Annotated in this window: 52 protein-coding genes and 2 riboswitches (2 of these 54 cut by a window edge); of the genes, 34 read left to right on the top strand and 18 right to left on the bottom strand. The window is 64.3% G+C overall.

Annotated elements, in window-relative coordinates; all coding sequences use genetic code 11:
* Positions 1 to 2,059: the 5' portion of a phosphoenolpyruvate synthase gene (ppsA, locus tag NAO55_RS05515; protein WP_102841158.1), read on the bottom strand. 311 nt of this gene lie to the left of the window's left edge; only the first 2,059 of its 2,370 coding nucleotides appear in the window; it begins with the start codon at positions 2,057 to 2,059; its stop codon lies beyond the left edge, outside the window.
* 154 nt (positions 2,060 to 2,213) lie between these two features.
* Here ppsA and ppsR point away from each other — a divergent pair, with 154 nt between their 5' ends.
* The gene (gene ppsR, locus NAO55_RS05510; protein ID WP_102841159.1) at positions 2,214 to 3,032 is read left to right on the top strand and encodes a posphoenolpyruvate synthetase regulatory kinase/phosphorylase PpsR; all 819 of its coding nucleotides are present in this window, start codon (positions 2,214 to 2,216) and stop codon (positions 3,030 to 3,032) included.
* 92 nt (positions 3,033 to 3,124) lie between these two features.
* Here the strand turns inward: ppsR and prpF are convergent, their stop codons facing one another.
* The 5 genes from prpF to NAO55_RS05485 all read right to left on the bottom strand — a co-directional run bounded on the left by prpF (position 3,125) and on the right by NAO55_RS05485 (position 9,938).
* Positions 3,125 to 4,312, bottom strand: coding sequence for a 2-methylaconitate cis-trans isomerase PrpF (gene prpF, locus NAO55_RS05505; protein ID WP_102841441.1), 1,188 nt, complete (start codon positions 4,310 to 4,312; stop codon positions 3,125 to 3,127).
* 114 nt (positions 4,313 to 4,426) lie between these two features.
* On the bottom strand, positions 4,427 to 7,030 hold the full coding sequence (gene acnD, locus NAO55_RS05500) for a Fe/S-dependent 2-methylisocitrate dehydratase AcnD (protein WP_102841160.1): 2,604 nt from the start codon (positions 7,028 to 7,030) through the stop codon (positions 4,427 to 4,429).
* A gap of 75 nt (positions 7,031 to 7,105) precedes the next feature.
* A complete protein-coding gene (prpC, locus tag NAO55_RS05495) occupies positions 7,106 to 8,233 on the bottom strand; it encodes a bifunctional 2-methylcitrate synthase/citrate synthase (protein ID WP_063543076.1) in 1,128 nt (375 codons plus the stop codon).
* A 95-nt stretch (positions 8,234 to 8,328) separates the two neighbouring features.
* A complete protein-coding gene (gene prpB, locus NAO55_RS05490; protein ID WP_063543078.1) occupies positions 8,329 to 9,216 on the bottom strand; it encodes a methylisocitrate lyase in 888 nt (295 codons plus the stop codon).
* A complete protein-coding gene (locus NAO55_RS05485) occupies positions 9,213 to 9,938 on the bottom strand; it encodes a GntR family transcriptional regulator (protein WP_063543080.1) in 726 nt (241 codons plus the stop codon). The genes prpB and NAO55_RS05485 overlap by 4 nt, the downstream gene beginning before the upstream one ends.
* Positions 9,939 to 10,206: 268 nt before the next feature.
* Between NAO55_RS05485 and rloA the strand changes: the two genes are divergently transcribed.
* The 4 genes from rloA to pabB are packed head-to-tail and all read left to right on the top strand — an operon-like array spanning position 10,207 to position 14,653.
* Entirely contained in the window at positions 10,207 to 10,743 is a 537-nt protein-coding gene (gene rloA, locus NAO55_RS05480) for a retropepsin-like aspartic peptidase RloA (RefSeq protein WP_063543082.1), read from the top strand.
* Between the two features lie 5 nt (positions 10,744 to 10,748).
* Complete coding sequence (gene rloB, locus NAO55_RS05475; protein WP_063543084.1) at positions 10,749 to 12,275, top strand: osmotic stress tolerance membrane protein RloB; 1,527 nt, start codon at positions 10,749 to 10,751, stop codon at positions 12,273 to 12,275.
* A gap of 3 nt (positions 12,276 to 12,278) precedes the next feature.
* Positions 12,279 to 13,262 (top strand): alpha-L-glutamate ligase-like protein, encoded by a 984-nt coding sequence (locus tag NAO55_RS05470; RefSeq protein WP_102841161.1) that lies wholly within the window; start codon positions 12,279 to 12,281, stop codon positions 13,260 to 13,262.
* 50 nt (positions 13,263 to 13,312) lie between these two features.
* Positions 13,313 to 14,653: an aminodeoxychorismate synthase component I gene (gene pabB, locus NAO55_RS05465; protein WP_102841162.1), complete on the top strand. Its 1,341-nt coding sequence runs from the start codon at positions 13,313 to 13,315 to the stop codon at positions 14,651 to 14,653.
* A gap of 170 nt (positions 14,654 to 14,823) precedes the next feature.
* On the opposite strand, the gene thrH is transcribed toward pabB, so the two are convergent.
* Complete coding sequence (gene thrH / locus NAO55_RS05460) at positions 14,824 to 15,441, bottom strand: bifunctional phosphoserine phosphatase/homoserine phosphotransferase ThrH (protein WP_102841163.1); 618 nt, start codon at positions 15,439 to 15,441, stop codon at positions 14,824 to 14,826.
* Between the two features lie 191 nt (positions 15,442 to 15,632).
* Between thrH and NAO55_RS05455 the strand changes: the two genes are divergently transcribed.
* Positions 15,633 to 16,367: a phosphoadenylyl-sulfate reductase gene (locus NAO55_RS05455; RefSeq protein ID WP_102841164.1), complete on the top strand. Its 735-nt coding sequence runs from the start codon at positions 15,633 to 15,635 to the stop codon at positions 16,365 to 16,367.
* Between the two features lie 63 nt (positions 16,368 to 16,430).
* Here the strand turns inward: NAO55_RS05455 and cysB are convergent, their stop codons facing one another.
* Entirely contained in the window at positions 16,431 to 17,405 is a 975-nt protein-coding gene (cysB, locus tag NAO55_RS05450) for an HTH-type transcriptional regulator CysB (RefSeq protein ID WP_102841165.1), read from the bottom strand.
* Positions 17,406 to 17,582: 177 nt separating this feature from the next.
* Positions 17,583 to 18,539, bottom strand: coding sequence for a putative 2-dehydropantoate 2-reductase (locus NAO55_RS05445; protein ID WP_102841166.1), 957 nt, complete (start codon positions 18,537 to 18,539; stop codon positions 17,583 to 17,585).
* Positions 18,540 to 18,803: 264 nt separating this feature from the next.
* Between NAO55_RS05445 and NAO55_RS05440 the strand changes: the two genes are divergently transcribed.
* Positions 18,804 to 19,880 (top strand): 3-deoxy-7-phosphoheptulonate synthase, encoded by a 1,077-nt coding sequence (locus NAO55_RS05440; RefSeq protein ID WP_102841167.1) that lies wholly within the window; start codon positions 18,804 to 18,806, stop codon positions 19,878 to 19,880.
* A gap of 38 nt (positions 19,881 to 19,918) precedes the next feature.
* Here the strand turns inward: NAO55_RS05440 and NAO55_RS05435 are convergent, their stop codons facing one another.
* Positions 19,919 to 20,200, bottom strand: a complete 282-nt coding sequence (locus NAO55_RS05435; protein WP_063543100.1) for a GNAT family N-acetyltransferase — start codon at positions 20,198 to 20,200, stop codon at positions 19,919 to 19,921.
* Positions 20,201 to 20,592: 392 nt separating this feature from the next.
* Here NAO55_RS05435 and NAO55_RS05430 point away from each other — a divergent pair, with 392 nt between their 5' ends.
* On the top strand, positions 20,593 to 20,847 hold the full coding sequence (locus NAO55_RS05430; protein ID WP_102841442.1) for an Lpp/OprI family alanine-zipper lipoprotein: 255 nt from the start codon (positions 20,593 to 20,595) through the stop codon (positions 20,845 to 20,847).
* Positions 20,848 to 20,909: 62 nt separating this feature from the next.
* Here NAO55_RS05430 and NAO55_RS05425 read toward each other — a convergent pair whose 3' ends face one another.
* From NAO55_RS05425 to NAO55_RS05415, 3 genes are all read right to left on the bottom strand, one after another.
* Positions 20,910 to 21,881, bottom strand: coding sequence for a L,D-transpeptidase family protein (locus NAO55_RS05425; protein WP_102841168.1), 972 nt, complete (start codon positions 21,879 to 21,881; stop codon positions 20,910 to 20,912).
* 71 nt (positions 21,882 to 21,952) lie between these two features.
* Positions 21,953 to 22,234: a hypothetical protein gene (locus tag NAO55_RS05420; RefSeq protein ID WP_063543104.1), complete on the bottom strand. Its 282-nt coding sequence runs from the start codon at positions 22,232 to 22,234 to the stop codon at positions 21,953 to 21,955.
* Between the two features lie 43 nt (positions 22,235 to 22,277).
* A complete protein-coding gene (locus NAO55_RS05415; protein WP_102841169.1) occupies positions 22,278 to 22,883 on the bottom strand; it encodes an arylesterase in 606 nt (201 codons plus the stop codon).
* A gap of 11 nt (positions 22,884 to 22,894) precedes the next feature.
* Here NAO55_RS05415 and NAO55_RS05410 point away from each other — a divergent pair, with 11 nt between their 5' ends.
* From NAO55_RS05410 to NAO55_RS05390, 5 genes are all read left to right on the top strand, one after another.
* The gene (locus NAO55_RS05410) at positions 22,895 to 23,581 is read left to right on the top strand and encodes an ABC transporter ATP-binding protein (RefSeq protein WP_011913160.1); all 687 of its coding nucleotides are present in this window, start codon (positions 22,895 to 22,897) and stop codon (positions 23,579 to 23,581) included.
* Positions 23,581 to 26,082 carry an ABC transporter permease gene (locus NAO55_RS05405; protein WP_102841170.1) on the top strand — a complete coding sequence of 834 codons (2,502 nt, stop codon included), beginning with the start codon at positions 23,581 to 23,583 and terminating at the stop codon, positions 26,080 to 26,082. Before NAO55_RS05410 ends, NAO55_RS05405 begins: the two co-directional genes overlap by 1 nt.
* 40 nt (positions 26,083 to 26,122) lie before the next feature.
* Positions 26,123 to 26,620 carry a transcription elongation factor GreB gene (greB, locus tag NAO55_RS05400; RefSeq protein ID WP_013982722.1) on the top strand — a complete coding sequence of 166 codons (498 nt, stop codon included), beginning with the start codon at positions 26,123 to 26,125 and terminating at the stop codon, positions 26,618 to 26,620.
* Between the two features lie 312 nt (positions 26,621 to 26,932).
* On the top strand, positions 26,933 to 27,868 hold the full coding sequence (locus tag NAO55_RS05395) for a triacylglycerol lipase (protein ID WP_011913157.1): 936 nt from the start codon (positions 26,933 to 26,935) through the stop codon (positions 27,866 to 27,868).
* A gap of 63 nt (positions 27,869 to 27,931) precedes the next feature.
* A complete protein-coding gene (locus NAO55_RS05390; protein WP_102841171.1) occupies positions 27,932 to 28,939 on the top strand; it encodes a lipase secretion chaperone in 1,008 nt (335 codons plus the stop codon).
* A gap of 5 nt (positions 28,940 to 28,944) precedes the next feature.
* On the opposite strand, the gene NAO55_RS05385 is transcribed toward NAO55_RS05390, so the two are convergent.
* A complete protein-coding gene (locus NAO55_RS05385) occupies positions 28,945 to 30,360 on the bottom strand; it encodes an MltF family protein (RefSeq protein ID WP_102841172.1) in 1,416 nt (471 codons plus the stop codon).
* Positions 30,361 to 30,532: 172 nt separating this feature from the next.
* On the opposite strand from NAO55_RS05385, the gene NAO55_RS05380 reads away from it, so the two are divergent.
* From NAO55_RS05380 to atzF, 8 genes are all read left to right on the top strand, one after another.
* The gene (locus NAO55_RS05380) at positions 30,533 to 31,339 is read left to right on the top strand and encodes a TatD family hydrolase (protein WP_063543118.1); all 807 of its coding nucleotides are present in this window, start codon (positions 30,533 to 30,535) and stop codon (positions 31,337 to 31,339) included.
* Positions 31,340 to 31,443: 104 nt separating this feature from the next.
* Positions 31,444 to 32,913 (top strand): methyl-accepting chemotaxis protein, encoded by a 1,470-nt coding sequence (locus tag NAO55_RS05375; protein ID WP_095460080.1) that lies wholly within the window; start codon positions 31,444 to 31,446, stop codon positions 32,911 to 32,913.
* A 192-nt stretch (positions 32,914 to 33,105) separates the two neighbouring features.
* A riboswitch (guanidine-I (ykkC/yxkD leader) is annotated at positions 33,106 to 33,203 on the top strand.
* A 131-nt stretch (positions 33,204 to 33,334) separates the two neighbouring features.
* Entirely contained in the window at positions 33,335 to 34,150 is an 816-nt protein-coding gene (locus NAO55_RS05370) for an ABC transporter permease (RefSeq protein ID WP_102841173.1), read from the top strand.
* Positions 34,147 to 35,034, top strand: coding sequence for an ABC transporter ATP-binding protein (locus NAO55_RS05365; protein ID WP_102841174.1), 888 nt, complete (start codon positions 34,147 to 34,149; stop codon positions 35,032 to 35,034). Before NAO55_RS05370 ends, NAO55_RS05365 begins: the two co-directional genes overlap by 4 nt.
* A gap of 1 nt (position 35,035) precedes the next feature.
* On the top strand, positions 35,036 to 35,764 hold the full coding sequence (locus NAO55_RS05360) for an urea amidolyase associated protein UAAP1 (RefSeq protein ID WP_102841175.1): 729 nt from the start codon (positions 35,036 to 35,038) through the stop codon (positions 35,762 to 35,764).
* Positions 35,765 to 35,777: 13 nt separating this feature from the next.
* Positions 35,778 to 36,413 (top strand): urea amidolyase associated protein UAAP2, encoded by a 636-nt coding sequence (locus NAO55_RS05355; protein WP_011913149.1) that lies wholly within the window; start codon positions 35,778 to 35,780, stop codon positions 36,411 to 36,413.
* Between the two features lie 158 nt (positions 36,414 to 36,571).
* On the top strand, positions 36,572 to 40,171 hold the full coding sequence (gene uca / locus NAO55_RS05350) for an urea carboxylase (RefSeq protein WP_102841176.1): 3,600 nt from the start codon (positions 36,572 to 36,574) through the stop codon (positions 40,169 to 40,171).
* Positions 40,172 to 40,289: 118 nt separating this feature from the next.
* Positions 40,290 to 42,092: an allophanate hydrolase gene (gene atzF, locus NAO55_RS05345; RefSeq protein WP_102841177.1), complete on the top strand. Its 1,803-nt coding sequence runs from the start codon at positions 40,290 to 40,292 to the stop codon at positions 42,090 to 42,092.
* Positions 42,093 to 42,123: 31 nt separating this feature from the next.
* On the opposite strand, the gene NAO55_RS05340 is transcribed toward atzF, so the two are convergent.
* A complete protein-coding gene (locus tag NAO55_RS05340; protein WP_102841178.1) occupies positions 42,124 to 43,401 on the bottom strand; it encodes a mechanosensitive ion channel family protein in 1,278 nt (425 codons plus the stop codon).
* An 85-nt stretch (positions 43,402 to 43,486) separates the two neighbouring features.
* Positions 43,487 to 43,717: a small membrane protein YohP gene (locus NAO55_RS05335; RefSeq protein ID WP_146030739.1), complete on the bottom strand. Its 231-nt coding sequence runs from the start codon at positions 43,715 to 43,717 to the stop codon at positions 43,487 to 43,489.
* Between the two features lie 165 nt (positions 43,718 to 43,882).
* Positions 43,883 to 43,985, top strand: a riboswitch (guanidine-I (ykkC/yxkD leader).
* 48 nt (positions 43,986 to 44,033) lie between these two features.
* Between NAO55_RS05335 and NAO55_RS05330 the strand changes: the two genes are divergently transcribed.
* The 10 genes from NAO55_RS05330 to NAO55_RS05285 are packed head-to-tail and all read left to right on the top strand — an operon-like array spanning position 44,034 to position 52,519.
* Positions 44,034 to 45,035, top strand: a complete 1,002-nt coding sequence (locus NAO55_RS05330; protein WP_102841179.1) for an ABC transporter substrate-binding protein — start codon at positions 44,034 to 44,036, stop codon at positions 45,033 to 45,035.
* A 45-nt stretch (positions 45,036 to 45,080) separates the two neighbouring features.
* Complete coding sequence (locus tag NAO55_RS05325; protein WP_102841180.1) at positions 45,081 to 46,103, top strand: fatty acid desaturase family protein; 1,023 nt, start codon at positions 45,081 to 45,083, stop codon at positions 46,101 to 46,103.
* A 1-nt stretch (position 46,104) separates the two neighbouring features.
* The gene (locus tag NAO55_RS05320) at positions 46,105 to 46,893 is read left to right on the top strand and encodes an SDR family NAD(P)-dependent oxidoreductase (protein ID WP_102841181.1); all 789 of its coding nucleotides are present in this window, start codon (positions 46,105 to 46,107) and stop codon (positions 46,891 to 46,893) included.
* On the top strand, positions 46,893 to 47,648 hold the full coding sequence (locus tag NAO55_RS05315; RefSeq protein WP_063543143.1) for an SDR family NAD(P)-dependent oxidoreductase: 756 nt from the start codon (positions 46,893 to 46,895) through the stop codon (positions 47,646 to 47,648). The genes NAO55_RS05320 and NAO55_RS05315 overlap by 1 nt, the downstream gene beginning before the upstream one ends.
* Complete coding sequence (locus tag NAO55_RS05310; RefSeq protein WP_102841182.1) at positions 47,645 to 48,529, top strand: DMT family transporter; 885 nt, start codon at positions 47,645 to 47,647, stop codon at positions 48,527 to 48,529. The genes NAO55_RS05315 and NAO55_RS05310 overlap by 4 nt, the downstream gene beginning before the upstream one ends.
* Positions 48,526 to 49,287, top strand: a complete 762-nt coding sequence (locus NAO55_RS05305) for a creatininase (RefSeq protein WP_102841183.1) — start codon at positions 48,526 to 48,528, stop codon at positions 49,285 to 49,287. The genes NAO55_RS05310 and NAO55_RS05305 overlap by 4 nt, the downstream gene beginning before the upstream one ends.
* Positions 49,284 to 49,943, top strand: coding sequence for a cysteine hydrolase family protein (locus NAO55_RS05300; RefSeq protein WP_102841184.1), 660 nt, complete (start codon positions 49,284 to 49,286; stop codon positions 49,941 to 49,943). Before NAO55_RS05305 ends, NAO55_RS05300 begins: the two co-directional genes overlap by 4 nt.
* 49 nt (positions 49,944 to 49,992) lie before the next feature.
* Positions 49,993 to 50,802: a hypothetical protein gene (locus NAO55_RS05295; protein ID WP_102841185.1), complete on the top strand. Its 810-nt coding sequence runs from the start codon at positions 49,993 to 49,995 to the stop codon at positions 50,800 to 50,802.
* Entirely contained in the window at positions 50,799 to 51,677 is an 879-nt protein-coding gene (locus tag NAO55_RS05290) for an ABC transporter permease (RefSeq protein ID WP_102841186.1), read from the top strand. The genes NAO55_RS05295 and NAO55_RS05290 overlap by 4 nt, the downstream gene beginning before the upstream one ends.
* A 2-nt stretch (positions 51,678 to 51,679) precedes the next feature.
* Positions 51,680 to 52,519, top strand: a complete 840-nt coding sequence (locus tag NAO55_RS05285; protein WP_180981659.1) for an ABC transporter ATP-binding protein — start codon at positions 51,680 to 51,682, stop codon at positions 52,517 to 52,519.
* A gap of 3 nt (positions 52,520 to 52,522) precedes the next feature.
* Here the strand turns inward: NAO55_RS05285 and NAO55_RS05280 are convergent, their stop codons facing one another.
* Complete coding sequence (locus NAO55_RS05280) at positions 52,523 to 53,545, bottom strand: alpha/beta fold hydrolase (RefSeq protein ID WP_102841188.1); 1,023 nt, start codon at positions 53,543 to 53,545, stop codon at positions 52,523 to 52,525.
* Between the two features lie 142 nt (positions 53,546 to 53,687).
* On the opposite strand from NAO55_RS05280, the gene glnT reads away from it, so the two are divergent.
* The 3 genes from glnT to NAO55_RS05265 all read left to right on the top strand — a co-directional run bounded on the left by glnT (position 53,688) and on the right by NAO55_RS05265 (position 56,829).
* Positions 53,688 to 55,052, top strand: a complete 1,365-nt coding sequence (glnT, locus tag NAO55_RS05275; RefSeq protein WP_102841189.1) for a type III glutamate--ammonia ligase — start codon at positions 53,688 to 53,690, stop codon at positions 55,050 to 55,052.
* A gap of 15 nt (positions 55,053 to 55,067) precedes the next feature.
* Positions 55,068 to 56,135, top strand: a complete 1,068-nt coding sequence (locus NAO55_RS05270) for a putative urea ABC transporter substrate-binding protein (protein WP_102841190.1) — start codon at positions 55,068 to 55,070, stop codon at positions 56,133 to 56,135.
* A 64-nt stretch (positions 56,136 to 56,199) separates the two neighbouring features.
* Entirely contained in the window at positions 56,200 to 56,829 is a 630-nt protein-coding gene (locus NAO55_RS05265; protein WP_102841191.1) for a TetR family transcriptional regulator, read from the top strand.
* Here the strand turns inward: NAO55_RS05265 and NAO55_RS05260 are convergent, their stop codons facing one another.
* On the bottom strand, positions 56,830 to 56,837 hold the 3' end of the coding sequence (locus tag NAO55_RS05260) for a DUF1652 domain-containing protein (protein WP_017245025.1). It continues 265 nt past the right edge of the window; only the last 8 of its 273 coding nucleotides appear in the window; its start codon lies beyond the right edge, outside the window; it ends in the stop codon at positions 56,830 to 56,832.

Genomic DNA, 56,837 nt, shown 5'->3' with positions numbered 1-56,837 from the left:
CGTCGGCCAGCAAGGCGTTAGACGGCAGTTCGCACATCATGATGACCCGCAGGCCATTCTCGCCACGCTTGAGGCCGTACTTCGCCAGCAGATCGACAACCTGGGAGGCTTCGCCCAGGGTGCGCACGAACGGGACCATCAGCTCGACGTTGGTCAGGCCCATGACGTCGCGGACCTTCTTCATCGCGCGGCATTCAAGCTCGAAGCAGTCACGGAACGAGTCGCTGATATAGCGAGAAGCACCGCGGAAGCCGAGCATCGGGTTCTCTTCTTCCGGCTCGTACAGCTTGCCGCCGATCAGGTTGGCGTACTCGTTGGACTTGAAGTCCGACAGGCGCACGATGACCTTCTTCGGCCAGAACGCTGCTGCCAGGGTGCTGACGCCCTCGACCAGCTTCTCGACATAGAAGTTGACCGGATCGTCGTAGCCAGCAATGCGCTTCTCCACGCTGCTCTTCACGTCGGCCGGCAAGCCGTCGAAGTTCAGCAGCGCCTTGGGGTGCACGCCGATCATGCGGTTGATGATGAACTCGAGACGGGCCAGGCCAACGCCTTCATTCGGCAGGTGGGCGAAGTCGAAGGCGCGGTCCGGGTTGCCGACGTTCATCATGATCTTGAACGGCAGCTCCGGCATGGCATCGATGGAGTTCTGGCGGATGTCGAAACCCAGCTCGCCATCGAAGATCAGGCCGGTATCGCCTTCGGCGCATGAAACAGTGACGCGCTGGCCATCCTTGAGGACTTCGGTGGCATTGCCGCAGCCGACGACGGCGGGAATACCCAGCTCACGGGCGATGATCGCTGCGTGGCAGGTGCGCCCGCCGCGGTTGGTAACGATCGCGCTGGCGCGCTTCATCACTGGCTCCCAATCCGGATCGGTCATGTCGGAGACCAGCACGTCGCCCGGCTGGACCTTGTCCATTTCGGTCACGTCGTGGATGACCTTGACCGGGCCTGCGCCGATGCGCTGGCCGATGGCACGACCCTCGACCAGTACGGTGCCCTTCTCCTTCAGCAGGTAGCGCTCCATTACGTTGGCGCTGCTGCGGCTCTTCACGGTTTCCGGACGGGCCTGGACGATGTACAGCTTGCCGTCGTCACCGTCCTTGGCCCATTCGATGTCCATCGGGCGGCCGTAGTGCTTCTCGATGATCATCGCCTGCTTGGCTAGGTTGGTGACCTCTTCATCGGTCAGGCAGAAGCGCGCGCGGTCGGCGGCATCGACGTCGACAGTCTTGACCGACTTGCCGGCCTTGGCTTCGTCGCCATAGACCATCTTGATCGCCTTGCTGCCCAGGTTGCGGCGCAGGATAGCCGGGCGACCGGCTTCCAGGGTCTGCTTGTGGACGTAGAACTCGTCCGGATTGACCGCACCCTGTACCACCGTCTCGCCGAGGCCGTAGGCGCCGGTGATGAACACCACGTCACGGAAGCCCGATTCGGTGTCGAGGGTGAACATCACACCAGCGGTGCCGGTTTCCGAGCGGACCATGCGCTGCACGCCGGCAGACAGGGCGACCAGTTTGTGATCGAAGCCCTGATGCACGCGGTAGGCGATGGCACGGTCGTTGAACAGCGAGGCGAACACTTCCTTGGCCGCGCGGATCACGTTGTCCACGCCACGGATGTTGAGGAAGGTTTCCTGCTGGCCGGCGAAGGAGGCATCCGGCAGATCTTCAGCAGTGGCCGAGGAGCGGACCGCGACGGCCATGTTGTCGTTGCCGCCGGACATTTCGGCGAAGGCCTTGCGAATGTCGGCGTCGAGCTGCGGCGGGAATTCAGCATCCATGACCCACTGACGGATCTGCGCGCCGGCCTTGGCCAGGGCGTTGACGTCATCCACATCAAGGGCGTCGAGCAGCGCGTGGATCTGATCGTTCAGACCGCTGAGTTCGAGGAAGTCGCGATAGGCCTGGGCCGTCGTGGCGAAACCGCCCGGTACGGAAACGCCGGCACCGGCGAGGTTGCTGATCATCTCGCCCAGGGAGGCGTTCTTGCCCCCTACACGCTCAACGTCATGATTGCCGAGCTTATCGAGGGAAACTACGTACTCTACCAAGGTGATCTCTCCACATTAGTGTTGGAAACTCAACCGGAGCCGGGCCGCACGACTGTGGCCCGACCCTGCAAAATAAGTAACAATGCCCGCCAACCGGGCTCGGCGAAGGGCCTACTATAGCTGGGAACCGTTCTCGACTTAAGGCCCAAGGCACATGAAACGAACTGCTTTCTTCATTTCGGACGGCACAGGCATCACCGCGGAAACCCTGGGCCAGAGTCTTCTGGCGCAGTTCGAGAACATCACTTTCACTAAACTGACGCGCCCGTATATCGACACCGCAGAAAAAGCGCGGGCCATGGTACAGCAAATCAATAATGCCGCGGAAAAGGACGGTGGTCGGCCGATCATCTTCGACACGCTGGTTAACCAGGAAATCCGTGACATTCTCGCCGAATCCAATGGCTTCATGATCGATATCTTCTCTTCGTTCCTTGCTCCGCTGGAACATGAACTGATGTCACGTTCCTCCTATTCCGTGGGCAAATCCCACTCGATCAGCCACAACACCAACTACATGGAGCGTATCGAGGCGGTCAACTTCGCCCTCGACAACGACGATGGTGCGCGCACCCGCTACTACGACAAGGCGGACCTCATCCTGGTTGGCGTTTCCCGCTGCGGCAAAACACCGACCTGCCTGTACATGGCGATGCAGTACGGCATCCGCGCCGCCAACTACCCGCTCACCGAGGACGACATGGAGCGCCTGCAGCTGCCCAGTGCACTCAAGGAGTACAAGGACAAGCTGTTCGGGCTCACCATCGACCCGGACCGCCTGGCTGCCATCCGCAACGAGCGCAAGCCCAACAGCCGTTATGCCAGCTTCGCTCAGTGCGAATTCGAAGTCCGCGAGGTGGAAAGTCTGTTCCGCCGCGAGAACATCAACTACATCAACTCGACCCATTTCTCCGTCGAGGAAATCTCGGCAAAGATCCTTGTGGAGAAAGGCGTCGAGCGTCGACTCAAATAAGTGCCGCTTCGCTAGACAACAAAAAGTCCGCTTGGTGCGGACTTTTTGCGTTTTTCAACCGGAAGAATTTGCTTTCCGGCGGCTGAAGCGCATCAGAAAGCGTCGCCTGGCACACGTACCCAGCCTTCCATCAGCACCCGCGCGCTGCGGCTCATGATGGCTTTGGTCACGGTCCACTGGCCGTTTATCTGCTTCGCCTCGGCACCGACGCGCAGGGTGCCGGACGGATGCCCGAAGCGCACGGCCTGACGCTCGCCACCACCCGCCGCGAGGTTGACCAGCGTGCCGGGCACCGCCGCCGCGGTGCCGATGGCCACTGCACAGGTGCCCATCATGGCGTGGTGCAGCTTGCCCATGGACAGTGCACGGACGAGTAGATCGACCTCACCCGCTTCGATGTTCTTGCCGGAGGACGCCCGATAGCTTTTCGGTTGGGAAACGAACGCAACCTTCGGCGTGTGCTGACGGGTCAGCGCCTCCTCTGCGGTCTTGATCAAGCCCATGCGCAGTGCACCGGCCACACGGATCGCCTCCAGACGTGCCAGCGCCTCCGGATTGCCGTTGATGTCCTCACGCAGCTCGGTGCCCTGGTAGCCGATGTCCTCTGCATTGACGAATACAGTGGGAATGCCGGCGCTGATCATGGTCGCCTTGAGCGTGCCGATACCGGGCACCTCCAACTCGTCGACCAGGTTGCCGGTGGGGAACATCGAGCCGCCCTCCTCGCCATCATCGGACGGATCGAGGAATTCCAGCACGATCTCGGCTGCCGGAAAGGTCACGCCGTCCAGCTCGAAATCGCCGGTTTCCTGCACCTGGCCGTCGGTGACCGGTACATGGGCGATGATGGTCTTGCCGATATTGGCCTGCCAGATCCGCACAACGCAGGTGCCGTTCTGTGGAATGCGCTCGGCATCCACCAGGCCGGCATGCAAGGCAAAGGCGCCCGCGCCAGTGGAAAGGTTGCCGCAGTTGCCGCTCCAGTCGACGAAGGACTTGTCGATCGACACCTGACCATAGAGGTATTCGACGTCGTGATCCGGCCGACTGCTCTTCGAAAGGATGACGCATTTGCTGGTACTGGACGTCGCGCCGCCCATGCCATCGATGTGCGCCGAATACGGGTCAGGGCTGCCGATCACGCGCATGAACAGCTTGTCGCGCGCAGCGCCCGGCACCTGGCAGCTCTCCGGCAGGTCCTGTAGGCGGAAGAACACGCCCTTGCTGGTGCCGCCACGCATGTAGGTGGCAGGAATCCTGATCTGGGGAAGATGAGCCATGGGAATCTGGTCCTCATGAAGCTGCGCCACCGGACGGTCGCGCAGAAATGAAATATCGCCGCTGCGCACGTGCTCTGCGGACGAACCACAGAGCACGCGCGGAACTGGCGTGCCTCAGGCCTGACCGAGGAAGTCCTTGGCAAAGCGCTGCAGTACACCGCCAGCCTGGTAGACGCTGACCTCGGCCGCGGTATCGAGACGGCAGGTCACCGGCACACGGGTTTCCTCACCGTTCTTACGATGCACGACCAGGGTCAGATCGCAACGCGGCGACAGCTCGCCTTCGATATCGAAGGTTTCGGTGCCGTCGAGGCCGAGGGTCAGGCGGGTGGTGCCCGGCTTGAACTCGACCGGCAGCACGCCCATGCCCACTAGGTTGGTGCGGTGGATGCGCTCGAAGCCTTCGGCGACGATCACTTCCACGCCGGCCAAGCGCACGCCCTTGGCCGCCCAGTCACGCGAGCTGCCCTGGCCATAGTCGGCACCGGCCACGATGATCAGGTTCTGCTTGCGGTTCATGTAGGTTTCGATGGCTTCCCACATGCGCATCACCTTGCCTTCCGGCTCGACGCGCGCCAGCGAACCCTTCTGCACCTTGCCGTCCACGACCGCCATCTCGTTGACCAGCTGCGGGTTGGCGAACGTCGCCCGTTGCGCAGTCAGGTGGTCGCCGCGGTGGGTGGCGTAGGAGTTGAAGTCCTCCTCCGGCAGGCCCATCTTCGCCAAGTACTCACCGGCGGCCGAATCCAGCAGGATCGCGTTGGATGGCGACAGGTGATCGGTGGTGATGTTGTCCGGCAGGATCGCCAGTGGGCGCATGCCCTTGAGCGTGCGCTCGCCAGCCAGGGCGCCTTCCCAGTACGGCGGACGACGGATGTAAGTGGACATCGGACGCCAATCGTACAGCGGACTCTTGGCTTCCTCGATGCTGCCCAGGTCGAACATCGGGATGTAGACCTGCTTGAACTGCCCCGGCTTGACCGAGGCGGCGACGATGGCGTCGATCTCCTCGTCGGATGGCCACAGGTCCTTCAGGGTAACCGGGTTGCCGTTCTTGTCGGTGCCCAGCACATCCTGTTCGATATCGAAGCGCACGGTACCGGCGATGGCGTAGGCGACCACCAGTGGCGGCGAGGCGAGGAATGCCTGCTTGGCATACGGGTGGATACGGCCATCGAAGTTGCGGTTACCGGAGAGGACCGCGGTGGCGTACAGGTCACGCTCGATGATCTCTTGCTGGATCTTCGGATCCAGTGCGCCGGACATGCCGTTACAGGTCGTGCAGGCATAGGCGACGATGCCGAAGCCGAGCTTCTCCAGTTCCGGCAGCAGGCCCGCCTCTTCCAGGTACAGCTTGGCCACCTTCGAGCCCGGCGCGAAGGATGTCTTCACCCAGGGCTTGCGCACCAGGCCAAGCTCGTTGGCCTTCTTCGCTAGCAGGCCGGCGGCGACCACGTTGCGCGGATTGGAGGTGTTGGTGCAGCTGGTGATGGCGGCGATGATCACCGCGCCATCCGGCAACCGGCCTTCGGCTTCCTCGGCGCGGGCTGCGGCCAGCTTGGCCTCGTCGGCGATACCGCGCTCGTGCAGGGCGGAGGTCGGCAGGCGCTTGTGCGGGTTGCTCGGACCGGCCATGTTGCGCACCACGCTGGACAGGTCGAACTCGAGCACGCGCTCGTACTCGGCGCCTTCCAGGGCAGTCGCCCACAGACCGGTTTCCTTGGCGTATTGCTCGACCAGCGCAACCTGCTCCGGCTCGCGACCGGTCAGCTTGAGGTAATCGATGGTCTGTTGGTCGATGTAGAACATCGAAGCGGTGGCGCCATACTCCGGGCACATGTTGGAGATGGTCGCGCGATCACCGATGGTCAGGCTGTCGGCGCCTTCGCCGAAGAACTCGACCCAGGCTCCGACGACACGTTCCTTGCGCAGGAACTCGGTCAGCGCGAGGACGATATCGGTCGCGGTGATACCCGGTTGACGCTTGCCGGTCAGACGCACACCGACGATGTCGGGCAGACGCATCATCGAGGGCAGGCCGAGCATCACGGTTTCGGCTTCCAGGCCGCCAACACCGATGGCGATCACGCCCAGCGCATCGACGTGCGGCGTATGCGAGTCGGTGCCGACACAGGTGTCCGGGAAGGCCACGCCGCCGCGGGCCTGGATCACCGGGGACATTTTCTCCAGGTTGATCTGGTGCATGATGCCGTTGCCGGCCGGAATCACGTCGACGTTCTTGAACGCGGTCTTGGTCCACTCGATAAAGTGGAAGCGGTCCTCGTTGCGACGCTCCTCGACGGCGCGGTTCTTCTCGAAGGCATCCGGATCGAAACCGGCATATTCCACCGCCAGCGAGTGGTCGACGATCAGCTGCGTCGGCACCACCGGGTTGACCTTGGCCGGATCCCCGCCCTGCTCCGCGATCGCATCACGCAGGCCGGCGAGATCGACCAGCGCGGTCTGGCCGAGGATGTCGTGGCAGACGACGCGAGCCGGATACCAGGGAAAGTCCAGATCGCGCTTGCGCTCGATGATCTGCTTCAGCGAATCGGTCAGCGCTTCGGGCTCACAGCGGCGCACCAGCTGTTCGGCCAGCACGCGGGAGGTATAGGGCAGTTTGTCGTAGGCGCCCGGCTGAATCGCTTCGATCGCCTCGCGGGTGTCGAAGTAGTCAAGCCCGGTGCCTGGCAAAGGTTTGCGGTGTTCTGTATTCATGCCGGAAGAACTCAATTCAATAATGTTCCGAGGGGCGAGGCCTGAGGAGCCCGCACAGCGGGCTCCCCGTTCCGATCAGCGCTGAGCGATCGGTACGACCTTGCGCTGTTCCGGACCGATGTATTCGGCGCTCGGCCGAATGATCCGGTTGTTGCTGCGTTGTTCGAACACATGGGACGCCCAGCCGGTTACGCGCGAGCAGACGAAGATCGGCGTGAACAGCTTGGTGGGAATGCCCATGAAGTGATAAGCGGAGGCATGGTAGAAGTCGGCGTTGGGGAACAGCTTCTTCTGCTCCCACATGGTTTCGTCGACCGCGACCGATACCGGGTAGAGCACGGTGTCGCCCACTTCGTCGGCGAGCTTCTTTGCCCAGACCTTGATGACTTCGTTGCGCGGGTCGGAGACGCTGTAGATCGCGTGGCCGAAGCCCATGATCTTGTCCTTGCGCTCGAGCATGCCGAGGATCGCTTCACGCGCCTCTTCCGGACTCTTCCACTGCTCGATCATGTCCATCGCCGCTTCGTTGGCGCCGCCATGCAGCGGGCCGCGCAGCGAACCGATGGCACCGGTCACGCAGGAATAGAGGTCGGAAAGAGTCGATGCGCAAACCCGCGCGGTGAAGGTCGAGGCGTTGAATTCGTGCTCGGCATAGAGGATCAGCGAGACGTTCATCACCTTGACGTGCAGGTCGCTCGGCTTCTTGTCGTGCAGCAGCGCGAGGAAGTGGCCACCCAGAGTGTCTTCGTCGCTGGTGCAGTTGATGCGCACGCCGTCGTGGGTAAAGCGGTACCAGTAGCACATGATGGCCGGGAAGGCCGCCATCAGGCGCTCGGCCACGTCGCGCTGCTGGTCGAAGCTGAGCTCCGGCTCAAGAGTGCCGAGCACCGACGAGCCGGTGCGCATCACATCCATCGGATGCGCGCTGGCCGGAATGCGCTCGAGCACTTCCTTCAGTGCCTGCGGCAGGTCACGCATGGTCTTCAGGCGATTCTTGTAATCAGCCAGCTGCTGAGCGTTCGGCAGCTCACCGTAGAACAGCAGGTAGGCGACTTCCTCGAAATCGCATTCGGCGGCCAGGTCGCGGACATCGTAGCCACGATAGGTCAGCCCGGCGCCGGTCTTGCCGACGGTGCACAGGGCAGTCTGTCCGGCGATCTGTCCGCGCAGACCCGCGCCGCTCAATACTTTTGCTTCAGCCATTGCTATCTCCTTATTGGATTTGTTCTGGATACCGCAAATCACGTTGAAAAATGGATCGCAAAGCGCCCGCTGGCAAATCGATCGGGCGCTACTCGTCAGCTCTTCTTCTGGGCGAACAGCGCGTCTAGGTGCTGTTCGAACGCGTGGTAGTTGATGCGATCGTAGAGCTCCATGCGGGTCTGCATGGTGTCGATCACGTTCGCCTGGGTGCCATCACGGCGCAGCGCGGTGTAAACGTTCTCGGCAGCCTTGTTCATGGCGCGGAACGCCGACAACGGATAGAGCACCAGCGACACGTCGACGCTGGCGAGCTGCTCGGTGGTGTACAGCGGCGTGGCACCGAACTCGGTGATGTTGGCCAGGATCGGCGCCTTCACCCGGTCGGCGAAGACCTTGTACATGTCCAGCTCGGTGATCGCCTCGGGGAAGATCATGTCGGCGCCGGCCTCGATGCAGGCGGCAGCACGATCCAGCGCCGAGTTCAGCCCTTCCACCGCCAGCGCATCGGTACGCGCCATGATCACGAAGCTGTCGTCGGTACGCGCATCGACGGCCGCCTTGATGCGGTCGACCATCTCCTGCTGCGAGACGATCTCCTTGTTCGGACGATGACCGCAGCGCTTGGCGCCGACCTGATCCTCGATGTGGATCGCCGCCGCGCCGAACTTGATCATCGACTTGACGGTGCGGGCCACGTTGAAGGCCGAGGAGCCGAAGCCGGTGTCGACATCCACCAGCAGCGGCAGGTCGCAGACGTCGGTGATCCGGCGTACGTCGGTCAGCACATCGTCGAGTCCGGTGATGCCAAGATCAGGCAGACCCAGCGAGCCGGCCGCAACGCCGCCGCCGGACAGATAGATCGCCTTGAAGCCGGCACGCTTGGCCAGCAACGCATGGTTGGCGTTGATCGCACCGACCACCTGCAGGGGATGTTCGCTGGCGACCGCATCGCGGAATCGCTGACCGGGGGTTGGGAGTGTCATGCCTCACCTCTTGGTTGTGGTGTTTGCTCAAGAGCGCCCTTGAAGTGGCGCTCGACATTGCGCTTGGAAGCGGCGATATGGCGGCGCATCAGCAGTTCCGCCAACTCGCCATCGCGCTCGGCGATGGCGTCGAGAATCCGGTGGTGTTCGGCGAAGGCCTGATGCGGCCGGTTCGGCGTCGTTGAGAACTGGATGCGGTACATGCGCACGAGCTGGTAGAGCTCGTCGCACAGCAGTTTGGCCAGCGTGCGGTTGCCGCTGCCCTGGATGATCCGGTAGTGGAAATCGAAGTCGCCTTCCTGCTGGTAGTAACCGACGCCAGCCTGAAATGCCTCGTCGCGCTCGTGGGTGCGCAGTACCCGGCGCAGATCGTCGATCTCCGCCTCGCTCATGCGCTCGGCGGCGAGGCGGCAGGCCATGCCCTCGAGTGATTCGCGAATTTCATAGAGTTCGATCAGCTCGGCGTGGCTCAGCGAAACCACTCGCGCGCCCACATGCGGCACACGAATCAGCAGCTTCTGCCCTTCAAGCCGATGAATCGCTTCGCGCAGCGGTCCGCGGCTGATGCCGTAGGTGCGCGCCAGTTCCGGCTCGGAAATCTTGCTTCCCGGAGCGATCTCACCCTTGACGATGGCAGCCTGGATCAGGCGGAACACGTGCTCGGCAAGCGTGCCACTATCTATCTGTTGCGTTGCCGGGGCGACTTCAACGGTATCCAACATGATTGTCGACAATCTCCAGATCGTTCCGGCGAAACTACGCCTGAAGAAACCCGCAGTCAACAAGAAAGCCGGATGGATTGTCGACACCTTTACTAAAGTCGTAACCATGAAGGCGTCGCTTCGGGTCCTCGCTCGCCGTTGTCCTGTGTTGAAAGCGCCATGCTAGAATGCCAGCCTTTCGCGCCCAGCCCGCTCGCTCGCCACCGCTACCAGACGCGCCAGGCCGTACGTCATTTCCGTTTCGTCCCTTCCCTTAGATATCAGGTCCATGAGAGTAAAAGTTCTATTTCTGCTGCTCTGCATCTCGATCCTGCCCACAGCCACCCAGGCTGCCGACAACACCATCTATGGCCTCAATGAATACGTCGGCCTGCCCGACTTCGGCCTCGAGGTGGAAGCCAAACTCGATACCGGCGCCCAGACCGCCTCGCTCAGCGCCCGGGATATCGAGCGGTTCAAGCGCAACGGCAAATCCTGGGTACGGTTCTACCTGGCTCTGGACGACGCCCACGCGCACCCGATCGAGCGGCCGCTGGCACGAATCAGCAAGATCAAGCGTCGGGCTGGCGACTACGATCCTGAAGAGGAAAAAACCTATACGGCGCGCCCCGTTATCGAGCTCGATCTGTGCATGGGCAAGGCCAAACGCACGATCGAAGTGAACCTCACGGACCGTACCGCTTTCCAATACCCACTTTTGATCGGTTCCGACGCGCTCACCCGCTTCGGCGCCCTGGTCGACCCGAGTCGCACCTTTATTGCCGGCAAACCCGGTTGCCTCAACGAATCTGACGCTGACGAGTAATACCCATGCGCGCTCTCACTCTGCATCTGAAAGTCCTGATCTTCCTGCTCGTCGCATTGGGAGTTTCGATCACCGCTTACCAGATCTTCGTACTGGGCATCCCGGTTACCGAAGATGAAACCGACGACCTGTGGAACATCGACGCGAAGATCGAATTCCAGGCCAGCCCCCGCGAGCCGGTGAAGCTGCAGATGTTCGTGCCGCCGCTGAATCAGGAGTTCGTCAGCCTCAACGAAAGCTTCATCTCCAACAACTACGGCGTCAGCATCAACCGGGCCGACGGCAACCGCCGCGTCACCTGGTCCGCGCGCCGTGCCAGCGGCAACCAGACGCTCTACTACCGCCTTGTGCTCACCAAGCGCTACAGCGGCGAGCAGACCAAGGCGACCGGCCCGATCTTCCGCGACAGCATCCCGGTAGAGGGCCCGGAAAAGATTGCTGCCGAAGCTCTGCTCTCACCGATCCGCCAGCACTCGGCGGACGTCGAGACGTTCATCAGCGAAGCCATCAAGCGTGTCAACAATCCCAACGATGACAACGTCAAGCTGCTGCTCGGCGGCGATGCCTCGATCGCCAACAAGGCCAGCGTCATCGAGTTGCTGCTGTCGATCGCCCATGTCCCGATGGAGCGCGTCCATACCGTCCGGCTGAACGCCGACCAGCCGCAGACGCCCGAGCTCTGGCTGCGCAGCTTCAACGGTGACAAGTGGCTGTACTTCAATCCGGGGACCGGCGAGCAGGGCCTGCCGGCAGACCGCCTGGTCTGGTGGACCGGCAACGAGCCGCTGATCAACCTCGAAGGCGGACGCAACCCGCAGGTGACCTTCACTCTCAACAACAGTGAGATGAATGCCATCCGCCTGGCCAAACTGACCGACGAGAACACCGACGCCGACTTCCTCGAGTACTCGCTGTACGGCCTGCCGCTGCAAACCCAGCAGACCTACCAGATCATGATCATGATCCCGATCGGCGTACTGGTGATCCTGATCCTGCGCAACCTCGGCGGCCTGCAGACCCTCGGCACCTTTACCCCGGTGCTGATCGCCCTGGCCTTCCGCGAAACCCAGATCGGCTTCGGCATCATCCTCTTCACCCTGATCACCGCACTGGGCCTGTCGCTGCGTTCGTATCTGGAGCACCTCAAGCTGCAGATGCTGCCGCGCCTGTCGGTGGTGTTGACCTTCGTCGTGGTGCTGATCGCGGTAATCAGCCTCCTGAGCCACAAGCTCGGCCTCGAGCGCGGGCTATCGGTATCGCTGTTCCCGATGGTGATCCTGACCATGACCATCGAACGCCTGTCGATCACCTGGGAAGAGCGCGGCGGCGGCCACGCCTTCAAGGTCGCGGTTGGCACGCTGATCGCCGCGAGCCTGGCATTCATGTTGATGAACATCCAGGCGCTGACCTACTTCATCTTCACCTTCCCGGCGGTGCTGTTGATCATGGTGGGCTTCATGCTGGCGATGGGTCGCTACCGCGGCTACCGCCTGACCGAGCTGTTCCGCTTCAAAGCCTTTCTGAAGGATTGAGCCATGTTCGGTCTGATCAAGACGTGGAAGGCCCTGGAAGCCAAGGGCATCATGGGCATCAACCGCCGCAATGCGGATTACGTGCTCAAGTACAACAAGCGCAGCCTGTACCCGATCGTCGATGACAAGATCATCACCAAGCAGCGCGCCATCGAGGCCGGCATCCATGTGCCGGAGATGTACGGCATCATCGAGACCGAAAAGGACATCGACAAGCTCAAGGACATCGTCAAGGACCACACGGACTTCGTCGTCAAGCCGGCCCAGGGTGCTGGCGGCGACGGCATCCTGGTGATTGCCGACCGCTTCGAGGGCCGCTACAAGACCGTCTCGGGCAAGATCATGACTCATGAGGAGATCGAGCATCAGATCTCCAACATTCTCACCGGACTCTATTCGTTGGGCGGTCATCGTGACCGCGCACTGATCGAATACCGCGTCACACCGGACCCGATCTTCAAGAGCATCAGCTACGAGGGCGTGCCGGACATCCGCATCATCGTGCTGATGGGTTACCCGGTCATGGCCATGCTGCGCCTGCCGACTCGTCAATCCGGTGGCAAGGCCAACCTCCACCAGGGCGCGATCGGCGTCGGCGTCGACCTCGCTACCGGCATCACCCTGCGTGGCACCTGGCTGAACAACAAGATCACCAAGCACCCGGATACCACCAATGCGGTGGATGGCGTGCAGCTGCCCAACTGGGATGGCTTCATGAAGCTGGCTGCTGGCTGCTATGAGCTCTGCGGCCTGGGCTACATCGGTGTCGACATGGTGCTCGACCAGGACAAGGGTCCGCTGATCCTCGAGCTGAACGCGCGTCCGGGGCTGAACATCCAGATCGCCAACGACTGCGGCCTGACCCACCGCGCCCACGCGGTAGAAAATCGCCTGGAAGAGCTCAAGGCGAAAGGCATTCAGGAAACCGTCGAGGAGCGGGTGAAGTTCTCCCAGGAGCTCTTCGGCCACGTTCCGCCGCACGACTGACCCATTGGCCGGCCCGTGCATCTCGCGGGCCGGCCCATATCGATTCGACCATGCCGACCTGCACGCTGCACGCCCTGCCTTATCTGGCTGACCCCGCCCCATGGTTCGAACGCATCCGCCATGCTTACGGTGCCGTCCTGCTGGATTCCGGCCGACCAAAAGCCGTGCGCGGGCGCTTCGACATCCTCAGCGCTTGGCCAGCGGCACTCTTCGAGCCTGCCCGAAACGAATCGGGGCGCGATTTCTTCCAGCGTTTGCGCCAGGCATTGCACGACCTGGGGCCGGCAGAGCTGCCCGACAACTGCGAACTGCCATTCACGGGCGGGCTGATCGGCCTGCTGAGCTATGACTTCGGCGCGCGCCTGGAAACGCTTCCACATCACGCTCGCGATGACAACAGCCTGCCGCTGGCGCGACTGGGGCTCTATGAATGGGCGCTGATCACTGATCACCAACGTCAGACCAGTCAGCTGCTGTTTCACCCTGCCTGCGCCCCGGTCGACCGCGAGCGCCTGATCCGTCTGTTCGAAGCGACGACGCCCGCCGCAGCCCCGCCGTTCAAGCTGCACGGCCGATTCACTGCGGACATCTCCCGAGACGCCTATCGCCGCGGCATCGAGCGCATCCAGGCGTATATCCAGGCAGGTGACTGCTACCAGGTGAACTACACCCAGCGTTTTCGCGCCACCTGTTCGGGTGATGCCTGGAGTGCCTACAAGGCGCTGCGCAAGGTGTGCCCGACGCCGTTCGCCGGTTTCGTTGCCCTCGACGACGGCGCCATCGTCAGCCTGTCGCCGGAGCGTTTTTTGCGCCTAGAGCGTGGCCTTGTGGAGACGCGACCGATCAAGGGCACGCGGCCCCGCGGCCACGACGAGCAGAGCGATGCCTCACAGGCGCAGGCGCTACTGGCCAGCGACAAGGACCGCGCCGAGAACCTGATGATCGTCGACCTGCTGCGTAACGATCTCGGCCGCAGCTGTCGCATCGGCAGCGTGCGCGTGCCGCAGCTGTTTGCGCTGGAAAGCTACCCCAATGTTCATCATCTGGTGAGCTGCGTCACCGGCGAACTGGCCGCTGACCACGATGCCTTCGACCTCCTCGCCGGCAGCTTCCCCGGCGGCTCCATCACCGGGGCGCCGAAGATCCGCGCCATGCAGATCATCGACGAACTGGAACCTACCCGCCGCTCGATCTATTGCGGGTCGTTGCTCTACATCGATGTCAGAGGAGAGATGGACAGCTCCATCGCCATCCGCACCCTGCTCGTCCGTGATGAACAGGTCAGTTGCTGGGGCGGTGGTGGCATCGTCGCCGACTCGGACTGGCAGTCGGAGTACCAGGAGTCGATCGACAAGGTGAGCGTTCTGATGAGAACGCTGGAAGGGCTGTAAGCTGCGAGCAGATCAGTTTCAGGGACGGGTAACCATCAACTCTCTGAAACCTGCCCCTCGTTGGTACTGCCAACGTGCGGCAGGGCCTGTAGCTGGTGGGCTAAAGCCCACCCTACACAGCGCATCCAGACCCCTTTCTTGCCGCTTATGCCCTGCAGCTCGTGGCTGCGTCAGAGGGCGAGCTTGCGGTTCGACGCCTTGAGAAATTCCTGCTTGAGCGCATCGAAGGTGTGCACCGCCGGGAACTGCGGGAACTCGGCGATGACGTTATCCGGCGCGTGGAACAGGATGCCGGCGTGCGCCTCACTGAGCATGGTCGTGTCGTTGTACGAGTCGCCTGCGGCGATGACGCGGTAGTACAGGCTCTTCAGTGCGATGACCGACTGACGCTTGGGATCCTTCTGGCGCAGCTGATAATCAACCACGCGATCGGTCTCGTCGGTGATCAGGCGATGGCAGAGCAGCGTCGGGAAGCCCAGCTGGCGCATCAGCGGTTGGGAGAACTCGTAGAAGGTGTCGGAAAGGATCACCACCTGGAAGCGCTCGCGCAGCCAGTCGACGAATTCCCGAGCCCCGTCCAGCGGCTTGAGGGTGGCAATGACCTCCTGGATATCGGCGAGCTTCAGGCCATGCTCGTCGAGAATACGCAGGCGCTGCTTCATCAGCACGTCATAGTCGGGGATGTCCCGTGTGGTCGCCCGGAGCGATTCGATTCCGGTGGCCTCGGCAAAGGCGATCCAAATTTCCGGAACCAGCACACCTTCCAGGTCGAGACAGGCTATTTCCACGGGCCACTCCTCAATGCAGAAAATTGAAGGCGGCACTCTAACGGCAGCTCGCAGCCGAAGCAACGCAGGGCTTATACCTGAAAAGGTTGAAAGGCGTACCTAAACGTTATTTAGCGGCATAAACGGCGTTTGCTACCATCCCCGGCCTCAGAGCGCCAAAGCGCCATTGTCATCTATAAGGAAGCCGCCTGATGAGCCCATCCATCGACGTCGCAGCGTTGGCCGCCGCCTACGCCGATAAATCGCCACAAGACGTTCTTAAGCTCGCCTTCGATCTGTTCGGCGATGACCTGTGGATCTCCTTCAGTGGTGCCGAAGACGTGGTGCTGCTGGACATGGCCTGGAAGCTGAACAAGAGCGTCAAGGTATTCACCCTCGATACCGGGCGCCTGCACAGCGAGACCTATCGCTTCATCGAGCAGGTCCGTGATCACTACGGCATCGCCATCGAGATCATGACGCCGGATCCGGCATTGCTGCAGCCGCTGGTCAACGAAAAAGGCCTGTTCAGTTTCTACCGCGACGGCCATGGCGAGTGCTGCGGTATCCGCAAGATCGAGCCGCTGCGACGCAAGCTGTCGACCGTCCGTGCCTGGGCCACCGGCCAGCGGCGCGACCAGAGCCCGGGCACGCGCAGCCAGGTTGCGGTGCTGGAGCTGGATAGCGCGTTCTCGACGCCGGACAACGCTCTATACAAGTTCAACCCGCTGGCGCAGATGACCAGCGAGGAAGTCTGGGGTTACATCCGCATGCTGGAAATCCCCTACAACAGCCTGCACGAGCGGGGTTTCATCAGCATTGGCTGCGAGCCCTGCACCCGTCCGGTTCTGCCGAACCAGCACGAGCGCGAAGGACGCTGGTGGTGGGAGGAAGCGACGCATAAGGAATGCGGGCTGCACGCCGGCAATCTGATCGCCAAAAGCTGACCGCACACCGTAGCGGTAAAAACCTCTGACGGGTTGGACAAACTCTCAACCCGTTTCAGCCGATTAGTATGTCGGCAGCTGCATTCCGTCGAACAACTCGTCCAGTTCCGCCTTGTTGCGGCACTGGATGGCCTTCTCCAGCATGTCCCGATTCAGATGCGGGGCGAACTGCTGGATGAAGTCGCACATGAAGCCACGCAGGAAAGTGCCGCGGCGGAAACCGATCTTGGTCACGCTGGACTCGAACAGCTCACTGGCATCGAGCACCACCAGATCCGAATCCAGGTTCGGGTCCACCGCCATGCGCGCCACGATCCCCACTCCCAGCCCGAGCCGGACATAGGTCTTGATCACGTCCGCGTCGGCCGCAGTGAAGACCACCTTCGGCACGAGACCGCGATGGCCGAAGGCTTCGTCGAGCTTGGAGCGCCCGGTGAAACCGAACACGTAGGTCACGATCGGGTGCTCGGCCAGCGCTTCCAGAGTGAGCCTGTCCAGCTTCGCCAGCGGATGACCGCGAGGCACGATCACGCAGCGGTTCCAGCGATAGCAGGGCATCATCACCAAGTCGCCGAACAGCTCCAGCCCCTCGGTGGCGATGGCGAAATCAACCGTGCCATCGGCGGCCATTTCGGCGATCTGCATCGGCGTGCCCTGATGCATGTGCAGCGAAACGTCCGGGTACTGCTTGATGAACCTACTGATCACTTGGGGCAGCGCATAACGTGCCTGGGTGTGGGTAGTGGCGATGCTCAGGGTGCCCTTCTTTTCGTTGGAGAACTCCTGGGCGATCTGCTTGATGCTTTCGCACTTGCGCAGGATTTCGCCGGCCGTGGTGATGATCCGCTCCCCCGCCGGTGTCACTCGCGTCAGATGCTTGCCGCTGCGGGCGAAGACCTCAACGCCGAGTTCGTCCTCCAGCAGGCGAATCTGTTTGCTGATACCCGGTTGCGAGGTGAACAGGCTCTGGGCGGTTGCCGAAACGTTGAGGTCATGGTGCGCCACTTCCCAGATGTAACGCAGTTGTTGAAGCTTCATAGAAATCCCTCAAGGCAAAGGCACCACTGCGCCTGCCGCAACACTTATAACCTTATGAACGGTGCGCCAACGGATGATAGATGTTCCGTCCGGCTTTTGCTGTGCGACCTTTGGTCTGACTCGCCGCGACTGCCGTTGAGCTTAGCAGCGCGGTGAAAACCGGACCCGGCGTTTGCGTCAGGCGCCGTTACGCTGCTCCAGAAAACGCAACAGGCGATAGAGCATTTCGGTGCAGGGCATGGAGACGCCCTGCTGAGCCGCCGCGGCAAGTGGCGCCGCATAGATCGCCTCGAGCTCCATCGGCCGATTCTGGAAACGGTCGTGGTACATGCTGGGCAGATAGTCGGGCATCCGCGCGGTCCCCATCAGCAGCTTTTCCGGGAAGTCCTCGGGCAGCGAACACCCCAGCGCCTGCGCCGCGGTGCAGACCTCCTGCATGATGGCCTTGGTCTGCGCCCGCGTATCGTCACTGGCCAACAGCGACTGGGTACCAGCGTCAAGCAGAGCCGAGAGGCCGTTGAACGGGACGTTCCACACCAGCTTCATCCAGCGCGCTTGCGCGAGGCTGGGCATCGGCGAGGAATCTACTCCGGCCTGCCGCAGCATCTCGGCCATTTCGCCCAATAGTGCCTGCTGCGCCTGCGGATCCAGGGCGGCAGGCCCCGAATGGTAGCCAAGGTTCACCCCACCCAGCGCCTGGTGTTCGACGACGCCCGGTGCAGAGCGATGTGCACAGATCGCGCAAAGCCCACCCAGCAGGTGCACGTTCTCCGGCAGGAACGGCCTGAGCACATCCTCCACGCCCAGCCCGTTCTGCAGCACCACTACTTTGCAGCCAGGCGCAGCGACCTGGGCGATGACTGGCGCCAGTTCCTGATTACTGGTGCTCTTCGCCCCGACCAGCAGCCAGTCGCATTTCGGCATCAGGGCGGCATCGCGGTAGATCTGCGGCTGCTCGAGCAGCAGCGGCCCGTGCACCGCACTATTGACCTGCAGACCCCGGGCAAGCACGGCATCGTATTCGCTGCGCAGCAGGAAATGCACATCGAAGCCCGCGCGCGCCAGCATCAGGCCGTAGAAACCTCCGATGGCGCCGGTGCCGATGATGCCTATACGTGGATTGGCTGCAGACATACGCACTCCAGATCAGGCGGCTGGCCGCGTCCATCGCGCCAACCGGTTGAAAACCTGAACGATAGCAGCCCGGCGATGCGCATCACAGCGTCCCGCTCGGCGTTGCGAAGTTCGACAGGCGGATCGCCCCAAATACGCTATCAATCTCGTTGTCGATTCATCCCTTTAGCGCTAAGGTTCCGTTTCCCCGCTGCGCCCTCAAGCCCTGTTCCGCCGCACCGGGATCGCTGGCGGACGGCTCCCGTGATTCCTGACGAGTGACAAATGGCTGATTTACCAATCGACGACCTCAACGTTGCGTCCAACGTGACCCTGATCACGCCGGAGCAATTGAAGCGTGAAATCCCGCTGACCGCCTCGGCATTGCAGACCGTCTCCCACGGGCGTCAGGTCGTACGCGACATTCTCGACGGCAAGGATCACCGCCTGTTTCTGGTGATCGGCCCCTGCTCCATCCATGACCTGAAAGCCGCCCATGAGTACGCCGAGCGCCTAAAGGTACTGGCGGAAAAGGTCTCCGACAGCCTGTTCCTCGTCATGCGCGTGTATTTCGAGAAGCCACGCACCACGGTCGGCTGGAAAGGCCTGATCAACGATCCCTACATGGATGATTCATTCAAGATCCAGGATGGCCTGCACATCGGTCGCAAGCTGCTGCTCGATCTGGCGGAAATGGGCCTGCCCACCGCCACCGAGGCGCTCGACCCGATCTCTCCACAGTACCTGCAGGACCTGATCAGCTGGTCGGCCATCGGCGCACGCACCACCGAATCACAGACGCACCGCGAGATGGCGTCCGGGCTGTCCTCTGCGGTCGGCTTCAAGAACGGCACCGACGGCAGCCTGACTGTCGCCATCAACGCGCTGCAGTCGGTTTCCAGCCCCCATCGTTTCCTTGGCATCAACCAGTCCGGCGGTGTCTCCATCGTCACCACCAAGGGCAACAACTACGGCCACGTGGTGCTGCGCGGCGGCAATGGCAAGCCCAACTACGACTCGGTCAGTGTTGCGCTGTGCGAACAGGAGCTGAACAAGGCCGGCATTCGGCCGAACATCATGATCGACTGCAGTCATGCGAACTCCAACAAGGATCCCGCGCTGCAGCCGCTGGTCATGGAGAACGTCGCCAACCAGATTCTTGAAGGCAACAGCTCGATTGTTGGCCTGATGGTCGAAAGCCACTTGAACTGGGGCAATCAGGCGATCCCGAAGGACCTGTGCGACCTCAAGTACGGCGTCTCCATTACCGACGCCTGCATCGACTGGGATACAACCGAGAAGGCAGTCATGAGCATGCACAACAAGCTCAAGGACGTGCTGCCCAAACGGCAGCGCAGCTGAAACGAAAAACGCCGGTCTCCGGCGTTTTTTCATTCAACTCAGCGACCACCCACGTTCGGGCGATGGCGCTCGATATAACGTTCGACATAAGAGCACGACGGGATCACCTGATAGCCCTCGCGCTCGGCATACTCGAGCGCATGCTGCACCAGAATCGCCGCGATGCCCTTGCCGCGCAGGGCGTCGGGCACGTAGGTGCGATACATGTCTAATGTCTGCTTGCCTAGATCGACATATGCCAGGTAAGCACAGTCACCATCGATCTCAGCCTCGAAGCGATGGCCAGCCTGGTCGTGGCGAACGCGCACCGTATCGCTCATCTCGTCTCCTCAGCAGGTTGCCCTGTCTTCTTGTTCTCCGATTAGCTGGGGCGCACGTCACTGCATCCGCCTACAACTTGCATAGGCTGTCTTTTCTACCTGTTTCCGTGCAATTCGGCCAGCCTCCGATTGATCATTATTTGTTCGGTGTAATAGCGGAACTTTCTTTCAACGAGTGGATCATGCAACTAGAAGCTCCAAGTGAACGAGCCAGGCGTTGGCTGTTTTTTATCCAACTTGCCTCGCCAAGCATCAAAGCAGCGGCCAATTGAAAAAAAACCCTCGGCGCCGCTGTCGGCTCAGTTTACTTAAGCTAAGTTATAGGTAGTATGTGCGCGCAAACTTTCCATAACGGAAGTTGCTTTATGGATTTCCACCTTAAGGGGAACAAGATGAACAACGTTCTGAAATTCTCTGCTCTGGCTCTGGCCGCAGTTCTGGCTACCGGTTGCAGCAACAGCATGACCAAAGAAAGCGAAGCTCGCCTGGCCGCGACCGAAGACGCCGCTGCCCGCGCCCAGGCTCGCGCTGACGAAGCGTACAGCAAGGCCGACGAAGCTCTGGCCGCCGCTCAGAAGGCTCAGCAGACTGCTGACGAAGCCAACGAGCGTGCTCTGCGTATGCTGGAACGCGCCAGCCGCAAGTAAGCTTCACGAAATGAAAAAGCCGACCTTTGCAGGTCGGCTTTTTTTTGCCTCCAGATAGAGCCTCAGAACAGCTGATCGTTCTGAGCGGCCACCTCGACCTCGTTGCGCTGCTCGGCGATCTGGATAGGCAGACCGTCTTCGCCTGCGATGATTTCACGCACCATCTCCCAGTCCAGGTGCAGATTGCCGGCCGCCTCGTCACGCTTGAGCAAGGTATTGATGACGATGGCGTGCTTATCCATCAGGGTCAGCGACTTTTCCTCGTTCTCTTCCAGCGGGGCATGCGCTTCAAGATAGACCTTGCCATCGCTGACACCGAACTTGTAAGGCTCGTCGATAATCCGTACCGGCGTGCCGACCTTAACCATCTTTGCCAGCTCAAGCACGTTGTGATTGAGCATGCGGAAGCACCCATGGCTGACGCGCATGCCAATGCCGAACTTCTTGTTCGAGCCGTGGATGAGGTAGCCCGGCAGGGCCAGGCTCATCTTGTAAGGGCCGAGGGGGTTGTCCGGACCTGGCGGCACGACGGTAGGCAGCGGATCGCCATCGGCGGCGTGCTCCTCACGAATCGACTGCGGCGGATACCAGGCCGGATTGCTGGTCATTGCCGAAATGCGCGTATTGCCAACAGGCGACCCCCATCCTTCACGGCCGATACCCAGCGGGAACGTGTGCACCACGTTCTGGCCTTCCGGGTAGTAGTACAGGCGGTACTCGGCGATGTTTATCACGATACCCTGGCGAGGTCCCGGTGGCAGGATGAAGCGGGTCGGGAGAATGATGTCCGTCCCCTCTCCCGGCAACCACGGATCGACCCCCGGGTTGGCCGCGACCAACTCCAGATAGCCAAGATCGTGGGCTTCACCGATGGCAGCGAAGGTATCTTCGTACTTCGCCTTGATGACCTGGATCTGACCGACGACATCGTCACCCTCGGGCGGCAATGGCAGCTCAAGTGCGGCGCACGTGCCTGCCGATAACAGCACAGCGAATGACAGACAGGAGGCGACAGCGGACGCGCGCGAGAGCATTCGGAGAATCCTTGGAAAATGTGGCTTAGTAAAATGACGACGATTGTACTTGAAGCCGCGGAAACAGTGACCTACCAGGCAGCCGTGGCGGACGGAAGGCCTTTGCGTCGCGCCTCCAGCAACTGGCGACAGTTGGGACACAGCTGCCGATCCTTCAGCGTAGCCCGCTCGAGCTCCCTCCAGCGCGGCTGAGCCGGCAGCAAACCGCCACACAGGGTGCGGTCGGCATTGCCGTTCAGTTCCAGCTGCCGCAACGCCAGGTGCAGTCGATTCTCGCGGCAGGCGAACATGTCGTACTGCTCGTCCGGCACGATGAGTCGATAAGCGTAAAGGGTCCTGGCTGAGCGCGACATCTGAGGCTCCAATCGAGGGCGCGACAGTAGCTGCGCCCACGCATCAAAGCAAGGGTTCGAGTGCCGGCCAGACCGTCTCCAGCAGCTGACCCTGCGCCTCGGCCGTCGGGTGAATGCCATCGGCCTGCATCATGCCGCTGACGCCGCCGACGCCATCCAGCAAGAACGGCACGTAAGCAACGCTTTTCTCCGCTGCAAGCGAGTCGAATGCATCGGCAAATGCGCGGGTGTAGCGCTGCCCCAAATTAGGCGGCATGCGCATCCCGAGCAACAGAACCTCGGCACCCGCTTCGCGGCTGCGATCGATCATGTCGGCAAGATTCTGTTTCAATTGCACAGGTGATTGCCCACGCAATCCGTCATTGCCGCCCAGCTCCAGAATGACCACTTCAGGGGTATGTTCCTCAAGCAGCGGATCGAGCCTGGCAAGCCCGCCAGCCGTGGTATCGCCACTGATGGAGGCGTTCACCACAAGCCAGGATTCATCGCCCTCGACGAGGCGTTCCTGCAGCAGATGTACCCAGCCCTGGCTGGTTTCCAGCCCGAAAGCGGCGCTGATACTATCGCCGACCACCAGTACGGTTCCGGCCAGGGCTCCCTGAGTCCAGCACAGCAGCGCCAGGGCCCCGCATTTCAGCCACCTTCGCATCGGATTCCCTCATGAGCGGCAATATTCTCGACGCCCGGAACCTTAACAAAGTGGTACCCAGCGCGGAAGGCGAGCTGAGCATCCTGGCCGACCTCTCTTTGCAGCTGGCCAAGGGCGACAGCCTGGCCATCGTCGGCACCTCAGGGTCGGGCAAGTCGACACTGCTCGGCCTGCTGGCCGGGCTCGATCTACCGAGTTCGGGCGAAGTTCATCTGGCCGGCCATGCGCTGGCGGCGCTCGACGAAGACCAGCGGGCGCGGGTGCGTGCCGAACACGTCGGCTTCGTCTTTCAATCGTTCCAGCTGCTCGACAGCCTCAACGCCCTGGAGAATGTCATGCTGCCGCTGGAGCTGGACGGGCGCCGCGACGCTCGCGAGCGCGCCACCGAGCTGCTCTCTCGCGTCGGCCTGGGCGAGCGCCTGCAGCATTATCCCCGCCAGCTATCCGGTGGCGAGCAGCAACGCGTCGCACTGGCCCGCGCCTTCGCCGCCGAGCCCGAGGTGCTGTTTGCCGACGAACCCACCGGCAACCTCGACACCCATACTGGCGCGCATATCACCGAACTGTTGTTCGAGCTTAACCGCGAGCGCGGCACGACCTTGGTGCTGGTCACCCACGACGAGCGCCTGGCCAGGCGCTGCCATCGCGTGCTTCGCCTCGAGGGCGGGCGCCAGATCGCCAGCGAGACGAGCGAATGATGGGCCTACCCAAGGCGCGCCTGTTCGCTCTGGCTTACCGGCAGTTGCTGCGCGACGCTCGCGCCGGCGAGTTGCGCGTGCTGTTTTTCGCCCTGTTGATCGCCGTCGCCGCCAGCACCGCCATCGGCTATTTCGGTGCACGCCTGAACGACGCCATGCTGCTGCGGGCCAGCGAGTTCCTTGGCGCCGACCTGGTGCTGGGCGGCAGCGCACCCGCCTCGGCGCAACAGATCGACGCCGGCAAGGCACAGGGGCTGGAACATGCCCAGGTGGTCGAATTTTCCAGCGTCATCGCCACCGACCAGGACTTGCAGCTCGCCAGTGTCAAAGCGGCCAGCAGCAGCTATCCCCTGCGCGGCGCCTTGCGCAGTGCGGCGCAGCCCTACGGCGCCGAAGAAGCCGGTGCCGGTCCGGCCCCTGGTGAAGCCTGGGCCGAGGCCAGGCTGTTCGCCGCCCTGGACCTGGCAATCGGTGACGACATCGAAGTCGGCAACAAGCTGCTGCGCCTGACCCGCGTGTTGACCTACGAGCCCGATCGGGTCGGTGATTTCTACAGCCTGACGCCACGCGTGCTGATGCACCTGGACGATCTTGCCGCGACCGGTGTCGTCCAGCCTGGCAGCCGAGTGCGCTACCGGGAGCTCTGGCGCGGCGAAAGCGCTGCACTGGCGGCTTACCAGCAGGCACTGCAGCCCGGGCTGCAAGCCCATCAACGCATCGAAACCGCCGGCGACAGCAACCGGCAGATAGGGGGCGCACTGGGCCGTGCGGAACGCTATCTGAACCTTGCGAGCCTGGCTGCGATTCTGTTGGCGGGCGTTGCCGTCGCGCTGTCGGCTGCCCGCTTCGCCACGCGCCGCTTCGATGCCAGTGCGCTGCTCCGCTGTCTGGGCCTTTCCCGCCATGACGCGCTGCTGCTCTATACCTTGCAACTAGGCATGCTTGGCCTGCTGGCCAGCCTTGTCGGCGCCCTGCTCGGCTGGGCCGCACAGCACGGGCTGTTCTACCTCCTGCGCGATCTGCTGGCGCAGGAGATTCCCCCCGGCGGCATCTGGCCCGCCGCAGCCGGTGTGGCCACGGGTCTGGTGGCACTGGCGGGCTTTGCCCTTCCGCCATTGGCAGGACTGGGTCGCGTACCACCATTGCGGGTACTGCGCCGCGACCTGCTGCCGGTGCCACCCAGCGCCTGGCTGGTGTACGGCACGGCGATCCTGGCCCTCGGCCTGATCATGTGGCGGCTGAGCCTGGACCTGAAGATCACCCTGGCTCTGCTGGGCGGCGGCCTGCTTGCCACACTGGTGCTGGGAGGCCTGTTGCTGCTCGGCCTGAAGGGTATGCGTCGCCTGCTTGCCGGCGCTTCGCTGAGCTGGCGGTTGGGTCTGGGTCAGCTGCTGCGGCATCCGCTTGCAGCGGCGGGACAGGCGCTTGCCTTCGGCCTGATCCTGTTGGCCATGGCACTGATCGCCCTGTTGCGCGGCGAGCTGCTGGACACCTGGCAGGACCAGTTGCCGGACGACGCACCCAACCATTTCGTACTCAACGTCTTGCCTGCAGAAAAGGATGCCTTCGCCGAGCGAATCGACGCACTCTCCAGCCATGCCGCGCCGCTGTATCCGGTGGTGCCGGGCCGACTCGTGGCGATCAATGGCGAGCCGGTCCACCAGCTGGTCAGCAAGGAGTCCCAGGGCGAACGCGCGATTCGTCGCGATCTCAGTCTGACCTGGTCGGCCGACCTGCCCAACGACAATCATCTGGTGGCTGGCCAGTGGTGGCATGAGCGGACCGAGGCGGAGCTGCCAGGCGTGTCCGTCGAGGCCGAACTGGCCGAAAGCCTGCAGCTGAAGCTGGGCGACCAGCTGAGCTTCACCATAGGCGGGCTGACGCGTGAGGCTCGCGTCACCAGCCTGCGCGAGGTCAACTGGGACAGCTTCCAGCCCAACTTCTACATGATCTTCGAGCCCGACACCCTGCAGGGCATGCCGGCCACCTACATGACCAGCTTTCACCTGCCACCAGGCAACGAGCGCGAACTGGTGGAGCTTGCGCGGGCGTTCCCGTCGGTGACCCTGCTCCAGGTGGAGGCGCTGCTGGCCCAGCTACGCAGCATCCTCGCGCAGGTCTCGCTGGCGGTGGAGTACGTACTGCTGTTCGTGCTGGCGGCGGGGCTGGCCGTGCTCTTCGCCGGTCTGCAAGCGACACTGGACGAACGCATCCGCCAGGGTGCGCTACTGCGTGCGCTAGGGGCCGAACGGCGTCTGCTGCTGAGGGCGCGCCGGGCCGAGTTCGGATTGCTCGGCGCTGCCAGCGGCCTGCTTGCCGCGCTTGGCTGCGAACTGGTGAGCGCCCTGCTCTATCACTATGCGTTCGACCTACGCTGGCAGCCGCATCCCTGGCTGTTGTTAATGCCGCTGATCGGCGCGCTGCTGGTCGGCAGCGCCGGGCTGATCGGCACGCGTCGCGCCCTCAACGCGAGCCCGCTGAGCGTACTGCGCGAGAACTGAAGCGCTACAATCGGCGCTTTTGCAGCGAGGTCGGAATTCAATGAGCCGTTATCGCCCACCCCGCCCGGCCGGCACGCCGCTGATCACACCAGAAGGCGAGGCCCGGCTGCGCGCCGAATTGCACGAACTGTGGCATGTCAGGCGACCACAGGTTACCCAGTCGGTCAGCGAAGCCGCCGCCCAGGGCGACCGTTCGGAGAACGCCGAGTACACCTACGGCAAGAAGATGCTGCGCGAGATCGACAGCCGTGTTCGCTTTCTGACCAAGCGTCTGGAAAAGCTGAAAGTCGTCAGCGAACGACCCAGCGACCCCAACAAGGTGTACTTCGGTGCATGGGTGACGCTCGAGGATGAAGACGGTGAGCAGGCGCGCTACCGCATCGTCGGTCCCGATGAGCTGGACCTGCGCCAGGGCATGATCAGCATCGATTCACCCCTCGCCCGCGCACTGGTCGGCAAGGCGCTGGACGCCGAGGTGCAGGTGCAGACGCCGACCGGAACAAAGCTCTGGTACGTCGTCGCCATCGATTACCCATGACCAGGCAGTCAGATACAGAACATTTAGTCACGATAATCGTCGATCATGCAGGCTTTAAACACGCATGTTCTGCGAAAAAGCCAGATCATCACCTAATCACCCACTCCGGCGTTTCGCTTCGTAACAGGCACACCCAACATGCCTGATAGCGCAACGCTAGCCGCATCGCTGCGATCCGCCAGTTAGAGCGGACGCTGCCGAGTGGGTCGGCTCTGGCACGAATGCTGCGCTGGCAAGGGCGCAGTACGCGCCATGCGCGGTGAACGGCAAGGGACTGCCCCATAGCCCGATTCACATTCGAAGAGTGCGTCCATGAACAAGAACAAAACCTTGCTCGCCCTCTGTCTCGGAAGCGCCCTGGCGCTTTCCGGTCAGGCATTCGCTGCCACCGGCAGCGGCTACACCGCCACGAAGTACCCGATCGTGCTCGCCCACGGCATGCTGGGTTTCGACAGTCTGCTGGGCATCGACTATTGGTATGGCATCCCCAGTGCGCTGCGCCGAGACGGCGCGCAGGTCTACGTCACCGAAGTCAGCCAGCTCAACACATCGGAACTGCGTGGCGAGGAACTGCTGGCCCAGGTCGAGGAAATCGTTGCTATCAGCGGCAAGCCGAAGGTCAACCTGATCGGCCACAGCCACGGCGGACCGACCATCCGGTACGTGGCAGGCGTACGGCCGGACCTGATCGCCTCGGTCACCAGTGTCGGCGCACCCCACAAGGGCTCGGACGTGGCGGATCTGATCCGCAAGGTTCCAGAGGGTTCATCCGGTGAGGCCATAATCGCCGGCTTGGTGAACGCCATGGGCGCGTTCATCAACTTCGTCTCCGGCAGTTCCAGCACCGCTCCGCAGAACTCCCTGGGTTCGCTGGAATCGCTCAACAGCGAGGGCGCGGCCCGCTTCAATGCCAAGTTCCCCCAGGGCATACCCACCACCGCATGCGGCGAAGGCGCTTACAAGGTCAATGGCGTGCACTACTACTCCTGGAGCGGCACCAGTCCGCTGACCAATCCGCTGGACGTGAGCGACGCCATGATGGGCGCCGGCTCGCTGGCCTTCAGCGGACCCAATGACGGGCTGGTCGGACGCTGCAGCTCGCACCTGGGGATGGTGATCCGCGACAACTACCGCATGAACCATCTGGACGAGGTCAACCAGTTCATGGGGCTGACCAGCCTGTTCGAGACCGATCCGGTCAGCGTCTACCGCCAGCACGCGAACCGATTGAAGAACGCGGGGCTCTGACGCAGCCGTTTCCTTGAACCAGGCCGGGATCATCGATCCCGGCCGCTACCGAAAGGCGAGTCCATGAGCAGATCCATCCTTCTGTTGCCGCTGGCCATCGCGCTGGGCCTGGGCTTCTTTATCGCCCGGCCCGAATTTACCGTGACGCCGGTGGCAGAAGCACCCGCATCGTCTCCCGCCGCCAACGTCACTGCCGCTCGTCCTGCCCAGCGCACAGCGACCGGCGCGGCACCGCAGGTCATGGCGAAGCTGCCCGCCTCCTTCAAGGGCACCGAGGTCGACGGCCAGTTCCAGCTGGACGCCGCAGGCAACCTGATCATCAGTCCAGAGCTGCGTCAGCTGTTCGACTACTTCCTCAGCGCCATTGGCGAGGAGCCGCTCAAACAGAGCATCGAGCGCCTGCGTCGCCAAATCACCACGCAACTGTCGGAGCCCGCGAAGGCGCAAGCGCTCTCCGCTCTCAACCAGTATCTCAACTACAAGCGCCAACTCCTTGATTTTGAAGCCGATCATCCCCGAGTAGCGGATCTCGCTGCGATGCGGGAGCGATTGAGCACGGTACGGGCACTACGCGCGCGCGTGCTCGATCCGACGGTTCACCAGGCGTTCTTCGGCCTGGAGGAAGCCTATGACCAGTTCAGTCTGGAGCGGCTGGCCATCCGCTTCGATCCAGCGCTGGACAGCGATGCCAAGGGCCGTGCCATCGATCAGCTGCGTGCTGGGCTGCCCGCTGAATTGCATGACGTGCTGATCCCTCAGTTACAGACCGAGCTGCGTGAGCAGACCAAAGCTCTGCTGGCGAGCGGGGCAGGCCCGCAGCAGCTGCATCAGCTGCGCCAACAACTGGTCGGCAGCGAGGCAGCGGATCGGTTGGAGGCACTGGATCTGCAACGACGGCAGTGGCAGCAGCGCGTCGCCAGCTACCAGGAGGAGCGTACCCGTATCGAAACCGCCCGCGGGCTGGATGAGGTCGAACGCCGTGCTGCCGTCGAACGGCTTGAAGCACAGCGCTTCAGCGACAGTGAGCGCCTGCGTCTGCTCGCTGTTGTGCAGGAGGATCGGACTCGCTGAGCGAGTCAGTTGGCGGCGGTCTTGCGGTCCGCCTCCAGCAGATAGCGTTCGCGCTGGTAGGCCAGGTAGTACTTGTTGACGCTGTTGACGTAGGCCACGACTCCCATGCCGACTGTTTCCATGGCGATGCGCTCGACCTGGAAGAACCACTGGTCCGGGTTGAGGCCGCGCCGCCTGGCTTCGGCGCGCATGCTCTGCACGCGCTGCGGGCCCAGGTTGTAGGCAGCGAGGATGAACGCCATGCGCTCGCGCTCGTTCAACCGCGGGCTGGCGAAATGGTTGCGACGGATATTGGCCAGGTACCTGGCGCTGGCCTGCACATTGTTGTCCAGCTGCTGGACGTTGCTCACGCCCATTGCGCGCGCGGTCGCCGGCGTCACCTGCATCAGGCCGGTGGCACCACCTGCGCCTCGTGCGGCGGGGTTGAGCGTCGACTCCTTGAACGCCAGCGCGGCCAGATTCAGCCAGTCCAGCTCGATCTGCTCGGCGTAGCGCTGCAGGGTTGGGCGGACCTTTTCCAGGCGCTGGCGGCCAACCCGATCCAGCGGATACTGCACCTTGTACAGTCGCCGGTAGACCCGTTCGAAGGCTGCATCCTGATTGTCGGGAAGGTCATAGTCCTTCAGAAACCGATCGGCACTGGCCCGGAGCATGCTGGCCTCCTTGCGCACGAACCAGTGCATGCTGGTCTTCTCGCCAAGGCTCAGGTGCTGCTCGATGCGCAGCTTCGGCATGACCTTGGCCCAGCGCTGGGCGATGGTCTGCTCGACGACTGTCGCCGGGTAGACCCCGGCCTGCACCATCTCCAGCACATCCTCCACCGCCAGCGTCGGGTCGACCCACTCGGCGACAATGGGGGCCAGCTTGCGCTCCATCAGCTGCTTGTTCAGCTGCGCCAGTGCAGGCCCGGCCGCGCTGCCCGGCGGCAGCGCCAGGCTGCGCCCGGAGAGCTGTTCGAGGCGCTGGTAGCGCGGCCCACCCTGGCGGCTGACCAGCACCAGGGCAACGTCGCTGACCACCGGTCGGCTGCGGCTGATGCCCTTCATACCGTTCAGTGGAAGCAGCTCCCCGGGCGCAACCAGATCCCCTTCGCCGCGCTGCAGCGCTCCGAGCAACTGGTCCTTAGCCTTGGGAACGATCTTGAGGGTGATGGCCTTTCCGGATGCGGCGTTGCGGTTCAGGTACTGTTCGAAGGCGCGCAAGCGGGCGTACTCCACGCCGATCGCCTCGCCCTTGATCTCACCGGAGCTGTTGCGGCTCTGGTTGACCAGCACTCGCAACACGCCGCTGCGGCGGATTTCGGCGAGATCACGTACCTTGTCGCTCGATTGCCAGGCCTCCGGTCCGGCCATGCGGGCGCTTGCCGTGAGCGGCAGCGAACCCAGCAACAGACAGAGCAGAAGTGGCAGCAATCGTGACATCGAAGATGTACCGGTTTGGGACACGAAGAACGCTGATGCGGTGCTCCCTGCCCGCAAAAGGTGGCAAAGATTCGCACAGCTCGAACGAATGCGCCAGTTTCGCCTGAAAAACTGGTTTAGCTATATTTCCTATCTATTTGATTTAAATAACATTTACTTTTTAGAGGTTCTCATGCAACTCGTGGATATCGGCGTCAACCTGACTCACCGCTCGTTCGCCTCCGCCCCCTCCGCGGTGGTGGAGCGCGCCAGAGCCGCCGGTGTGACCCAGATGGTGCTGACTGGCACGAGCCTCGCGGAAAGCGAAGCCGCCCTGACCTTGTGCCGTGAACTCGACGAATCCCGCCAGCACCTGTTCAGCACCGCCGGAGTGCACCCACATGACGCCAGCCAGTGGACCGGGGACAACGCCAGCCAGCTGCGCGCTCTTCTGGCCGAGCCCGAGGTGCGTGCCGTCGGTGAGTGCGGGCTGGACTTCAACCGCGACTTCTCGCCCCGACCGCAACAGGAACGCGCTCTGGAAGAGCAGCTGGAACTCGCAGTGGAAAGCGCAATGCCGGTGTTCCTCCACGAACGGGACGCCAGCGAACGACTGGTGGCGATCCTGAAACCATTCCGTGATCGGCTGAGTGCAGCGGTCGTGCATTGCTTCACCGGCGACAAGCGGGCGCTGTATGCCTATCTCGACCTCGATCTGCACATCGGCATCACCGGCTGGATCTGCGACGAGCGCCGCGGCACCCATCTGCATCCGCTGGTGCGCGACATCCGCGCGGACCGACTGATGCTGGAAAGCGACGCCCCCTACCTACTGCCACGCAGCCTGCGGCCGAAGCCGAAAAGCGGGCATAACGAACCGGCCTATCTGCCAGAGGTGCTGCGTGAGGTGGCCTTGCATCGTGGTGAAAGCGAAGCCCAGTTGGCAGAACAAACGACACTGACAGCGCGCCGATTCTTCGGCCTGCCTGACCTCGATTGATTCACAAAAATCCACTCAAGCTCGGCGCCAGCCAGCCGTTAATTATTCCGTCGCGCCGAAAGCGCTAATGCGCTCCGGCAACCCTCAATAGAAGAAGAGCAGCCATGGCCGTTTGGATTCGCGATCTGTCGCTCAAGTACAAGTTCTGGGCGCTCAACATGGTGAGCTTCGTCATCGCCCTGTTGCTGGTGCTTTACGCCGTGCAGTTGGAGCAGAGCGCACGCAGTGCCGATGCCCGCAGTGCCGCCCAGGCGCGCGCAAGCGTGCTGGCAGCCTGGCCGAATGACGCGGCATTGCCGCAGGCCGCTGATCTGACCCTCTATCCCGCGGGGCAGCGCGCCGTGATCGGACGTCAGTCACTGGCCGACTCCGGCTGGACAGCACTGGACCACGACCGCCTGTTTTCCAACCATCCGCTGATCGGTGTGGAAATGCTGTCCCGGCCCGACGGTCAGAAGCTCGCGGTTATGGCTCGCGCTCCCAGCGTGATCCAGGTGCTGGGGCAACATTTTTTCAGCTATGCCGCCGCCGTCGCCGTGCTGATGCTCGGTCTGCTCGCCGCCTCGCAGCTGCTGATCCGTTTCCTGCTCAGCCACCTGAACACGCTCAAGGACGTCATGCTGCACGTCGAGCGCAGCGGCGACCTGCAGGCCCGCGTGCCGCTGGACAGCCGTGACGAAGTCGGTCAGATGGCCGGCGCATTCAATGCGATGCAGGGCGGCTATCAGCGCGTCGTCAGCACCGTCGCCCAGGCCGCCGCGCGCCTGGATCAGGGCGCCAGCCGGCTGGCCTCGAGCATGAACGATGTGCATAGCGGTATGCGTGGCCAGCAAGGCGAAACCGACCAGGCAGCCACGGCGATCAACGAGATGAGCGCGACGGTGCATCAGATTGCCGAACATGCCCGCGAAACCCGCGACCTGTCGCAGAACGCCGATCGCCTTGCAGGCGACGGCCATCGGGTGGTCGGGAGGGTGGAGAAATCCATTTCCAGCCTGTCCCAGGGTGTGCAGCAGACCGGCGAGATGATCGAGCAGCTCGCTGCCGACAGCCAGAAGATCAACGGTGTGGTCAGCGTGATTCACAGCATCGCCGAGCAGACCAACCTGCTGGCGCTCAACGCTGCGATCGAAGCCGCCCGCGCCGGTGAGCAGGGTCGCGGTTTCGCGGTGGTGGCCGACGAGGTACGCAACTTGGCCAAACGCGTTCAGGACTCCACCGACGAGATCACCCAGATGATCACCGGACTGCAATCGATGACCCGCGACGCCGTGGAGTTCATGCAGGAGAGCTCGCTCAAGGCCGACGATTGCGTGCGTGAGGCCCACGAGGCCGCCCAAGCCCTGGAAGCCATCGCCGAAGCCGTGGCGCAGATGCGCGAAAGCAACACGCAGATCGCCGTGGCCGCCGAGCAGCAGAGCCAGGTCGCCGAGGAACTCAACCGCTCGGTTACCGGCATTCGCGACGTCACCGAGCGCACCGTGGAGCAGACCGTCAGCTCCGCCAGCACCAGCGCCGAACTCGCCGCGCTCTCCACCGACCTCAGTCGCGCTATCGGCCAGCTCAGACTCTGAGGTACGCCCCGCGCCGCGCGCACCACAACGCGGCGCGGCCTGCCCGAAAAACAGGCAGCACCCCGTCTCATGCCCCATGAAAGGGCACCTCGCCAGCCTTGGTTCAGCGCAAAAGCCGCTGACGCCTGTCCATCGCGCCTTGGCACCGCTCTTGCTTTGTCGATCATGCAGGCGAAGCTGCTGCGACAATTCGAAATAGCCGACTAGGGTTCCGACTCGCTCGCGAGTGGCTGGTCCGAGAGTTGGCGACCTCCAGTGAGGTTACACGGCGGGATAAAAGCCCGGGAGAACAGCGTGATCCGCACGCAGCTCCTGCGCCATCCCCAAACACTGGAGGGTTTGCCATGTGCCCGCTCGTATCGGCTCTGCCACTCGCCGCTCAACCCGCCCCCGCGGCTGCCTCGCAGTGGGGCACCTGCCCATGCGCCTGATCAATCGAACGCCGAGCCGCAGCGGCTGGCTTGCTCTGGCCATACTGCCCTTCGCCCTGTTGCTGGCGCTGTACCTGACCAGCTCTACCCAGCGCCTGGAAATCAATCCCAACGACAAGCTCCTGCCCAGCTTCGGCCAGATGAGCGCGGCTGTCGAACGCCTCGCCTTCACCCCGGACAAACGCTCGGGCGACTACCTGTTCTGGCAGGACACCGCCGCGAGTCTCAAGCGCCTCGGTAGCGGACTGGCCATCGCCGCCGTGGCCGGCCTCTGCCTGGGCGTCGCCGCCGGCACCCTGCCGCTGTTCGGTGCGCCGCTGTCGCCCCTGCTGACCGTGCTGTCGATGGTGCCACCACTGGCGATCCTGCCGATCCTGTTCATCGTGTTCGGGCTGGGCGAGCTGTCCAAGGTGATGCTGATCGTCATCGGCATCACCCCGATCCTCGCCCGCGACCTCGAGCAGCGTGCTCGCGAGATACCCCGCGAACTGCTGATCAAGGCGCAGACCCTCGGCGCCAACACCTGGACGCTGATCCTGCGCCTGGTGTTGCCGCAGCTGCTGCCGCGCCTGCTCATCAGCCTGCGCCTGGTGCTCGGCTCGGCCTGGCTGTTCCTCATCGCCGCCGAAGCCATTGCCTCCACGGACGGGCTCGGCTACCGCATCTTCCTCGTACGCCGCTACATGGCCATGGACGTGATCCTGCCCTACGTCGCCTGGATCACCCTGCTGGCGTGGGCCATGGATTTCTCGCTGCGGCGCCTGACCCAGCTGCTGTTCCCCTGGTATGAAGGAGCCAAGGCATGAGCGACAGAAAGAGCGCAGCCGTTGCGGGCGGATCCATCGCCCACCTGGAGCACGACGCACCTATAAGCCGCAGCGCAGGCGATTCCAGACCGTTCATCCAGGTCAGGAATGTCTGGCAGCAGTATGGCGACCAGGTGGTGCTGGAGCGCCTGAACCTGAAGATTGCCGAAGGTGAGTTCTGCACCCTGGTCGGTGCCTCCGGTTGCGGCAAGTCGACCTTCCTGCGGCTGCTGCTCGGCCAGGAGGCGCCCAGCCGTGGCGAGATCCTGCTGGATGGCCAGCCATTGGCAGACGAACCGGACGCCAGCCGCGGCGTGGTTTTTCAGCGCTACTCGGTATTTCCGCACCTGACGGTGCTGGACAACGTCGCCCTCGGCCTGGAACTGCCGCGCGCCCCGCTGCTGGGTCGTCTGCTCGGACGCCGCAAGCGCGATGCTCGTGAGCAGGCTGCGCAGATGCTGCACAAGGTCGGCCTCGGCCATGCGCTGGACAAGTACCCGGCACAGCTCTCCGGCGGCATGCAACAGCGACTGGCCATCGCCCAGGCGCTGGTGATGAAGCCCCGCGTGCTGTTGCTGGACGAGCCCTTCGGCGCCCTCGACCCCGGCATTCGCAAGGACATGCATGAGCTGCTGCTGGAACTGTGGCGGGAAACCCGGCTGACGGTGTTCATGGTCACCCATGACCTCTCGGAAGGCTTCACCCTCGGCAGCCGCATCCTGGTCTTCGACAAGCCGCGCATCGATCCCCACGCCCCGGGTGCCTATGGCGCACGGGTGACCTACGACATTCCGCTGCACGAGGGCCGCCATGCTCCCGGCGCGTCCGCAGGACTGCCGACCGCCCTCGCCGACTCTTTTCGCACTGCCTATCAAGGAGCCTGACATGAGTGCTTCACTCGCGATCCGCCCCACGCTGTATGAGGAAACCGTTCCTGGCGGCGGCCACACCTCCTTCATCCTCAAGCGTGGCCAACTGCTGCGTCTGACCGATCTCGAAGGCGGCGCCAACGTCAGCCTGATGCTGCTCAACGCCCAGGAAAAGAGCGAGCGACTGAACCTGCCGGATACCCTCAAGGGCCAGCACACCGCCAAGCTCACCGCCGGGCATTGCCTGTACTCGGACATGGGGCGCGTACTCGCCGCCATCACGGCCGACACCTGCGGCTGGCACGACAGCTTCGGCGGCGTGCTGAACGCCGATGAAGTCGGCGAGAAGTACGGCATCGGCCGCTATCAGGAACTGCGCAACGGCTTCTTCCGCAATGGCACCGACAACCTGCTGGTGGAAATGGGCAAGTGGAACCTGAACGTCCAGGACCTGCTGATGGTGCTCAACCTGTTCAGCCGGGTGGACGTCACTGCCGACGGCGCCTTCGCCTTCCACCAGGGCCACTCCAAGGCCGGCGATTACATAGAACTGTACGCACCGATGGACACCCTGGTGATCCTCACCGCCCTGCAACATCCGCTGGACCCGAACCCGGCGTACGCGCCCAGGCCGGTCAAGCTGTCCTGGCACAAGGTCGAGAGCGATGGCATCAGCGTGCTCTGCCGCACCTCGCGCCCGGAAAACGGCCGTGCCTTTCACAACACCGAACGCCTGTACATCTGAGGAGGTGGCCGCGATGAGCCTTACCGAAAGCAGCCTGCACCCCGAAACCGCCGCCTTCCGCCATGTGATCCCGGCCGGCGAACCGTACCTGTTCGAAGTCAAGGCCGGACAGACCCTGCGCCTGCTCGATCTCGAAGGCAACCAGGCGGTGGACACCCTGTTCTTCAGCGCGAAAAACCCGCGCGAGCGCTACGACCCGCAGCGCACCCTGCGCCGGCAGAACCGCGTCTACCTCACCACCGGCACGGTGCTCTATTCGAACCTCGGCAATCCGCTTCTGACCATCACCGCCGACACCTGCGGCCGCCATGACACCCTCGGCGGGGCCTGCGCCCAGGAGAGCAACGTGGTGCGCTACGCGCTGGACAAGCGCTACATGCACAGCTGCCGTGACAACTTCCTGCGCGCGAGCCTCAACGACGGTCGCCTGACCAAGCGCGACATTGGCGCCAACATCAACTTCTTCATGAACGTGCCGGTGACGCCCGAAGGAGGCCTGACGTTCGCCGACGGCATCTCCGCGCCAGGCAAGTATGTGGAGCTCAAGGCCGAGCAGGACGTGATCGTGCTGATCTCCAACTGCCCGCAGCTGAACAACCCCTGCAACGGCTGGAACCCGACGCCGGCCGAGGTGTTGGTGTGGAACTGATCCCGCTCTTGCGTCGCTACCTGCTGCCGCTGCTGCAGGCACGCGCCGGGCAGCGACCCCAGCGGCCGGCAAAGAAGAAACCCTCCCCAACCACGGACGGCCGTGGCACTGATGAATAAAGGCGGGACGGCCCGCCAGCCCTTCGAGGGTTATTGACCATGTTCGACAAACTGTTGATCGCCAACCGCGGCGCCATTGCCTGCCGCATCCTGCGTACGCTGCGCAACCTGAATGTGAACGGCGTCGCCGTCTACTCCGAGGCCGACGCCGCCAGCCTGCATCTGCAGCAGGCCGACGAGGCCCACAGCCTGGGCGAAGGCCCGGCCACACAGACTTATCTGGACGCGCAGAAAATTCTCCGCATCGCCCGTGAAACCGGCGCGAAAGCCATCCACCCCGGCTACGGTTTTCTCTCCGAGAACGCGGCGTTTGCCGAAGCCTGCGAGGCCGCCGGGATCGCCTTCGTCGGCCCGACGCCGGAACAGCTGCGGGTGTTTGGCCTCAAGCACACCGCCCGCGCCTTGGCCAAACAACGCGGCGTACCGATGCTGGAGGGCACCGAGCTGCTCGGCAGCCTCGCCGATGCCCTCGGCGCAGCCGAGCAGGTCGGCTACCCGGTGATGCTCAAAAGCACCGCTGGCGGTGGCGGTATCGGCATGCGCGTGTGCCGCTCGGCGGCGGAGCTCACTGATGCCTTCGACGCGGTCAAGCGTCTGGGGCAGAACAACTTCAGCGATTCGGGCGTGTTCATCGAGAAATACATCGAACGCGCCCGCCACCTGGAGGTGCAGGTGTTCGGCGACGGCGCCGGCGAAGTCATCGCCTTGGGCGTGCGCGACTGCTCGGTACAGCGGCGCAACCAGAAGGTGCTGGAGGAAACCCCGGCGCCGAACCTGCCGACCGGCATGGCCGAGGCCCTGTGCGAGGCGGCGATCACCCTGGCCAAGGCGGTCAGCTATCGCAGCGCCGGCACCGTGGAGTTCGTCTACGACGCCGAAGCCCAGCGCTTCTACTTCCTCGAGGTGAACACCCGTCTGCAGGTGGAGCACGGCGTCACCGAGCAGGTCTGGGGCGTCGATCTGGTGCGCTGGATGATCGAGCTGGCCGCCAGCGACCTGCCGCCTTTGGCCGAGCTGGTGAAGGGTCTCAAGCCCAGCGGCCACGCGATCCAGGCACGCGTCTACGCCGAAGACCCGGGCCGGGATTTCCAGCCGAGCCCCGGTTTGCTCACCGCCGCGAGCTTCCCTGCAGCCGACGGCAAAGCCCTGCGTATCGACACCTGGGTCGAGGCCGGCTGCGAAATCCCGCCCTACTTCGACCCGATGATCGCCAAGGTCATCACCTGGTCCCCGAGCCGCGAGGATGCCCGCGTCGCGATGGACGCCGCCCTCGGCGACACCCTGCTCTACGGTGTGGAAACCAACCGCGATTATCTGCGCCAGATTCTTGCCTTCACCCCATTCGCCAGCGGCAACCCCTGGACCCGCTGTCTGGAAGGCCTCAGCTACAAGGCCGATACCTTCGAGGTGATCAGCGCCGGCACCCAGACCACCGTGCAGGACTTCCCCGGCCGCCTCGGCTACTGGGCGGTGGGCGTGCCGCCGTCCGGCCCGATGGACAGCCGCGCGCTGCGCCTGGGCAACGCCCTGGTGGGCAACCCCGAGGACGCCGCCGGGCTGGAGATCACCATGAGCGGACCGATCCTGCGCTTCAACACCGACGCGGTGGTGGCGCTGACCGGCGCCGCGATCCCCGTGAAGCTCGATGACGTCGAACAGCCGATGTGCACCGCCATTTTCGTCCCGGCCGGCCGCACCCTGACCATCGGCACTATTGCCGGCGCCGGTGCGCGCTCCTACCTGGCCGTGCGCGGCGGGGTGCAGGTGCCGGAGTATCTGGGCAGCAAGAGCACCTTCACCCTCGGCCAGTTCGGCGGCCACGGCGGCCGCGCCCTGCGCGCCGGCGACGTGCTGCACCTGGCTCCGCTGAGCGACTCGTCTGCCGGCGCCAGGCTCGCCGCCGAGCTGTGCAGCGAGCTGCCGGCGGTGCGCGAGATCCGGGTGATCTACGGCCCCCACGGCGCGCCGGAGTATTTCACCGAGGGCTATATCCAGACCTTCTTCGGCACCGACTGGGAAGTGCACTTCAACTCCAGCCGCACCGGCGTGCGCCTGATCGGACCCAAGCCCGAGTGGGTGCGCGAGAGCGGCGGCGAGGCCGGCCTGCACCCGTCGAACATCCACGACAACCCCTACGCCATCGGCGCGGTGGACTTCACCGGCGACATGCCGGTGATCCTCGGCCCGGACGGCCCGAGCCTGGGCGGCTTCGTCTGCCCGGTGACCATTATCGAAGCCGACCTCTGGCAGCTCGGCCAGCTCAAGGCCGGCGACAGAGTGCGTTTCGTACCGGTGGACGTAGCTACCGCACGCAAGCTGGCCCAGGCAGCCAACATCGAGTGCGCCAGTCTTGCCGCCGCGCCGGTGCCGTGCGTGCCGGTGGCGCTGCAATCGCCCATCGTGCTGGATATCGGCGAGGCGGATACGCGCCTGGTCGCGCGCCTCTCCGGCGACACCCACCTCTTGCTGGAAATCGGCCAACCGGAGTTGGACCTGGTGCTGCGCTTCCGTGGCCATGCGCTGATGCAGGCGCTGGAGGCCAAGCAGTTGGACGGCGTCATCGACCTCACTCCCGGCATCCGCTCCCTGCAGGTGCACTACCAGCCGGAAACCCTGGCGCTGCAGACTCTGCTCGACATCGTCGCCGGTGAATGGGACGCGATGTGCGCCGCGCAGGATCTGAAAGTACCGTCGCGCATCGTCCACCTGCCGCTGTCCTGGGACGACCCGGCCTGCCAGTTGGCCATCGAGAAGTACATGACCACGGTGCGCAAGGACGCGCCCTGGTGCCCGAGCAACCTGGAGTTCATCCGCCGCATCAACGACCTGCCGAATCTGCAGGCGGTGTTTCAGACCGTGTTCGACGCCAGCTACCTGGTGATGGGCCTGGGCGACGTCTACCTCGGCGCGCCGGTGGCCACCCCGCTGGACCCGCGCCACCGCCTGGTCACTACCAAGTACAACCCGGCGCGCACCTGGACCGCGGAGAACTCGGTGGGCATCGGCGGCGCCTACATGTGCATCTACGGCATGGAAGGCCCGGGCGGCTACCAGTTCGTCGGCCGCACCCTGCAGATGTGGAACCGCTACCGCGCGGTCGAGGCGTTCGGCGGCCAGCCGTGGCTGTTGCGCTTCTTCGACCAGATCCGCTTCTACCCGGTCTCGGCGGAGGAGCTGTTGAGGATCCGCCGCGACTTCCCGCTGGGCCGCTACCCGCTGAAGATCGAGAACACCGAGCTGCGCCTGTCCGACTACCAGGACTTTCTTGCCGCCGAGGCCGACAGCATCGAGGCCTTCCGCCGCCAGCAGCGCGGCGCCTTCGACGCCGAGCGCCAGCGCTGGATCGAATCGGGTCAGGCGCATTTCGAGAGCGAGGAAGTCGCCGCCGATTTGGGCGAAGACACCCCGCTCGGCGCCGGCCAGCACGGCATCGAGAGCCATATCGCCGGCAATCTCTGGCAGGTCTCTGTGGCCGAGGGTGCGCGGGTCGAGGTCGGCGACGTGCTGGTGATTCTTGAGAGCATGAAGATGGAAATCCCGCTCACCGCGCCGGTTGCCGGCGTGGTCAAGGAAGTCCGCGCCCAGCCCGGCTCGCCGGTGCGCGCCGGCCAGCGGGTGGTGGTGATCGAGGAGGCGTGAGCCCAAGCAACTGTAGGGTGGACAGCGCTTTACCTGTCCACCAACCGGCCCAGCGGGCCGGCAACGAACATCGCGGTGGAAAAGGCTTCGCCGTTTTCCACCCTACGAGGGACATGAGATGACCACGACTTTTGACCTGCGCCTGGCCACCCTGCGCACCGCCTATGCCGAAGGCACCACCACCCCGCGCCAGCTGATCCTCGAACTGCGCGACAGGGCCGCGGCGCTTAACGGCGAGTTCAACGCCTTCATCCACCTGCTGAGCGCCGAGGAGCTCGAGCCCTACCTGGCCGCCCTCGACGGCAAGACGCCCGCCGAGCTGCCGCTCTACGGCATCCCCTTCGCCATCAAGGACAACATCGACCTGGCCGGCGTCACCACCACTGCCGCCTGCCCGGCCTTCGCCTACACGCCCGAAACCAGCGCGACGATCGTCGAGCAGCTGATCGCCCTGGGCGCGGTGCCGCTGGGCAAGACCAACCTCGACCAGTTCGCCACCGGCCTCAACGGCACCCGCTCGCCCTATGGCGAATGCCGCAACTCGGTGCACCCGGACTACCCCTCCGGCGGCTCCAGCGCTGGCTCCTCGCTGGCCGTGGCGCTGGGGCTGACAAGCTTCGCCCTGGGCACCGATACCGCCGGTTCCGGCCGCGTGCCGGCGGCACTGAACAACCTGGTGGGCCTGAAGGCCAGCAAAGGGCTGATCTCCACCGCCGGCGTTGTCCCGGCCTGCCGCACGCTGGACTGCGTGACCTTCTTCACCGCCACGGCGGCCGAAGCCAGCCAGCTGCTGGCGCTCACCGCCAGGCTCGATCCGCGCGACGAGTACAGCCGCGCCAACCCGCTGTGGAACGACGGCTCGGCCTTCGGCCAGATCAAGACCTTCCGCTTCGGCATACCCCAGCACCCCGAATTTCTCGGCTGCGCGGAAAGCCCGGCGTTGTTCGCCGCCACAATCGAGCATCTGAAAGCCATCGGCGGCGAGCCGGTGGAGATTGACTTCGAGCCCTTTCTCGAAGCTGCACGCCTGCTCTACGAAGGCCCCTGGGTCGCCGAGCGCTACAGCGTGGCGGGCGCGCTGATCGAGCAGCAGCCCGACGCCGTGCTGCCGGTCATCAGGGCGGTACTGGAAAAGGCCCCGGGGACCACGGCGGTCGGGCTGTTCCGCGCGCAATACCGCCTGCAGCAGCTCAAGGCCATCTGCGACCGGATCATGGCTCAAGTCGATTGCGTACTGACCCCGGCCTACCCGCGCCCGGTGACGCTCGCCGAACTTCATGCCGAACCGGTCAAGCGCAATTCGGACCTGGGCTACTACACCAACTTCATGAACATGCTGGACTACGCCGCCGTAGCCGTACCGGCCGCCGTGATGCACAACAGCCTTCCCTGGGGCGTGACGCTGTTCGGGCGCGTGTTCACCGACCAATACCTGCTGAGTCTGGCCGATGCGCTGCAACGCCAGACCGATCTCACCTTGGTCGGCGGCAACGCGATCACCGGACCCGTGCCGCGGAATCCGGCACGCAACGACCGAGCGAACGTGGTGGTCTGCGGTGCGCACCTCGATGGTCTACCGCTGAACTGGCAGCTGCGCCAGCGCGGCGGTCGGCTGCTCGAAGCCACTCAAAGCTCGCCGGATTACAGGCTCTACGCCCTGGCCGGCGGCCCGCTGTTGCGTCCGGGGATGGTGCGCGTCGCCGAGGATGGCGCGGCGATTGCCGTGGAGGTCTGGGACATTCCCAGCAGCGAGCTGGGCTCCTTACTGACTGGCATTCCCGCGCCGCTGGGCCTGGGCAAGGTGCAGCTGGCGGATGGGCGCTGGGAAACCGGGTTTATCTGCGACGCTTACGGCCTCGACGGCGCCGAAGACATCACGCGCTTTGGCGGCTGGAAAGCCTGGCTGGCCAGCCGTAACTGAAGCACTGCCACGCAGCCATCTTCTCTGGTGATCACGACTGTTCAGGCGGCTCGTCCAGCAACCTTACGGTACTCGCGCCCGGGTCCGGCAGGTCCACGCCGGCGTCGCGCAGGGCACGGATGACGCGGATGCGCACCCGCGAGGCAGTCTGCATGAAGTCGGACCGCCTCGAGTCGCACCAGAAGTTGAGCTGGAACGTCAGCCCATCAGCCCGCAGTTCCAGTAACACGACGAGGGGTGGCGGCGTATCGATCACCCCTTCGGTTTCCAGGGCTGCTGCGTTCAACAGCGCCATCACCTGCGCAACCTCGACCCCATACCCCAGATGACACAAAACCTTGGCCCGGCGCACCGGAGCGGCGGTGTTGTTGGTCACCCGCGAGGTGAAGGTCTCGGCATTGGGTACCAGTACGCGGCGACCATCGTAGGTACGGATCTGGGTGGCACGCAGTTCGATACGTTCGACGGTGCCCTCGGTATCGCCGATGACGATCTGGTCGCCAAGTTTGAACGGCCGCAGCGTGAGGATCAGAAGGCCGCTGACGAAGTTTGAGAGGATGTCCTTCAGCGCAAAGCCGAGCGCCAGACTGGTCAGGCCGAGGCCAGTTGCCAACGTGCTGGGCTCCAATCCGAAAGCGGTGGCCGCGACGATCAGGCCCAGCAACCAGACGGTGTAGTAGCTGACCTGCTTGATCAGGTTCTCGACCGTACGATCGCGCACCAACCGCTCGGAAATGATCCGGGTCAGCCCCCGCACGCCGGCCGCCAGGGCCCAGAATACGCCGATGACCAGCAGCGCAGCGAGTGCCCGAGGCACGATGCTGACGGCCGCCTCCACCAGCCGTGCGAAGGCGGTATCGACGCTGGCGCGCACATCGGTAACGAAGCGCGCGCGCTCCGAGGTACGACGTGTACTGGCCTGTACCAGTGCGGTCTCCAGCACCGAGGCCCACTTCCGGGCCTGGGCATCCAGCGTCTGACCGTTGGCCTGTGCGTCGTCTTCGAACACCTGCATCAAGGTGCGGCCGGCGACGCTTATCTGCCGCGCCTCACCGTTTTCCCCCGCCGGGGCAATGCGCGCCTTGGCAATGCCTTCGGGAACCTCCAGCACGGCCAGCAGCTGCCGCTCGATCAGACGGGCCCGCTGGCGCGCCTCCAGCTCGCCGGTACCGCCGATGCGAAAGAGTGCGCGCCCATCCAGGCGCACCGTAGCCAGACCGTCATCGACCTGAGCGTTGACCGGCGGCGGAGACAGCAGCGCCAACAGTGCAAGCAGCAATGCAAGGGCAGGCGACGAAAAAGCGGTCATGGATGAAAGCGCGAACGGTGGTCTGGATGGATGCGCAACCCCGAGTCGGCCGAAGGACGGCCGCGGCTCAGGGCTCGAGGAGTGGTCAGAAGATCAGCGCGAACAGGCCGAAGACGACGATCAGGCCGATGAGAAAGATGATGCCGACGGTGCTTCCGAGAAATTTCAGCATTGCGGTGCTCCCGTTTTTGCGTGGGTTCACTTGTTCCGACTGAGCCTTATCCCCATCGTTCAGGATTTTCCGTCCGGTACTGCGCGTCGCCACCCGTCTGCGCGGCACCATTGCAGCGCGCGAAGCCTCTGCGCTGACCTGCATTCGCGCACGCGGCTTGCCTCGCTTGGAAGCGCAAAGCGCGGGCAAGCAGCGCCAGACGTGGCCTGGCGACAATTTCACGGTATCTGGCACGCAAACTGCTCTATCCCCCTTGCACGGGATGAGTCGCCTCCGGCACTCATGACGCTTGGCACAATCAGGAGCAACTTCAAGGAGAACTAGGGTTCCGGCTCACAGGGAGTGGGCGCTGGTCCGAGAGTTCTCCGGTCCCAGGGACGGGACTACACGGAGGGATAAAAGCCCGGGAGACGCGATGTCATCCCGTGCCTGTCATTCCAATGTGTAGGGAAATCACGCCATGTCCACACTGCGCTCGCTGAACAAGACCCTCCTCGCCGCCGGCCTGGCCGTCGCAACGTTGTTTTCACCGCTGGCCAGCCAGGCCGCCGAGAAGCTGAAGATCGGCACCGTGGTCTGGGCCGGCTATGGCCCCTTCTACGTCGCCGACAAGCTCGACCTGTACAAGCCCCATGGCCTGGACGTTGAGCTGCAGTTCTTCAACGACCCGGCACTGATCCCCACCGCCATGCTCAGCCGCGCGCTGGACGGCGGCATGCTCACCTACGACCAGGTAGTGGCCTCGGTCGCCAAGGGCTTGAAGCACCGGGTGGTGATGCCCATCGACTTCTCCAACGGCGGTGACGCCATCGTCGCCGACGCCTCGGTTCAGTCGGTCGCTGACTTCAAGGGCAAGAAGGTCGGCTTCAACCCGCTGTCGCCGTCGGACTTCCTGCTGGCCTACGCGCTGCAGCAGAACGGCATGAGCGACAAGGACATCGATGCCGTCAACATGACCCCGGAAGGCATCCCCGGCGCCATGGCCTCGGGCAACCTGCCGGTCGGCGTGACCTACGAGCCCAACGTCTCGCAGATCCTCTCCATGGGCGGCGGCGACAAATTCAAGGTGGTCTATTCATCCAAGGACGCACCGGGGCTGATCACCGATGTGCTGGTCTTCGACGAGGCGGTGATCGCCAAGAAGCCTGCCGCCATCAAGGCGATGATCCAGGGTTATCTCGACGGCCTGGCCTACATGCAGGCGCACCCCGAGGAGTCGGCTGAGATCATCGGCGAGGTACTCGGCGTCAGCGCCGAAGAAGCCGTCGAGCAGATGGCCGGCGCCTACAACATTCCGCTCGCGGAGATGGGCAAGAGCTTCACCCCGGGCGACGACACCCATTCCTTCCATGGCAGCGGCGCGATCATCGCCAAGCTGCTCAAGGACAACGGGCAGATCCCGAGCATCCCCGATTTCAGCCAGACCTACGACGCCCAGTTCACCGAAGCGCTCGCCCAGTAAGCCGACGCCGGGCGGGCCGCAAGCCCGCCCGTGCTGGAGAAAACCATGAACGCCAAACCTCTGTACCGCTACGCCGATGGCCGCGTCCCAAATACCCTGGCGATCCTCTATACCGCACTCGCCTACGGCGGTGGCCTGGCCCTGCTGTTCGCCCCGAATGGCTGGCTGAACGCGCTGGGCACGTTGCTGCTGGCCCACGGCATGATCATCGCCGCCTACCTGATCCACGAATTCGCCCACGGCGCCATCTTCAGCGTGCCCAAGCACAACGAATGGGCCGGCAATGTCTGCAGCTGGCTGTGCGGCAGCTGCTACGCCGAGTTCCAGGACCTGCGCAAGAAGCACATGCGCCACCACGTCGACCGCGCCGACGTGATCACCTTCGACAGCAAGTCCTTCCTCAAGGCACGCCCGCTGTGGTTCCAGAAGCTGGTGCTGGCGCTGGAATGGGCCTATGTGCCGGCGGTGGAACTGATCATGCATTTCTACGTGATCGCCCTGCCCTTCATCACCGACAACGACAAGCACCGCGCCCGGCGCGGCAAGGTCGCCGCGGTGCTGGCCATTCGCACGCTGCTTTTTGCCGGGCTCGCGGTGCTATCGCCGAAGGCCGTGCTGCTCTACGCCGTTGCATGGATGATCATGCTCAGCGTGCTGCGTTTCGCCGATGCCTATCAGCACACCTACGAGGCCTTCGCCGTACTGGAGGACGGTGGCAAGCTGCCGGAGGACAAGCGCCGCGACCGCAGCTACGAGCAGCAGAACACCTACAGCAACGTGGTTTCCGAGCGCTGGCCGGCGCTGAACCTGCTGCTGCTCAACTTTTCCTTCCACAACGCCCACCACGAGAAGCCGGTGGCGCCCTGGTATCGCCTGCCCAAGCTGCACGCCGAGCTGTACGGCAGCACCTACAACCAGGTCATCCCGATGCGCAAGCTGCTCGGCAGCTTCCACCGCTACCGCGTACGCCGCGTGCTGGACGATGACTACGGGGTGGTCAGCGAAGGGCCGAACAAGGCCGACAACTTCTACGGCGCCGTGGGCGTCTCGTTCCTGACGGCGGTGTGACATGCACAAGGCACTGGATTACCGAGGCCGTTGCGTGGTCATCACCGGCGCCGCCGGGGGCATCGGCCAGGGTCTGGCGCAGAGCTTCGCCGCTGCCGGCGCCACCCTGGAGCTGCTGGACCGTGACGCCGACGCCCTCGCCCGGCTCGCCGACGAACTCGCTGGCGAGACGCCGCTGCACTGCACCGCTCTGGACCTGGGCGATCGCCAGGCGGTGCAGCAGTACGCCGATGACCTCGCCTGCCGCGGCCTCAACGCCGATGTGCTGATCAACAACGCCGGCGTCGAGTACGCCACGCCGCTGGGCGAGTGCAGCTTCGAGGCCGATCAGCGCTGGTCGGCCCTGCTGGAGAACAACGTCGGTTCCATGCAGCGCCTGACCCGCGCATTGCTGCCACGCCTGCGCGCCGGCGCCAGCGTGATCAACCAGGCCTCCATCTGGGGTCTGAAAGGCGTGCCGGGCTTTTCCGCCTATGTCGCCAGCAAGCACGCGGTGGTCGGCCTGACCCGCTCGCTGGCCTGGGAGCTGGGCCCGCGGCGCATCCGGGTGAACGCGGTGTGCCCCGGCTGGATCGGCACCGATGCAGCCATGCGCTCGCTGCAGGTGATGGCGGATGCCAACGGCCGCAGCGACAGCGCCGAGCTGGCGGCGATCCTCGCCAACCAGGCCATTCCGGAGCTGCTGACACCGGCCGATCTGGGTGGCACCTTCCTGTTCCTCGGCTCACCGCTGGCCGCCGCCCTGACCGGGCAGGCGCTGTCGGTCAGCCACGGCGAGGTGATGCACTGATGGCTGCCATCTTTACCGGACAGACCGCTCTGGTCACCGGCGCGGCAACCGGTATCGGCCGTGCCACCGCACTCGCGCTGGCCGCCGAAGGCGCGCGGGTCTGGATCAACCATCGCGATCAACACGATTTGGCGGAACGAGTGGTCGAGCAGATCATCGCCAGCGGCGGCTGCGCCCGGGCCATCGAGGCCGATGTCAGCGATCCGGCTGCAGTCGCGGCAATGTTCGAGACCATCGAGGCGCAGGGACCGCTGGATCTGCTGGTCAACAACGCCGGGGTGATCCTGGAAAAGCCCTTTCTCGAAACCAGCGAGGCCGACTGGGCAAGGGTGCTGGGCGTCGATCTCGCCGGCGTCTACCGCTGCTGCCGGCATGCACTGGCACAGATGCAGCCGCGGCGCAGCGGCGCCATCGTCAATGTCGCCTCGGACCTCGGCTTTCTCGGCCGCGAACAGTACGCCGCCTACTGCACGGCCAAGGCCGGGGTGATCGGCCTGACCCGCTCACTGGCCCGCGAGTTCGCTGCAGACGACATCCGCATCAATGGCGTCGCGCCCGGTCCCATCGCCACGGCGATGGTCAGCCCGGAGCACATGAGCGACGAGTGGATGGCCAAGGAGCTGGCGATCCCCATGGCGCGCCTGGGCACGCCGGAGGAAGTCGCGGCGGCAATCGTCTTCCTGCTTTCGCCGCAGGCGAGCTATTTCACCGGACAGCTGCTCGGGCCCAACGGCGGCTCCTGGATGGGCGCATGAACAGCCTGATGCCACAGGGCATGCTGATCGGCGGCGCCATCATGTGGGGGCTGGGCTGGCTGCCGCTGCAGTTCTTCGCAGCCCGCGGCCTGGCCGGCATGCCGCTGGTGCTGCTGACCTATTCGCTGCTCAGCCTGCTGGCTGTGCCGGTGCTCTGGCAGCAGCGCCACCAGTGGGCGAGCCAGTATCGCCAGGTGCTCACCATGGGCCTGTGCGGTGGCTGGGCCACCGCCGCCCTGGTTACCGCCCTGGCCGAGGGCAACGTGGTGCGGGTGATGCTGCTGTTCTACCTGGCGCCGGTGTGGGCGATGGTCGGCGGCTGGCTGCTGCTGGGCGAACGCCTCAGCGGCACACGGCTGTTTGCCCTCGGGCTGGCGATGCTCGGCATCGGCCTGACCCTCGGCATCACGGGTGAAACTCTGGACGCGCCCGGCGCGAACGACTGGCTGGCGCTTTCCGCCGGCCTCGCCTTCAGCCTCAACAATCTCGCCACTCGTGCCGCCGACCGGGTGCCGCTGGCGAGCAAGGCGCTGGTCAGTTTCGTCGGCAGCGCGCTGCTCGGTGGGCTGTTCTGCCTGCTGCTGCGCCAGCCACTTCCGCCCCTTGATCTGACCCTGAGCTGGCAGATCGCCCTGCTCGCGCTCGGCTGGCTGGTCAGCATGGCCGCCGTGCAGTACGGCCTGACTCATCTGGAAGCCGGCCGCGCCGCAGTGCTGGTGGTGTTCGAGCTGATCGCCGCGGTGCTGTCGTCCGCCTGGTTCGGCAGCCACGCCATAGGCCCGAACGAATGGCTCGGCGCCGCCCTGATCACCACCGCCGCGCTGATCGCCGGCTGGCCGGAACGTCCCCTTTCAATCGAGACAAGGAGCACCTGCGCATGACCGTGCACATGGATCAACTGAGCTGGGTCGATTACGAACGCCGCGTGCGCGAAGGCGCCGTGGTCTTTCTGCCCTGCGGTGCCACCGAGCAGCATGGCCCGCACCTGCCGCTGGGCACCGACGCGCTGCTGGCCAGCGCCATCAGCGCCGACGTGGCGGCGCGGGTCGGCGGTCTGGTGGCACCGGCGCTGTCATACGGCTACAAGTCGCAACCGAAATGCGGCGGCGGCCAGCACTTCTGCGGCACCACGAGCCTGGATGGCGCGACCTTGAGCGCTCTGGTGCGCGACGCCGTGCGGGAGTTCCACCGCCACGGCGTGCGCCGCCTGGTGCTGGTGCTCGGCCATTACGAGAACCAGTGGTTCGTCGCCGAAGGCATCCAGCTGGCGCTGCGCGACCTCGGACCGGGCGCCGGGCTGGAAGTGATGCGTCTGGAACACTGGGACTTCTGCCGCGAGCAGACCCTGACCGATGTCTTCCCGAACGGCTTTCCCGGTTTCGCGCTAGAGCATGCCGCGGTGATCGAGACCTCGCTGATGCTGCATTTCCATCCGCAACTGGTCGCGCTGGAGAAGATTCCCGACGACGCCCCGGCCGACTTTCCGCCCTACGACATGTACCCCACCCGTACCGAATGGGTGCCGCCCTCCGGGGTGCTGTCCTCGGCCAGAGGCTCCAGCGCGGCGAAAGGCCAGCGGCTGGCCCACGACATCGTCGAAGGCATCGCCGCCGCGGTGTGCAAGGAGTTCGCCCTGTGAGCCTGACGACGAACCCGCTGTTCCTCGAGCATACGGCGCTGCTGGTGATCGACATGCAGCGCGACTTCTGCGCGCTGGGCGGATACGCCGACCAGGCCGGCATGGACGTCAGCCGCCTGCGCGCACCGATCGCGGCGATCCAGGCGCTGCTGGATCGCGCCCGCGGCGTGGGCATGCTGGTGGTGCACACCCGTGAAGGCCATCGACCGGATCTTTCCGACCTGCCCGAGCCCAAACGCCGCCGCGCCCAGGCCACCGGCGCTGCCATCGGCAGCCCCGGCCCCCTCGGCCGCCTGCTGGTGCGCGGCGAATTCGGTCATGACCTGATCGACGAGCTGCAACCGCGCGCCGGCGAGCCGGTGATCGACAAGCCGGGCTACAGCGCCTTCGCCCATACCGATCTCGAACTGATCCTGCGCCGTCGCGGTATCGAGCGGCTGATCCTGACCGGCGTGACCACCGAGGTCTGCGTGGCCTCGACGCTGCGCCAGGCCATCGACCTTGGCTTCGACTGCCTGACCGTCCGCGACGCCTGCGCCTCGTCCGACCCGCAACTGCATGCGGCTGCGCTGGCGATGATCGAGGTGGAAGGCGGCCTGTTCGGCAGCGTGATCGACAGCCATCGGCTGCTGAACCAGCTGGATGTATCGCCATGACTTCTCAGCCTGATCGCGTCCGAAGCACGCTATTTGCGGAGCATTACCCATGAAAACCGTTCCCGATGCCTATCTCGGCGTCTGGCGCCGCCGCCTGCTGACCACCACGGCCGGCCTGCGCGACGAAACCAGCGAAGTCTACTGGCTGCAGACCGCCCGTCTGCACGCCGATATCCGCCTGCCGCGACCACAGACACTGCCGCCAGCCGCCTCGCTTGAAACCTGCAGCCATGCCCAGCAGCTGGCGCTGAGCGAACAGGCCGGCTTTGCCGGCATCACCGAGGTCAACGGCGATATCTGCCAGTGGCATCGGCTGATCGACTTCCAGCCGCCGGGCGGGCCTGCGGACATCGGCCTGATGCGCTTCGAGAACCCGGAACGGCTACTGGAAGACGGGCTGGACGGCAGCTATCACGAAAGCTGGCAGCGCCTGCCGGAATCGCAGGGGCGCAACTGGGGGATCTGGCTGCGCGCGGCGGAGCAGCCAGCCCGCCAGGCCTGCCTGCTGGTAGCGGGCGACTACTTCCTGTTCGCCGCCGAGCGGCCGATTCTGCTGCCGGCCAGCTCGGGGCATCTGCGTGACCAGCTGGCCGCCGTCGGCCCCGCGCTGCGGCCGCAGCTGCTGGCCTGCGAGCTGTCCTTCGGCCGCCACCGCAACGGCGCCACACCCTGGCAGATCACCCATTCGACGCTGCCCGGCCGCGTCGGCGACGCCCTGTTGTCGAGCTACTGGAACTTCGCCGACCCCGCCAGCCTGCCCGCCGCGGACCTTGCCGCCCTCGGTCGCTATCCGGCGGCCGGCGGCTGGCAACGCGTCGAACTGGATGTGCCCACCGTTTCACAGGAGGTTCCCGCATGACAGCGCAGATCAGCATCCCCTCCGCTGCCACTGCCGCGCAGCAGCGACATACGGCAACACCGGCCACACCGGCCAAACAGGTGGTGCGCAAGAGCAGTTTCTGGCGCATTCGCGGCGAGATATCCCGGCGCAGCGCCTGGCTGCTGACCGGCGCCGGGCTGAGCCTGCCCTTCATCATCTGGTGGCTGTGGACCGCGCTTGGCCTTGCCGACCCGATGTTCATGCCCAGCCCCGGCGCGGTGCTCGAACGCATCGGCCGCTGGTGGACAAGCGAAGGGCTGCTGGGGGACATCGGCATCAGCGTCTGGCGGGTCATGGCGGGCTTCGGCGCCTCGGCGCTGATCGCCCTGCCGCTGGGGCTGTACATCGGCACCTACCGGCCGGTGCAGGCCTTTCTCGAACCGCTCACCGACTTCATCCGCTACATGCCCGCAGTGGCGTTCATTCCGCTGGTGATGCTCTGGGTCGGCATCGACGAAGGCTCCAAGGTGCTGATCATCTTCATCGGCACCTTTTTCCAGATGGTGCTGATGGTCGCCGAGGATGTGCGCCGCGTGCCCATGGCGCAGATCGAGGCGGCGCAGACCATGGGGGCCAACCGCAGCGAGATCGTCAAGCTGGTGATCCTGCCGTCGGCCAAACCGGCGCTGCTCGACACCCTGCGCATCACCTGCGGCTGGGCCTGGACCTATCTGGTGGTGGCCGAACTGGTCGCGGCGAACTCCGGCCTCGGCTACGCCATCCTCAAGGCGCAGCGCTACATGCACACCGACAAGATCTTCGCCGGCATCCTGCTGATCGGTCTGATCGGCCTGCTCACCGACCAGGCCTTCCGCTGGTTGCACCGCCGCGCCTTTCCCTGGATGAGGAAATGACCATGTCCGATGCCAAGATTCGTGTCCGCCAGGTCGGCAAGACCTTTGTTAGCGAGCGCCGCGAGGTGCAGGCGCTGCAGTCGATCGACCTGGATATCCAGTCCAACGAGTTCGTCACCTTCGTCGGCGCGTCGGGCTGTGGCAAATCCACGCTGCTGCGAATCATCGCTGGGCTGGAAACGCTGAGCCGTGGCGAGATCCTGCTCGACGGCAAGCCCATCGACGGCCCTGGCGTCGACCGCGCCATGGTCTTCCAGCACTACAGCCTCTACCCCTGGCTGACGGTGATGCAGAACATCAAGTTCTGCCGCCAGCTCAAGGTGATCGGCGATACCGTGCGCCACGATGGAGACGTGGAGTCCGCCGCCGGCCGCGCCGATGCCCTGCTCAACCTGATGGGTCTGACGCGCTTCGCCGATGCCTACCCCAGCCAGCTCTCCGGCGGCATGCAGCAACGCGTTGCCATTGCCCGCGCCCTGCTGCCCAAACCCGCGACACTGCTGATGGACGAGCCGTTCGGCGCGCTGGATGCGCAAACCCGCGAAGTCATGCACGACCTGATCCGTCACGTGCACCGGCTGGAGAAGAGCACCATCCTGTTCGTCACCCACGATGTCGAAGAAGCCATCTATCTGGGCAGCCGCATCGTGCTGATGGCGCCCCGCCCCGGGCGCATCGATTCCATCTACGAGGTGCCGCTGCCGGCCCAGCGCCACCAGGATATGAAGCTCTCGCCGGAATTCACCGAGCTCAAGCGCGAGATCCTCGCCCGCATCCGCGAAACCTCTGGCATGCAGACCGACCTCGAGCAGCTGGCCAAACTCAGCGCCGTGGCCGGCTGAAGGCTAGCGGCCAAGCAGTTCGGCCATTGCCGCGAACACCTGGCGCATGGCCGCCGCGCTGCGGCCCGGCCCGCCGGCGCAATGGCCCCAGTCCGATTCGAGCACCCGTAGCTCGGCACCCAGAATCAGCGCGGCCTCGTGGCGGGCATCCTCGACGGTGAAATACAGATCGCTGCTGCCGGGCATAAGGATGGTCCGCGCACGGATGCGCCCCAGCGCTTCGGCCAGCGAGCCGGCAGCGAAACTGCGGGCCGGGTCGGCCGATTGCCAGGTATGCAGCACGCAGAGCAGGTCGTTGGCGTCCTGCTCCAGATGATCCTGTTCCCAGTAGTCGAGCAGCGCCTCAAGGCTCTCGAAACCCAGCTCGCGCCACAGCTCATGACGATAGAACGCCTGCGAATAGGCCCAGCCGGCATAGGCACGGCCAAAAGCCCGCAGACCTCGTTCCGGCGGCACGCTGTAGCGCCCTCCCAGCCAGGCGGCGTCGGCGCACAGCGCCGCCTTCACCCCTTCGAGAAACACCCGATTGTGCGGCCAGCAGCGTGCCGTACAGCAGAACGGCAGGATGGCACGCATCCGTTCCGGATAGGCCATTGCCCAGAACAGCGTCTGCATGCCGCCCATGGACCAGCCGCTGACCAGGGCGAGCTGCCAGTCGTCGCCATACAACCGATCGAGCAACGCCTTCTGTGCGTGCACATTGTCCAGCAGGCTCACCTGTGGAAAGTCCGCACCTTCCTGCCCTGGCGCTGCGTTGCTCGGCGAAGTCGACCAGCCTGCGCCGAACAGGTTGGTCAGCACCACGCAGTAATCGCCGCCTGCCAGCGGGCTATCCGCACCAAGCAGGGGCAGGCTGCCCCAATGTGTGCCGCCGTAGTAGCTCGGAATCAGCACCAGGTTGTCCCGCGCGCGGTTCGGCGTGCCCACTACCTGATAGCAGAGCCGCGCATTGCGCAGGCGTTCGCCGTTTTCGAGGCGCATTTCGCCCAGCGCAAAAAATTTCTTTTCCCTTTTTATTTCAATCATCTGCGTGACTCCTGCAGTGGCACGGAGGGCGCCAGGCGGCACCAGCGTCGGCCCGTTTCTATACACACTGGCATGTATATTGGATGAAGGAATCGTGCCAGCGGCCTCGGCCGCCATTCATGACTCCAAGGAGCGCAAGCCGATGACCAGCTTTCCCCTCTCCTCCGTCGAGGAGTTGAAACAGCAGTTGCAGGACAAGGGTGTGAAGTACGCGATGGCCAGCTACGTCGACATCCACGGCGTGATCAAGGGCAAGTTCGTCCCCATCGCCCATCTCGGCCAGATGCTCCGCGGCTCCGAGCTCTACACCGGTGCGGCGCTGGACGGCGTCCCGCAGGAGATCAGCGACAACGAGGTGGCCGCGATGCCAGACCCGGCGACCGCCACCCAGTGCAGCTGGAACCGCGATCTCGCCTGGTTCGCCAGCGACCTCTACCTGGACGGCAAGCCCTTCGACGCCTGCTCGCGCGGCATCCTCAAGCGCCAGACCGAAGCCGCTGCAGCGCTGGGCTATACCTTCAACCTCGGCATCGAGACCGAGTTCTTCCTGTTCAAGGACACCCCGGATGGCGGCTTCGCGCCCATTTCCGAGCGCGACGACATGGCCAAGCCCTGCTACGACCCGCGCCTGCTGATGGACAACCTGCCCATCGTCGACGAACTGGTGCAGGCGATGAACGAGATGGGCTGGGGCGTCTACTCCTTCGACCACGAGGACGCCAACGGCCAGTTCGAAACCGATTTCAAGTACACCGACGCCCTCGGCATGGCCGACCGCTTCGTGTTCTTCCGCATGATGGCCAACGAGATCGCTCGCAAGCACGGCGCCTTCGCCACCTTCATGCCCAAGCCCTCGGCCAACCGCACCGGCAGCGGCGCGCACTACAACATGTCGCTCGCCGACATCGAGACCGGCAAGAACCTGTTCGAAGTCGATGGCGAAGACCCTTACGGCTGCGGCGTGACCCCGCTGGCCTATCACTTCATCGCCGGGGTGCTGAAACACGCCAAGGCCATCTGCGCGGTCATCGCGCCTACGGTCAACAGCTACAAGCGGCTGATCCGCAAGGGTGCCATGTCTGGCTCGACCTGGGCGCCGGTGTTCTGCTGCTACGGCAACAACAACCGCACCAACATGCTGCGCATTCCATCCCAGGGCGCGCGGGTCGAATGCCGCGCCGCCGACATCGGCTGCAACCCCTACCTCGGTGCCGCGATGATCCTCGCCGCCGGCCTGGAGGGCATCCGCGACGAGCTCGATCCGGGCCAGCCGCACCGCGAGAACATGTATCACTACAGCGAACGGGAGGTCGCGCAGATGGGCATCGAGACCCTGCCGCGCACCCTCAGCGAAGCCATCGACGCCTTCGAGGCCGACCCGCTGTCGCGCCAGGTGTTCGGCGATGCCATGTACCAGGCCTTTGTCGAGTTCAAGCGCGACGAATGGAATGCCTACCACACCCATGTTTCCGACTGGGAAATCCAGCGCTATCTGAAGTTCTTCTGACCCGGGAGTACCGCCATGCACGGCACGATGATGAAAAAGCTGCTCTGCGCCGGGGCCATTGCCCTCGCCGCCCTCTCCCCGCTGGCCCAGGCGGAGGAGAAAAAGACCTTCAACCTGGCCTGGACCATTTACGTCGGCTGGATGCCCTGGAAGTACGCCGACGAGTCGGGAATCATGAAGAAATGGGCCGACAAGTATGGGATCGAGGTGAACATCAGCCAGATCAACGACTACGTCGAGTCCATCAACCAGTACAGCGCCGGCCAGTTCGACGGCGTGGTCGCCACCAGCATGGATGCGCTGTCGATTCCGGCGGCCGGTGGCGTCGACACCACCGCGCTGATCGTCGGCAGCTACTCCAACGGCAACGACGGCCTGGTGATGAAGGGCACCAGCGATCTCAAACAGATCAAGGGCCAGCAGGTGCACCTGGTGGAACTGTCGGTGTCGCACTACATCCTGGCCAAGGCGCTGGACAGCGTAGGCCTGTCGGAGAAGGACGTGCAGGTGGTCAACACCTCGGACGCCGACATCGTCGCTGCCTTCAGCACGGCCGATGTACGCAACGTGGCGACCTGGAGTCCGCTGCTGCAGGAAGTCGCCGCCACACCGGATGCACATCAGGTCTTCGACTCGGCCAGCGTGCCGGGCCACGTCAAGGACCTGCTGATCGTCAACAGCGAGACGCTGGCCGACAACCCCGCGTTCGGCAAGGCGGTCACCGGCGCCTGGTACGAGGTGATGGCGATCATGGCCAGCGACACGCCGCAAGGCGCCGAGCTGCGCGCCCAGCTGGGCGCAGCTTCCGGCACCGACCAGGCCGGCTACGAGGCGCAACTCAAGGGCACCCACATGTTCTATCAGCCAGCCGAAGCGGTCGCCTTCATCTCCGGCGAACCGGCCCACGAAGCGATGGACAGCGTGCGCAAGTTCTCCTTCGACCACGGCCTGCTGGGCGACGGTGCCGATTCGGCGGACTTCGTCGGCATCGCCATGCCGGCCGGCGCGCTCGGTGATCAGGGCAATCTCAAGCTGCGCTTCGACACCACCTACATGCAGATGGCCGCCGACGGCGCCCTGTGAGGGCTTGCCACGCAGCGGGCCTTGCCGGCACGCTGCGTGGCCGCCGCGCATTTCGAGGAGCCTCATGCGCCGTACCAAAGAAGACGCCGAACAGACCCGCCTCAAGATCATCGCCGCGGCTCTCGAGCTGTTCAGCCGCAACGGCTATTCGAACACCACCCTGGCGATGATCGCCGAGGCCGCCGGCTTCAGCCGTGGCCCGATTTACTGGCACTTCAAGAGCAAGGACGAGCTGTACGAAGCGGTGCTGGCCTACTCCCAGGTGCCGCTGGAGCAGCTGATCGAGCAGAGTCGCCAGCTGGCCGGTAGCCCACAGGCTGCGCTGGAGCACTTCGTCGGCGAATGGTTTCGCCTGCTGCTGGACGAGCGCTGGTATCGGCAGTCCTTCGAGATCCTGCTGAACAAGACCGAACTCACCGCGCAGATGGCGAGCACCCTGAAACGCGAACGCAAGCTCACCCGTGCCATGGTGCAGCTGCTGGAAGACCTGATTGCCAAGGCGCACGCGGATGAAGGATCGGCGCGCTCATTGGCCTTGCTGCTCTATTCGAGCCTGATGGGTATCGCCCACACCTGGCTGCTGTCGCCCAAGCTCTTTTCGCTGAGGGAACAGGCACCTTTTCTCACCAGGCGCCTGTTGAGCTCGATGGCGCCAGGGTTGGAGACAGCAGAGAAGACAAGCGGAACGCTGTGATCAGCCGA

The organism is Stutzerimonas frequens (assembly GCF_024448335.1).
Classification (GTDB): Bacteria; Pseudomonadota; Gammaproteobacteria; order Pseudomonadales; family Pseudomonadaceae; genus Stutzerimonas; species Stutzerimonas frequens.
This window is presented reverse-complemented; position numbering and strand designations above follow the sequence as displayed.

Coding starts and splice junctions, on each gene's coding strand:
- NAO55_RS05425 (WP_102841168.1), bottom strand. CDS start 21,881: ATGCTCTCGCGCGCGTCCGCTGTCGCCTCCTGTCTGTCATTCGCTGTG.
- NAO55_RS05420 (WP_063543104.1), bottom strand. CDS start 22,234: ATGTCGCGCTCAGCCAGGACCCTTTACGCTTATCGACTCATCGTGCCG.
- NAO55_RS05330 (WP_102841179.1), top strand. CDS start 44,034: ATGTCCACACTGCGCTCGCTGAACAAGACCCTCCTCGCCGCCGGCCTG.
- NAO55_RS05310 (WP_102841182.1), top strand. CDS start 47,645: ATGAACAGCCTGATGCCACAGGGCATGCTGATCGGCGGCGCCATCATG.
- greB (WP_013982722.1), top strand. CDS start 26,123: ATGAGCCGTTATCGCCCACCCCGCCCGGCCGGCACGCCGCTGATCACA.
- acnD (WP_102841160.1), bottom strand. CDS start 7,030: ATGAATACAGAACACCGCAAACCTTTGCCAGGCACCGGGCTTGACTAC.
- NAO55_RS05270 (WP_102841190.1), top strand. CDS start 55,068: ATGCACGGCACGATGATGAAAAAGCTGCTCTGCGCCGGGGCCATTGCC.
- NAO55_RS05335 (WP_146030739.1), bottom strand. CDS start 43,717: ATGCAGGTCAGCGCAGAGGCTTCGCGCGCTGCAATGGTGCCGCGCAGA.
- NAO55_RS05390 (WP_102841171.1), top strand. CDS start 27,932: ATGAGCAGATCCATCCTTCTGTTGCCGCTGGCCATCGCGCTGGGCCTG.
- glnT (WP_102841189.1), top strand. CDS start 53,688: ATGACCAGCTTTCCCCTCTCCTCCGTCGAGGAGTTGAAACAGCAGTTG.
- cysB (WP_102841165.1), bottom strand. CDS start 17,405: ATGAAGCTTCAACAACTGCGTTACATCTGGGAAGTGGCGCACCATGAC.
- NAO55_RS05385 (WP_102841172.1), bottom strand. CDS start 30,360: ATGTCACGATTGCTGCCACTTCTGCTCTGTCTGTTGCTGGGTTCGCTG.
- NAO55_RS05295 (WP_102841185.1), top strand. CDS start 49,993: ATGAAAACCGTTCCCGATGCCTATCTCGGCGTCTGGCGCCGCCGCCTG.
- NAO55_RS05405 (WP_102841170.1), top strand. CDS start 23,581: ATGGGCCTACCCAAGGCGCGCCTGTTCGCTCTGGCTTACCGGCAGTTG.
- NAO55_RS05370 (WP_102841173.1), top strand. CDS start 33,335: ATGCGCCTGATCAATCGAACGCCGAGCCGCAGCGGCTGGCTTGCTCTG.
- NAO55_RS05440 (WP_102841167.1), top strand. CDS start 18,804: ATGGCTGATTTACCAATCGACGACCTCAACGTTGCGTCCAACGTGACC.
- rloA (WP_063543082.1), top strand. CDS start 10,207: ATGAGAGTAAAAGTTCTATTTCTGCTGCTCTGCATCTCGATCCTGCCC.
- NAO55_RS05395 (WP_011913157.1), top strand. CDS start 26,933: ATGAACAAGAACAAAACCTTGCTCGCCCTCTGTCTCGGAAGCGCCCTG.
- NAO55_RS05410 (WP_011913160.1), top strand. CDS start 22,895: ATGAGCGGCAATATTCTCGACGCCCGGAACCTTAACAAAGTGGTACCC.
- prpF (WP_102841441.1), bottom strand. CDS start 4,312: ATGGCTCATCTTCCCCAGATCAGGATTCCTGCCACCTACATGCGTGGC.
- NAO55_RS05265 (WP_102841191.1), top strand. CDS start 56,200: ATGCGCCGTACCAAAGAAGACGCCGAACAGACCCGCCTCAAGATCATC.
- NAO55_RS05435 (WP_063543100.1), bottom strand. CDS start 20,200: ATGAGCGATACGGTGCGCGTTCGCCACGACCAGGCTGGCCATCGCTTC.
- NAO55_RS05380 (WP_063543118.1), top strand. CDS start 30,533: ATGCAACTCGTGGATATCGGCGTCAACCTGACTCACCGCTCGTTCGCC.
- uca (WP_102841176.1), top strand. CDS start 36,572: ATGTTCGACAAACTGTTGATCGCCAACCGCGGCGCCATTGCCTGCCGC.
- NAO55_RS05280 (WP_102841188.1), bottom strand. CDS start 53,545: ATGATTGAAATAAAAAGGGAAAAGAAATTTTTTGCGCTGGGCGAAATG.
- NAO55_RS05365 (WP_102841174.1), top strand. CDS start 34,147: ATGAGCGACAGAAAGAGCGCAGCCGTTGCGGGCGGATCCATCGCCCAC.
- NAO55_RS05375 (WP_095460080.1), top strand. CDS start 31,444: ATGGCCGTTTGGATTCGCGATCTGTCGCTCAAGTACAAGTTCTGGGCG.
- NAO55_RS05455 (WP_102841164.1), top strand. CDS start 15,633: ATGAGCCCATCCATCGACGTCGCAGCGTTGGCCGCCGCCTACGCCGAT.
- NAO55_RS05430 (WP_102841442.1), top strand. CDS start 20,593: ATGAACAACGTTCTGAAATTCTCTGCTCTGGCTCTGGCCGCAGTTCTG.
- prpC (WP_063543076.1), bottom strand. CDS start 8,233: ATGGCTGAAGCAAAAGTATTGAGCGGCGCGGGTCTGCGCGGACAGATC.
- NAO55_RS05315 (WP_063543143.1), top strand. CDS start 46,893: ATGGCTGCCATCTTTACCGGACAGACCGCTCTGGTCACCGGCGCGGCA.
- NAO55_RS05290 (WP_102841186.1), top strand. CDS start 50,799: ATGACAGCGCAGATCAGCATCCCCTCCGCTGCCACTGCCGCGCAGCAG.
- NAO55_RS05305 (WP_102841183.1), top strand. CDS start 48,526: ATGACCGTGCACATGGATCAACTGAGCTGGGTCGATTACGAACGCCGC.
- NAO55_RS05360 (WP_102841175.1), top strand. CDS start 35,036: ATGAGTGCTTCACTCGCGATCCGCCCCACGCTGTATGAGGAAACCGTT.
- NAO55_RS05340 (WP_102841178.1), bottom strand. CDS start 43,401: ATGACCGCTTTTTCGTCGCCTGCCCTTGCATTGCTGCTTGCACTGTTG.
- NAO55_RS05445 (WP_102841166.1), bottom strand. CDS start 18,539: ATGTCTGCAGCCAATCCACGTATAGGCATCATCGGCACCGGCGCCATC.
- NAO55_RS05355 (WP_011913149.1), top strand. CDS start 35,778: ATGAGCCTTACCGAAAGCAGCCTGCACCCCGAAACCGCCGCCTTCCGC.
- NAO55_RS05285 (WP_180981659.1), top strand. CDS start 51,680: ATGTCCGATGCCAAGATTCGTGTCCGCCAGGTCGGCAAGACCTTTGTT.
- NAO55_RS05470 (WP_102841161.1), top strand. CDS start 12,279: ATGTTCGGTCTGATCAAGACGTGGAAGGCCCTGGAAGCCAAGGGCATC.
- NAO55_RS05415 (WP_102841169.1), bottom strand. CDS start 22,883: ATGCGAAGGTGGCTGAAATGCGGGGCCCTGGCGCTGCTGTGCTGGACT.
- ppsR (WP_102841159.1), top strand. CDS start 2,214: ATGAAACGAACTGCTTTCTTCATTTCGGACGGCACAGGCATCACCGCG.
- rloB (WP_063543084.1), top strand. CDS start 10,749: ATGCGCGCTCTCACTCTGCATCTGAAAGTCCTGATCTTCCTGCTCGTC.
- prpB (WP_063543078.1), bottom strand. CDS start 9,216: ATGACACTCCCAACCCCCGGTCAGCGATTCCGCGATGCGGTCGCCAGC.
- pabB (WP_102841162.1), top strand. CDS start 13,313: ATGCCGACCTGCACGCTGCACGCCCTGCCTTATCTGGCTGACCCCGCC.
- NAO55_RS05325 (WP_102841180.1), top strand. CDS start 45,081: ATGAACGCCAAACCTCTGTACCGCTACGCCGATGGCCGCGTCCCAAAT.
- atzF (WP_102841177.1), top strand. CDS start 40,290: ATGACCACGACTTTTGACCTGCGCCTGGCCACCCTGCGCACCGCCTAT.
- NAO55_RS05320 (WP_102841181.1), top strand. CDS start 46,105: ATGCACAAGGCACTGGATTACCGAGGCCGTTGCGTGGTCATCACCGGC.
- NAO55_RS05485 (WP_063543080.1), bottom strand. CDS start 9,938: ATGTTGGATACCGTTGAAGTCGCCCCGGCAACGCAACAGATAGATAGT.